Below are 57,671 nucleotides of genomic sequence, written 5' to 3' on the forward strand. Positions count from 1 at the left end.
TTTTTCGTGATTTTTCCTGTTGCCATCCGGAACCTCGTGTCCTTCTTCTGGCAATCACCGGGTAATCACGCAAGCGGAAAAAGGAGCGAAATGGAGGCAATTCTAGCGTAGGAGGATTCAGCTAAGTACATTGTTTTACAAGGATTTCGCACTTTAGCGTCGTCTAAATCTAAAGTACCAGACCTCGTGCCCCAGCTGGCGGGCCTTCGCCTCGTAGCGGGTTTCGCTCCACCCGCCGGGGCGGCGCTGCCAGCTGGCGGGGCCTTCCACCAGCCAGTCGAACTGGTGCGCGTGGCGGCGCATCACCATCAGCGCGTGGCGCAGATAGACGGGATGGTCCGTGCCGAAGCGGAACTCGCCGCCGGGCTTCAGCTTGGCGGCGATCATGTCCACCGGGCCGTCGTTCATCATGCGCCGCTTGGCATGGCGCGCCTTGGGCCAGGGATCAGGGTGGAGCAGATAGACGAAGCTCAGCGCGCCATCCGGCACCCGCGCCAGCGCCTGCAGCGCGTCGCCATGATGCAGGCGGATGTTGGCGAGGTGCTGCTCGCGAATGTGGACCAGCGCGGCCGCGACGCCGTTGAGGAACGGCTCCGCGCCGATGAAGGCGTGATTGGGCAGCATCTCTGCCCGTGCGGCCATGTGCTCCCCGCCACCGAAGCCGATCTCGAAATGAAGTGGGGCCTCCTCGCCGAACAGCCGCTCGGCCGTGACCGGCCCCTCTTCCGGCACTGCGATCTGCGGTAGCAACCGCTCCACCAGATCCTGCTGCCCCTTGCGCAGCGGGCGGCCCTGGCTGCGGCCATAAAGCCGGTTTAGGGTAGTGGGATCGCCTTCCTTGTAAGCACTCATGCGCGGCCGCTTAGCAGGAAATTGGCGCTCGCAAAGAGGAACGAAAAAAGCCCCGGGCGCGCGGCCCGGGGCTGATTTTACGTTCGGGTAGGCTTCGAGAGATCAGGCTGCTTCGGCTTCTTCGCCCGGATCGCGCAGCACATAGCCGCGGCCCCAGACGGTTTCGATGTAGTTTTCCCCGCCGCAGGCGCTCGAAAGCTTCTTGCGCAGCTTGCAGATGAACACATCGATGATCTTGAGTTCCGGCTCGTCCATCCCGCCATAGAGATGGTTGAGGAACATTTCCTTGGTCAGGGTGGTGCCCTTGCGGAGCGAAAGCAGCTCCAGCATCGCGTATTCCTTGCCGGTCAGGTGGACGCGGGCACCATCTACTTCGACCGTCTTGGCATCGAGATTGACCGCCAGCTTGCCGGTGCGGATGACGGACTGGCTATGCCCCTTGGACCGGCGCACGACCGCATGGATGCGCGCGATCAGCTCGTCACGATGGAAAGGCTTGGTCACATAGTCATCAGCGCCGAAGCCGAAGCTGCGGATCTTGCTGTCCATTTCCGAAATTCCGGACAGGATCAGAACCGGCGTTTGCACCTTTGCCACGCGCAGCTTCTTCAGCACGTCGTAGCCGTGCATGTCCGGCAGGTTCAGGTCCAGCAGGATGATGTCGTAATCATAGAGCTTGCCGAGATCGAGGCCCTCTTCGCCAAGATCCGTCGAATAGACGTTGAAGCCCTCTGTAGTCAGCATGAGCTCGATCGCCTTGGCGGTTGTCGGCTCGTCTTCGATCAGCAGAACGCGCATTCGAGTGCCCCTTAGGTATCTGCGGCGACCCTTACCGCCAAGAGGTGTTCACCTGAGTTAACCAAGCCATGTCTCAATGAAAAAGGTTAATTTCTCGTAAAGCTTCATGGCAGAAAGATCAGGTAGGGTAAAAACCGGGGAACGCGCTTATCCGTTCCGAAAGACTGGTCATGCGACACGGGCCAGCTTCTTCTGGCGCCGCCGCTGGACGGAAGAGCCGATCCCGATCGCCTCGCGATATTTCGCTACGGTGCGGCGGGCGAGGTCGAAACCGCGTTCCCGTAGCAGTTCCACCAGCTTGTCATCGGAAAGGATGTCCCTCGGGCTTTCCGCGTCCACGAGGGCCCGGATCTGTGCCTTCACCGCTTCGGCGGACACGGAGCCTTCGCCGTCCGAAGCGGCGACGCCGCTGGTAAAGAAATATTTGAGCTCGAACGTGCCGCGCTCGCAATGCAGATATTTGTTGGAGGTTACGCGGCTGACTGTGCTTTCATGCATGTCGATCGCTTCGGCCACGGCGCGCAGCGTCAACGGCTTCAGTTCCGCCACGCCGCGATGAAAGAAGCCATCCTGGCGTCTCACCACTTCGGCCGCCACTTTCAGGATCGTCTTCTGGCGCTGGTCCAGCGCCTTCAGCAGCCAGTTGGCATCGGCCAGCTTCTCCCCCAGCCAGCCCCGCGCGGCCTTGTCGGTGCAGCCACCGCGCAGCTCCAGATAGTAGCTGCGGTTGACCACCAGCCGGGGCAGGGTGGCTTGATTGAGCGCGATGTCCCAGCCGCCCTTGGCGCCGCGCGTCACAAGGATGTCGGGAACCACCGGGGCACGCTCCGCCCCGCCATAACGTAGCCCTGGCTTGGGGTCATAGCCACGCAGCTCCGCCAGCATGTCGGCCAGATCTTCATCATCCACGCTGCACAGGCGCCGCAACCGGGGGAAATCGCCGCGGGCGACCAGATCGAGGTTGTCGATCAGCCGAGCCATGCAGGGATCGTAACGATCGGCGTCGCGCGCCTGTAGCGCCAGGCATTCCGCCAGCGAGCGCGCACCCACGCCCGTGGGATCGAGCGACTGGATCAGCCGCAACGCCGCCTCCGCCTCATCCTGCGAGACGCCGAGATTATGCGCCACTTCGCGGAGAGGAGTGGTGAGATAACCCGCCTCGTCGATATGGCCAACCAGGTGCCCCGCAATGAAGGCGCACCGCGGATCACGCGTGGCGGCGCCGATCTGCGCTTCAAGGTGTTCGGCCAGCGTCGGCTCCTCACCGCCACGTTCTTCGATCCCCGGCAGATCCTCTGCTACGGCCTGCCCGCGCTGGGCAGACCAGTCCCCGGTGTCGCGATCCCGATCCAGAGCCGTGGCGTCGATATCGAGGGGTGCATCCGCTTCGCCCTCGCCGCGCAGCATCAACTCATCGGAGGTGGGATCTTCCGCCGCACGCTCGGCCGGTGCCTCTTCCCCCTGCTCGCGCGAGAGATCCCCGGCGTCGAGCAGCGGATTGGTGTCGAGCGCATCGGCGATGAAGGTTTCGATTTCGAGGTTGGACAGCGCCAGCAGCTTGATCGCCTGCTGCAGCTGCGGCGTCATTACCAGCGACTGCGACTGGCGCAGATCCAGCCTGGGGCCAAGCGCCATCGGTCAAACGCCCCCCGCGCCCACCATCACAATGTAAAGCTCTCGCCCAGATAGAGCCGCCGCACATTCTCGTCCGCCACAAGCTCGGCCGGGCTGCCCGCGAACAGCACCTGGCCGCCATAGATGATGCAGGCACGATCCACGATATCGAGCGTTTCCCGCACGTTATGGTCCGTGATCAGCACACCGATGCCGCGGCTCTTCAGCTGGATCACCAGATCGCGAATGTCGCTGATGGACAGCGGATCGATGCCGGCAAAGGGCTCGTCCAGCAGCATGATCGAAGGCTTGGCAGCCAGCGCGCGGGCGATCTCGCAGCGCCGGCGCTCACCGCCGGAAAGGGCCATGGCCGGGCTGGCACGCAGGCGGGTGATATGGAATTCTTCCAGCAGCCGCTCCAGCTCCTGCTGGCGCACGTCCTTGTCGGGTTCCACCATTTCCAGCACGGCGGAAATGTTCTGTTCCACCGTCAGGCCGCGAAAGATGCTCGTTTCCTGGGGCAGATAGCCAAGGCCCAGGATGGCGCGGCGATACATGGGCAGCTTGGTGACATCGACGCCGTCCATCAGGATGCGCCCGCTGTCCGGGCGCACCAGCCCCATGATGGAATAGAAGCAGGTGGTCTTGCCGGCCCCATTGGGGCCAAGCAGGCCGAGCACCTCCCCCTTGCCGACGGTCAGCGAAATGTCGGTAAGCACCGCTCGCTTATCGTAGCTCTTCGCGATCGACACCACTTCCAGCCCGCCCTGCGGAATCGGGGGGGCCGCATTGGAAGGCAATTCCGCCATGGCGCCGGCCAGCGCCTCCCGGTCGATCAGCGGATCTTCAAATGTGCTCATGGGCGCGAATCTAGCAAGTCTGGCGCTGCTTTGAAGCCCGGCTGGCAAGATTAGTGCATGCCGTGGCAAATTGGCCGCGCGGAGCCAATGGCGCACCGGGCTTGCAAGACGCCCTTGCAAATGAAATAGTCCGAGTCAGGAGTAGAGAAAAGGAGAAGGGCGCTTGGATGATACCATGCAGCAAACCGCTCCGGTAAAGCCGCGGAGAGGGCGCACCATCGATTGGCGGCGCAGGATGAGCGACAACGTCGCCTATGCGCTGCTGACCTATACCGGCCTGCAGATATTCGTGACCATGCACGCGATCAGACATGGCAGCGGATCGATACTTCCCTATTTCGCGCTGGTCGTTCTGGTGGCCGCCATCATCCCGGCATGCCGCCTGTTTGAGCGCCGGTGGGACTCGATCGGCGACCTCGCCGCCGGTGATCCGGAACTTGCCGGGGCCTTCCGCCGGGACCGGATCATGCTCTGGGCCTGTGCCATCGGCCTGCCCTTCCTGCTCACGGGAATTTTCAAGGCGCTTGCGGCGCTGATCTGATCGTTTCGCGTACCCGCCCTTTCACCGCCGCTGCTGCGCTGCTTTTTGCATGGCTGGCGGTGCCCGCCGCGGCCATGCTCCCGGCCGCTCCGGCACCCGAACCCGCGGTGGAGGCCACTGCTGCGCCTGCCATTGAGGCGGATCTCGCTGATGGACAGGATGACCGGATCCGCGAACGGATCAACGGCATCTTCACCGAAGTGCCAAGCCTCGCCCATGTCACCGCCTCCGTCCAGCAGGGCGTCGTCACGCTTGGCGGAACGGTGGCCGATTCGCAGGCCCGGCAGCGGGCGGAGGCGATCGCATCGCGCGTGCAGGGCGTCGTCACCGTGGAGAACGGCATAGAGCGGGATGTGTCCGTTGACGGCGGGCTTGGGCTGCAGGCGGTGGCGGCGAAATTCCAAGGCTTCCTGAAGCTTTTGCCGCTGCTGGGTGCGGCGGTTGCCGTAGCACTGCTGATCGCGGCGATTGGCTATGTGCTGGCGGGTCTTGGCGCGCTGTGGCGCCGGGCGACTCCCAATGCCTTCCTTGCCGAGCTGATTGCCAGCGCCATTCGCTTCGTCTTTGTCGTGGGCGGGGTTGTGATCGCGCTCGACATGATCGGTGCCAGCGCGCTGCTGGGCGCCGTGCTCGGCGGGGCGGGGGTGGTGGGCATCGCACTTGGTTTCGCAATGCGGGACACGATCGAGAACTACGTCGCCTCGCTCATGCTAAGCCTGCGCCAGCCCTTCCGCCCCAATGATCACGTGGTGATCGACGGACAGGAGGGGCGGGTGATACGCCTCACAAGTCGCGCAACGATCCTGATGACGCTGGACGGCAACCACCTGCGCGTGCCCAATTCGCAGGTCTTCAAGGCGGTTATCCTCAACTACACCCGCAATCCGCAGCGGCGCTTCGATTTTGAATTGGGGATCGACGCGGATGACGATCCCACCGCCGCGCGCCATCTGGGCATAGAGGTGCTGAAGGGGCTGGACTTCGTGCTGGCCCAGCCGGATCCGCAAGCGCTGGTGGTGGATGTGGGCGATTCCAACATCGTCATCAGCTTCCTCGCCTGGATCGACCAGCGGGAAACCGATTGGGCAAAGGCGCGCAGCCGCGCCATTCCCGCCGTCAAGCAGGCGCTGGAGCAGGCGGGCTTCGCCCTGCCGGAGCCGATCTATCGCCTGCGCTTCGATAATCCCCCGGCCGGTCTCAATCCCGCGGGCGGCTCACCGGCACCGGCTCAGCCCGCGCGGGAGCGACCGCCTGCTGCGGTGCGCGAGACGCTGGCCGACACCTCGCCCGAAAGCGAGATCGCGCGGATGGTGGAGGAGGAAAGGGCCACCACCGGGGAGAAGGATCTGCTCGATCCCACTCGCCCGGTGGAATAGCGGGCGCGCGAGCCGCCCGGCTCGCGCGGCAGACCTCAAGCCTTGTTGAGCTTGTCCGCCTCGTAACGCTCGATAGCTTCGCGGACGACCACATGCGCTTCGGCCGTGCTGCCCCAGGTGCCGAGGCGCACCCACTTTTCGGCTTCCAGATCCTTGTAGTGGGTGAAGAAGTGTTCGATCTGCTTGAACACGATCTGCGGCAGGTCGTCCTTTTCCTTCACATCGGTGTAGTAGGGGAAGGTCGAATCCACCGGCACGCACACCAGCTTCTCGTCGCCGCCATGTTCGTCCTCGAGATTGAGCACGGCGATGGGGCGCGCGCGCACGACCGAGCCCGGGATGAAGGGCGAACGGGCGACGACCAACGCATCCAGCGGATCGCCATCGGGCGACAGCGTATGTGGCACGAAGCCGTAATTGGCGGGATAGCGCATCGGCGTGTGCAGGATGCGGTCCACGAACAGGGCGCCCGACGCCTTGTCGAATTCATATTTCACCGGTTCACCACCGGTCGGAACCTCGATGATGACATTGAGACTTTCAGGCGGATTGTCGCCGACGGGGATCATTTCAATGCGCATATTATCTCCGGTTAATGCTGCGATTACTGCGGCATCCGTGGGGTCTCCCGGCGCGGGCGGTTACCCCAGCCGGCCCGCTTTGGCGAGCCCGATTTGCCGAATCGTCGCCGTCGCGCCATTCTCGGACATACCCTCAATAGGCACTCCGCCGGTCGGCGTCGCCGACCGGGGTTGCTGTGGATACTATGCCATGGAGGCGGCGGAATAGCCCGCCGCCCCGACTATTTGCCTGTGCGGGGCACGAGCAGCCGGTCGAGCGGCTGTTCGCCCTTGGCGCCGGGCTCGAGCCAGGGGTAGCGTAAGCCCCCGTGGTAATCGACCGGCACGGTAAGGAACCGGTCGCCCCGCTTCACCAGCAGTTCGATCGGCGCGGTGCCCGTCTTGGCATCCGTCACCGCCTTGGTAATCGCGTCCTTGCTGTATTCCGTGCCGTTCACCGCCAGGATGCGCGTGCCGTCGATGACGCCCGCATCGAAGGCGGGGCTGTCCCACATGGTGGAGGTCACCGTACCATCCGCAGAGAGATTGATCCCCAGCGAGTAGGTGAGGTTGACGTAATTGTTCGCGTTGATCCGCCCCGCCTCATAGGGGTTCGGCTCCTCCTTCCACACCAGCTGATAGCCGGCCATCTGGATGCCCTTTACGGGTGCGGGTTGCCCGGGCTTCTGCAGCCGCGTGTTGAGGAAGGTCGCCCAGTCATAGGAATAGACCTGGTCGAGCGCGGCCACGATATCGCCGAACTCATAGGTCAACTGGCCCCAGTCGCCATCCTTCATGCCGAAGAAAACCTTGGCGAAATCGTCGAGCCCCTTCTTGCCCCTGGTTCCCTGTCGGATGATCTGGTCGGCCTCCAGCCACACCAGCATGCCCTCGCTGTAATAATCCTCGCTGCGGCTCAGCGAGGAGAAGGGCAGCGGACGGCGCGAATTGATGATCGGGTCATGCGTGGTGTCCTCCACCGATCGCCACACCCGTCCGGGCTGTTCGGAATAATAGCCCGCGGAATTGGCCAGCGATCCCAGCACCACATCCTTGGGCTGCAGGCCCGACCGGGCAGCGAGGATCCAGCCCCAGAACTGGGTTTGTCCTTCGTACATCCACAGCAAGTTATCCTGCATCGGCTGGCGATAGTCCGGCGTCCAGAGCTTTGCCGGGCGGCGGTACTTGCCGTTCCAGCTATGGACCAGTTCGTGGCTGGTGACGTTGCGATCATGCGCCATCGTGTCCCAATCGACAAAATCGTTGGGCTGATACTGGTTCTCGCTCGATCGCTGGTGCTCCAGCCCGATGCCGCCCATCCGGTCCGTCAGCGCCAGCAGCCAGTTGTAATGGTCATAATGGCGCGCGCCGAACAGGGCGATGGCCTCATCCGTCAGCTTGTTGAAGGTGGCGAGATGTTCGGGCGCGATCTTCAGTTGCTCGGCCTTATCCGCCACCACATCCAGCGTGATTCCGTTCCCAACATCCCAGCTCTTCGCGAACTTGCCCGCGAACACGGGGGAGTCGACCAGCGTTTCATAATTCACCGTGTCCCAAGTGACCGTGTTGCCGCTCGCGTTCTGCCCGTCGAGCGCGGTGAACACCGTCCAGTCCTGAGGGAAGGTGACGGTGGGCTTCACCGGGATCTGCCGCACGTAATAGCCGGCGGGATAAAGGCTCATCTTCTCCCACTGCAGGTTCAGCATCTCCTGCGTCATGGTGATCCGCCCTTCGCTCGGTTCGACGGGGGAGGTGTGGAGGAAGCGCGCCGTCACCGCAGTGGTGCCGGCCGGCAGCTTGATATGGAAGGCGTAGACCTCCAGCGGATCGCGGGTCCACTCCAGTTCCTGCCCGTTGGCTTCGAAATGAACGTCGGCCAGCAGGTTGATCGGGCCCCGCGGGGCGTGATTGCCCGGCAGCCACTCTGGCAGTTGCAGGATCAGGCTGGTGGCACCCTGCGGCACCGGCACCGTTTCCGTCACGCGATAGACGCGGCGGTCCAGATCGGTCGCATCGATATTGAGGCCGATCGTGCCGGGATAGGGAATATCCTGCGCAGCGGGCACCGCCACCACGATCGGAACCGCTTCCGGCATGCTTTTGGGCACCGCGGCGAAGACCGGGCCTGTGCTGGCGAGGAAAAGGGCGGAAAAGAGCGGGGCAACCGCGCGTGCTGTGGTCATGGGGCAGGATACATGCCGCCTCGCGCCTTCGGCCGCAATACATGTATCCTGCGAAACCACCCGCCTCCATCGGCCACCTTTGCGAATGGGCACAATCGGGCTAAGCGCGCGGCACTTATGAGCAGGATCGAAACCCCCCGCCCCATTCGCGGCACGCAGGACATTTTCGGCGCGGAAGCCGAAGCCTTCGCCTTCGTGGTCGAAACCTTCGAGCGCGTGCGCAAGCTCTACCGCTTCCGCCGCGTGGAGATGCCGGTGTTCGAACGGACCGAGGTATTCTCCCGCTCGCTGGGCGAGACGACCGATGTCGTTTCGAAGGAGATGTATTCCTTCGAAGACCGCGGCGGCGAATCGCTGACCCTGCGGCCCGAGTTCACCGCCGGCATCGCGCGCGCCTATCTGACCGACGGGTGGCAGCAATATGCGCCGCTCAAGGTGGCGACCCATGGGCCGCTGTTCCGCTATGAACGACCGCAGAAGGGCCGCTATCGCCAGTTCCACCAGATCGACGCCGAGATCATCGGTGCGGGCGAGCCGCAGGCTGATGTCGAACTGCTGGCAATGGCAGACCAGCTGCTGAAGGAACTGGGCATTGCCGAGGGCGTGACGCTGCAGCTCAATACGCTGGGCGATGCCGAGAGCCGGGAGGCGTGGCGCGGTGCGCTGGTGGAGTATTTCCGCGCCCACGCCGCGGAGCTTTCGGAAGACAGTCAGGAGCGGCTGGAAAAGAACCCGCTGCGCATCCTCGATTCCAAGGATCCCCAGGACAAGGCGTTCGTGGCCGATGCGCCGCGGATCGACGATTTCCTGACCGGTGAGGCGCAGGATTTCTTCGGCGCGGTCACCTCCGGGCTTGATGCCGCCGACGTGGCTTGGACGCGCAACCGCGCGCTGGTGCGCGGGCTCGACTATTATCGCCACACAGCCTTCGAATTCGTCACCGATCGGCTGGGCGCACAGGGCACTGTGCTGGGCGGTGGGCGCTACGACGGACTGATGGAGAGCCTGGGCGGCGCGGCTACCCCGGCCGTCGGCTGGGCCGCCGGGATCGAGCGGCTGGCGATGCTGGTCGGGGAGCGGGCAGAGGTTCCGCTGGAGATCGTCATCGCGGTCGAGGATGATGGCGCGCGCGACTTCGCCATCCGGAAGCTGGCGGAGCTGCGACGGGCGGGAGTGACGGCCGAGGTAATTGCCAGCGGCTCTCCGAAGAAGCGCTTCGACAAGGCGGGTAAGACCGGCGCGCTGCGCATTGCCTCGCTTCGACTGCAGGATGGAGAGCCTGCGGTCCACATTCGCGGTGAGAGCAGCGACGAAGATCGTGACAGTCTCATCCATGCCACGCTGGCGCCATGAAGATCCCCGAAGAACGCCTTTCCCAGATCACCCATCGCTTCGCGGAACTGGAGGCGCGGCTTGCCTCCGGCACGCTGGAGGGCGAGGATTTCGTCGCCGCGAGCCGGGACTATGCCGAACTGGAGCCGGTGGCAAAGGCCGCGGCCGAGGTGCGCGAGATGCGCGGCGAGATCGCCGAGCTGTGCGCACTGACCCAGGATCCCGAGATGCAGGCCATCGCCGAGGAAGAGCTGGGCGAACTGCGTGCCAAGCTGCCGGATGCCGAGCACCGGCTGGCCATCGCGCTGCTGCCGAAAGATGCGGCCGACGATCGCCCCGCGATGCTTGAAATCCGCGCCGGCACGGGCGGCGATGAAGCGGCCCTTTTCGCCGGCGATCTGTTCCGTATGTATGAACGCTATGCTGCGGAGCGGGGCTGGCGCGTGGAGCCGGTGAGCATGAATGCTTCGGATGCCGGCGGTTTCAAGGAGATCGTCGCCAACATCTCCGGCAGCGGTGTGTTCGCCAAGCTGAAGTTCGAAAGCGGGGTTCACCGCGTACAGCGGGTGCCCGTCACCGAAAGCGGTGGGCGTATCCATACTTCCGCCGCCACCGTTGCCGTCCTGCCCGAGCCGACCGAGGTGGATGTGCAGATCGATGACAAGGATCTGAAGATCGACATCTACCGCGCTTCCGGCGCGGGGGGGCAGCACGTCAACACCACGGACAGCGCGGTGCGTATCACCCACTTGCCCACCGGCCTTGTGGTCATCCAGCAGGACGAGCGCAGCCAGCACAAGAACCGTGCAAAGGCCATGCAAGTGCTGCGCGCGCGGCTCTATGAGAAGATGCGCGAGGAGGCGCACGGCGTAGAGGCGGAAGCGCGCAAGGCCATGGTCGGCAGCGGGGACCGGTCTGAGCGCATCCGCACGTACAATTTCCCGCAAGGCCGGGTGACGGATCACCGGATCGGCCTGACGCTGCACAAGCTGGCCGAGGTGCTGGAAGGGCCGGGACTGGGCGAGCTCATCGATGCGCTGACGGCAGAAGACCAGGCCAAGCGCCTCGCTGCGCTGGGCGAATGAGCAGCCCTTGCCATCCGAGGTGAACGTTGCCGAAGCCTTGCGCGAGGCTGCGCAGCGGCTGGCCACCAGCTCGGATACGGCGCGGCTCGATGCGGAGCTGCTGATGGCCGAGGCGCTCGGTGTCTCGCGCTCCGACCTGTTGTTGCGCCACATGAGCTCCGCAGCGCCTGCCGCCTTTGGCGCGCTGGTTGCGCGGCGCGCGCGGCACGAGCCGGTGGCGTATATCCTCGGCCGGCAGGAATTCTATGGGCGCAGCTTCGCCGTCGGCCCCGGCGTGCTGATCCCGCGCGGCGACAGCGAGACGATCGTGGAAGCGGCACTGGCGCTCTCGCCCGCGCCGCGGCGGGTGCTCGATTGCGGCGTGGGCTCGGGCGCCCTGCTGCTGACCGTGCTGGCGGAGCGGCCCTCGGCCGAAGGCGTGGGCATTGATCGGTCGCCGGACGCCTTGCAGATCGCCGCGGCCAATGCCGCCGCCTTGCTGCCGGGCGCCTCTGTGGAAATGCTCAGGCGCGACTGGCACGATCCTGACTGGGCCGTCGGGCTCGGCCGGTTCGATCTGATCCTCGCCAACCCCCCCTATGTGGAGGAGGATGCTGAACTGGATCCTGACGTGCGCGGCTGGGAGCCGCGCGGCGCGCTGTTCGCCGGCGCCGACGGCCTGGACGACTATCGTGTGCTGATCCCGCAGCTGCCGGCGTTGCTGGCGGAGGGCGGGGCGGCTGTGCTGGAGATCGGGGCTGTTCAGGCAGAGGCGGTGGGCGCCCTCGCCGCCGCCGCGGGCTTCGACCACACTCTGCGGCACGACCTTGCAGGAAGGCCCCGTGCGATCCTTCTGAGATTAACTCTTGGCAAATAGTTCGCGAGTAGCTACCTCAGGGTTGGGCGAGCGGTGAAGCGGCATAGCCGGCACCGCGCCATACTCCATCATTTGCCTCGTTGAACGGCGTGGGACGTGTGCCGTTCATGCAGATGGGGAACCACGCAGCGCCGTTGGGCGACGTGGCGGGGGTCATGCGGCTGGCGTTAGCCGGTCACAATTGAGGAAAGCGTATTTCCCTTGAACAATAATCGCAGCAATAATCGTCGGCGCGGCCGTGGCAATAATCGCGGCTCGGGCGGCGGACATCAGGCTAACCGGATTGACAGCCGGGCGCGCGGCAATGCGCCCCAGCTGCTCGAAAAGTACAAGAAGCTGGCGCATGACGCCTCGCTCAACGGCGACCGGGTGCAGACCGAATACTATTTGCAGTTTGCCGATCACTATTTTCGCGTGATCGCTGACAGCAAAGCCCAGAAGGACGACGGACGCGGACGCCGTGATGCCGAGCGTGATCAGTCCATCGATGGCGAGGACGATTACGAGGACGAGGACCGGCAGGATACGCGCAGCCAGCAGGATTCGCGCGGCAGCCGTCGCTCTCGTGACGAGGACAATGCGCCCGAAGAAGGGCATCGCGGCAGCGAAGGCGATAATGATGGCGAGGAGGACGAGAACGTCTTCGCGCGCGAAACTCGTCCCCGCAGCCAGCGGCCGGCGCGGCGCCGCGGCAAGCCTGCGGCCGAAAGTTCCGGCGATGGCGAGCAAGGCGAATTCGACGCCAGCATCCTCCCACCCTCCATTCCCCGCGACGAGCGCGAGGGGCAGGACGACGAGGAAAAGCCGGCTGCCAAGCCCAAGGCAACCCGTCGGCGCACCCGCAAGAAGGCGGACGAAAGCGGGGATGACGAGACGCTCGAAGCGGTCAACTGACCGCCTGAGCTTGTTTCCACAGAACGGGCGAGCCACGGATACCCCATGTCGCGCGTCGTTCAGACCTGGCAATTCCTAAGCCGTTATCCGCGGCTTGTCTCCTGCGCTCTCGGGGTCGTTGCCGCCACGGGATTCCAGCCCCTCGGGCTCTGGCCGCTCGCGCTGGCGGCCATGGCGGTCTTTGCCGCGCTTCTCGCGCAGGCCCAAGGTCCAGGCCGGGCGGCTTTGCTCGGCTGGTTGTTCGGCATGGGCTATTTCACTCTCGGCAACAGCTGGATCGCGACTGCCTTCACCTATCAGGCGCAAATGCCGGCCATCCTCGGATGGTTCGCCGTTCCGCTGCTCTCGATCTACCTGGCTCTCCATCCGGCGGGTGCCGCCCTCGGCGCATGGGCGCTGGCGCTAACCGGGAAGGATCGCCCCAGGGTGGTCGGCTGGCCCTTTGCTCTCGCTCTCGGCGGCTTCTGGACGCTCTCTGAAGTCCTGCGCGCCACCGCCTTCACGGGCTATGCGTGGAACCCCTTCGCAATGATCTTGCTGGGTCCGTTCGATCGGCCCGGCATGGCCGCGCTGGCGCCGTGGTTCGGCACCTATGCGCTGTCAGGCGTCGCCGTGTTCCTTGCCGCCGCGTTGGCGGTGCTGGTGCGCGAACGCCGCCTCTTTCCGCTGGGCATCGTCTGCGCACTCATCGCCATCGGCATGTATCTGCCCGCCCGTCCGGCGCAGGAGGGCACGTTGCGCTTTACGTTGGTCCAGCCGGACCTGCGGCAGGACGTGCTGAACGATCCTGAGCATTACGAGGCGAACTTCCAGCGATTGGCGCGCCTGTCCCGTCCGCTGCAGCCTGGCCAGCCGCGGATTGTCCTATGGCCGGAGAGCGGCCTCGCCGATTACCTCCAGCCCGGGTACCCGCAGCGGTTCTACGATCGGATGACGGTTCTGGGCAGCCCCGAGTTCGCGCTTGCCCGGATTGCGCGCGTGATCGGGCCGGGAAGCTTGCTGATGACCGGAGCGGTCGACCTCGAGATCCAACAGGGTCGGGCGGTCGGCGCCTATAATTCAGTGACCGCAATCAATGATCGCGGCGAGATCGTCGGCAGTTACGCGAAGGCGCATCTGGTCCCCTATGGCGAATATCTGCCGGTCCGCGAGGTGCTTGAGCCGCTCGGCCTCAGCCGCCTTGTGCCGGGTGCGATCGACTTCCTTCCAGGGCCGGGGCCGCGAGGCTTCAATCTGGGGCCAGCGCATGGCCACCCGGGGCTGCAGATCTGCTATGAGATCATCTTCTCCGGCCAGGTTGTCGACCCGCATCATCGCCCCGATTATATCTTCAACCCGTCGAACGACGGCTGGTTCGGCGCTTTCGGCCCGCCCCAGCATCTCGCCCAGGCGCGAATGCGTGCGATCGAGGAAGGCCTGCCGATCCTGCGGTCCACGACCACCGGCATCAGCGCGGTGATCGATGCGCGCGGCGTGGTGCGCGATCATCTCGCCAGCCATGTCGCGGGCCGGATGGACGGGTTTGTTCCCCCCGCCGCGCCGGCAACTCTGTTCGCCCGGCTGGGCAATATACTCGCGCTGTGCTGGGCAGTGTTTTTCGTTCTCCTGGCCGGCGTTGCCTTGCGCAGGCGGCGCGTATAGGAGGCGTGATCCTTGGGCGGATGGTCGCGGTGAGAGGGATGATTTGAATGCGCCAGAGCTACCTGTTCACGTCTGAAAGTGTTTCCGAAGGCCATCCCGACAAGGTTTCCGACCAGATTTCCGACGCGATTGTGGATCTTTTCCTGTCAAAGGATCCTGAAGCGCGCGTCGCCTGCGAAACGATGACGACGACGCAGCGCGTGGTGTTGGCCGGCGAAATCCGCTGCAAGGGCGTGTACGAGAACGGCGAATGGACGCCGGGTGCGCTGGAAGAGATCGAACAGGTTGTGCGCGGAACCGTGCGCGATATCGGCTATGAGCAGGAAGGGTTCCATTGGGAGACCCTGAGCTTCGAGAACTTCCTCCACGGCCAGTCGGCGCATATCGCGCAGGGCGTGGACGCCGGGGAGGCAGGATCCAACAAGGACGAGGGCGCTGGCGACCAGGGCATCATGTTCGGCTACGCCTGCAACGAAACGCCGGACCTGATGCCGGCGACGCTCGATTACAGCCACAAGATCCTGCAGCGTATGGCGGACGACCGGCATTCGGGCGCGGCGCCGTTCCTCGAGCCCGACGCAAAGAGCCAGGTCACGCTGCGCTTCGAGAATGGCAAGCCCGCTGCCTGCACCGCGATCGTGGTCTCCACCCAGCACGCTCCGGGCTACGACCAGGGCGACAAGGGTGCCGAGCTCAAGGCCTATGTAAAGCGCGTGGTGGCGGAGCTCCTTCCGGCCGAGCTGCTTTCCGACGCCACCGTCTATCACATCAATCCCACCGGCAGCTTTGAGATCGGTGGGCCTGATGGCGATGCTGGCCTTACCGGGCGCAAGATCATCGTCGATACCTATGGCGGCGCCGCCCCGCATGGCGGCGGGGCTTTCAGCGGCAAGGACCCCACGAAGGTGGACCGCTCTGCAGCTTACATCACTCGCTATCTGGCCAAGAACATCGTTGCGGCGGGTTTTGCCACGCGCTGCACAATCCAGCTGGCCTATGCGATCGGCGTGTCGGAGCCGCTTTCGCTCTATGTCGACACCCATGGCACGGGCACCGTGCCGGATGACCGGATCGAAGACGCGATCCGCTCGATCGGCAAGCTCCGCGGCCTCACTCCGCGCGGCATCCGGCTGCATCTGGGCCTGAACAAGCCGATCTATCGCCGCACCGCGGCCTACGGCCATTTCGGGCGCAAGGCGGATGGCGACTTCTTCCCGTGGGAGCGCACGGATCTGGTGGACGATCTGAAGGCCGCGCTGGCCTGAGACCGCATCGGGGGGCGGCATGAACGGCTCCCCCGCCGAAGTGCCTCTCACCGGCGCGCCCGGCGCCGGGCGCATCGTGCCGCTCGACGCTTTGCGCGGCCTTGCGGTGATGGGCATTGTGGCGATGAATGTCTTCGCCTTCGCCATGCCGGGCGCGGCCTATTACAATCCCGCAGCGTACAACCCCGGCGGCCGGGCAAGCCCCGTGGAACTGGTGCTGTGGGCGGCCAGCTATCTGCTGATCGAGGACAAGTTCCGCACGCTGTTCGCGATGATGTTCGGCGCCGGTGTCGCCATCCTGCTGGAGAAGCCCGGCCCAAGCCGATTGAGAGCCCATTACGGGCGCATGGCGGTGCTGTTCGCAATCGGCTTTCTGCACGCGCTCCTGCTGTTCAGCGGCGATGTGCTGCGGCTTTATGCACTGGCAGGCGTGGTGCTGCCGTTGTGCGCGCGCTGGCGCGCCCGCAGCCTGTGGATCGCCTGCGTCGCGCTGATGTTGCTCTACATGGCGGCCGGGTCGTGGATCGGCGGCCCGTGGATGGAATATTGGTGGCGCGTGGCCACGGTGCCCGGCACCGACCCTTCGCCTTTGGCGCCCGCCGAATATGCCTTCGGGGCCGATCCCGCCGCCATCGAACGGGGTTTGGCGCTGGGACGCGAGACCTTGAAAGAACACCTCGCCCGGCGGCTCTCCGCACCCCTCTCCGCGCTTTACGCTGCGGCGCTGGTGCTGCCGACCACCCTGGCAGGGATGCTGGCCGGCATGGCCTGCTGGCGCAACGGCCTGCTGGCGGGGCAGTGGAGCCCCGGCCGGTCCTTCAGGCTCGCGGCCAAGCTGGCGGTCGTGTCCATCCCGCCGCTTGGCCTGCTGATTACCGTGATCTTCTGGTCGGGCTTTGACGGGGCGGTGGTGGGTACCAGCGCGCTGGTGTGGAGCGCACCCTTCGACCTCTTACTAGGTATCGGCTGGGCGGCGCTGGCCATGGGGCTGTTCGTTCGCGCCGGTGCAGCCGCGTGGGTCTCGCGGCTCGCGGCCGTGGGGCGGATGGCGCTCACGAACTATCTGCTGACCAGCGTCATCCTCAGCGCAGTGTTCGCCAGCTGGGGCCTGGGCCTTTTCGGCGAGGTTTCGCGGCTTGCCACCTATGGCATCGCGTTGATCCCGCCCGTGCTGATGCTGCTGTGGTCGCCGGCATGGCTGCGCCACTTCCGCCAGGGGCCTGCCGAATGGCTCTGGCGCGGCCTTGCACAGGCGCGCTTCCTGCCCTTCAGGCGCTGAGCGGCGCCGCGCGCGTGGTTGCGAGATCGGCCCCGAGGTGCCGTGCCGCGAGGAGGTAGTGAGCACCCGCCCAAAGATAGAGCAGGGCCGAGAGCGCCATGGCGACAGCCAGCGCCTGCCCGCCGTCATAACCCCCCGCACGCATCAGTCCGTCGCTCAGCATGCCCAGCGCCAGCGGCCCCAGCCCCTGGCCGATCAGCCCGTAAATGGCGCCCAGCACCGCGCCGCCGGTGGCGCGCATGCGTGGGTGGAACAGGTTCTGGAACGTGCCGTAGGTCACGCCGAGATAGGTATATTGGAACAGGGCCGCCAGCGTGATCGCAGGCAGCAGCAGGGCAATGTTTTCACGCGTGATGGCGAAGATGTAGAGCGGCGCTGCGACCAGCAGGCATATGCCGGGTACCAGCGCATAGGCCGCTGGGCGGCTGCGTCCGAGCCAGTCGGCCAGCCGCCCGCCAGCAAGCACGGAGATTGCGCTGGGAAAGCTCGCCAGCAGGCCGGACACGAGGCCCGCCTGCACCAGCGTGAAGCCGAATTTGCGCACCAGCAGCAGCGCGACGAAGCTGTTCAGCGCGAAGCCCACCATTGCGGCGAGGGTCGATCCCGCCAGCAGTTGGCGCGCGCTGCGCAGGCGGAAGATGCGTGCGAGCACCGCGCCCATGCTGGGCACGTCATCCCCGGCGCCCGGATCATGGCGGCCGCGCGGCGGCTCCGCGATCAGCAAATAGGCCAGGATGGCGAGGATGAAGCCCGGGGCCGCGGCAACATAGAACGCGGTGCGCCAGCCGTAGGTCTGGCCCACCCACGCACCCCCGGCCGCGCCGATCAGCGCGCCTACCGGGGCCGCCAGCATGAGCACGGACATGGCCGTTGCCCGGCGTTCGGGAGGGAAATAATCAGAGACGACCGACTGCGTCGCGGGCAGCCCGACCGCTTCGCCCACGCCCACGCCGATACGGGCGAACAGGAGGTGGACCCAATTGCCCACCATGCCGCACAGCGCCGTGGCGATCGACCACAGCAGCGTGCCAAGCGCGATCAGCGAGAGGCGGCGTTTGCGCTCCGCCAGCCGCGCGACGAAAATGCCGAGGCCGACGTTGAGCACGGCGAAGGCGAGGCCGGTGAGCAATCCCACCTGCGTATCGCTCAGCCCGAATTCCTGCTGGATCGGCACGGCCAGCACGTTGAGCACGATGCGATCGACAAAGCCGACCGTGCTGATCGCCATTAGCAAGATCAGCGCCAGCCATGGCGCATCCCGGCGTGTGCCGCTTTCCCCCAAACTACCTCTCCCGGCCCCCTGATCGGGGCTCATCGTCAGGAGACGTAGCTCGCCGTGGTCTTCTGCGCCACCTCTTCCGCGCTCACGTCAGGTGCCAGTTCGACGAGCCGGAAAGGGCTGGCGTGATCGGGACGTTTGAACACGGCCAAATCGGTGATGATCATATCCACCACGTTCTGGCCCGTCAGCGGCAGGGTGCATTGCGGGATGAATTTCGGCTCGCCCGTCTTGGAGACATGCTCCATCACGACGATGATCTTCTTCACCCCGGCGACAAGATCCATGGCCCCGCCCATGCCTTTCACCATCTTGCCGGGGATCATCCAGTTGGCGATGTCGCCGCCTTCGGACACCTCCATCGCGCCCAGGACGGTCAGGTCGATATGGCCCCCGCGGATCATGCCGAAGCTGGTGGCGCTGTCGAAATATGCCGACTGGGGCAGCTCGCTGATCGTCTGCTTGCCGGCATTGATCAGATCAGCATCCACCTCGTCCGGATAGGGGAAAGGGCCGATCCCGAGCATGCCATTCTCGCTCTGCAAGGTGACCTCCATCCCTTCGGGGATGTGGTTGGCTACCAGCGTCGGGATACCGATGCCCAGGTTCACGTAGAAACCGTCCTCCAACTCCTGCGCTGCGCGGGCGGCCATCTCGTCGCGGGTCCAGCCATGTCGGGTTGCCGTGTCGTTCATGCTCACTCGCCTTCTGTCGGATTGGACCTGCCCGGCACCCAGCGCGCGTCGGGCGGAAAGACTTCATCGACGCTGCCCCGGATGGAGGCGCCGTAAACGGGATTGGGAAGGACGAACCAGCCGTTGCCCCACAGCGCAGCGAGGGTGCCGCGTGCGGCGAGATCGCGCCGTTCGCGCACCGTGCGGCCGCGATCATTGAGGACGTCGGCGAAGTCGCCCAGATTGTCGCCCCCCAGCGCGAGCACGCAATATTTCGCGGCGATTGTCGCCCGCCGGCCGTCCTTGGCGGAGCCCATGGCGTCGTCCCCCTTGAGGAACAGCGTCTCGCCATGGACGGCATCGCCCAGACCGCTTGCGGTGAGCGCGTCGATCGTACCGGCGGCATTGGCGGTTTCGCGATTAGTATTGAACACCACGGTCACGCCGGCTTCTCTCAGACGGCGGAGGCCAGTTACTGCGCCGGGAACGGGGGCTGTGTGCATTGCGCCGTCCCGCTCCCACTCGGCCCAGGCCTCGGCATTCCATGGCTCGCCGGTGGCGGCCTGCCAATATTCGTAGCCGAGATTGAGCAGCACCGTCTCGTCCACATCGAACACGGCAGCATAGGGCTTGGTGCTGCCATCGGCTGCCATGCAGGAGGTGTCGGCGATGCCGCCGGTCGCCTCGGGCAGGCCCATCGGCACCGAACGTTCCGGCGCAGCGGCGGCGCGGGCAACGACGAAATCCGCCAGGGAACGCCAGCTTTGAATGGAGGCGGCAGCGGCTTCGCCCGAGCCGAATAGCCAGCGCATGGAATCGGGCGCCGGGCGGGCTCCGTCCGGCTCCGAAACCGCGATAGCCGCGGGCGCTGACGCCACGCCGGAAGGTGCCGCGCATCCGGCCAGCGCCAGCACTGCAAGGCAGGCGAAAGAGCCCCGCATCAGGCGGCGGCGCGTTCGCGCGTGGTCACGAATTCGATCTTCTTGTCGTAGGGCGCGCCCACGACCATCCGCTGCACATACACGCCGGGAAGATGGATGCAGTCGGGATTGAGGCTGCCGGTCGGCACAATTTCCTCCACCTCGACCACGCACACCTTACCGCAGGTCGCGGCGGGCAGGTTGAAGTTGCGCGCCGTTTTGCGGAACACGAGATTGCCGGTCTCGTCGGCCTTCCACGCCTTCACGATGGCGAGATCAGCGAAGATGCCGCGTTCGAGGATATATTCCTCCCCGTCGAAGACCTTCACTTCCTTGCCTTCGGCCACCTGCGTGCCGACGCCGGTCTTGGTGTAGAAGCCCGGGATGCCGGCGCCACCTGCGCGCATGCGTTCTGCCAGCGTGCCCTGCGGGCAGAATTCCACTTCGAGTTCGCCGGACAGAAACTGGCGCTCGAACTCCTTGTTCTCCCCGACATAGGAGGAGATCATCTTCTTCACCTGCTTGGTGCGCAGCAGCTTGCCGATACCTTCATTGTCGATGCCCGCATTGTTGCTGGCGAAGGTAAGATTGCCCACGCCGCTGGCCTGGATTGCGCCGAGCAGCCGTTCGGGAATGCCGCAAAGGCCGAAGCCGCCAGCAGCGATCAGCATGCCGTCATGCAACAGGCCGTCGAGCGCGGCGGCGGCATCGGGGAAGATTTTCTGCATCCGATAGGCTCCGTGGTGGCAGCGTGCCGCAGCGCAATAGGCAATGGCGCTGCATCTGTCACCTCTGAGGGGAGATGCAGCGCAGTGCTGCGCCGCACCAAAACGTTGCATCGCAATATGTCCGTTGGAGCAAACCGCCGAGACCTATTATAAATGTACTCAAAACAGATGTTTATCTATTAGTTGCAGTTTTTGCATCGCGCCTTGCGCTTTTCGCACTTGCGAAGAGGGAGAGTCTGGCGGATACGGGACAGGCCTTTCAGGCATCCTCTCCCAAAACTTTCAGGCCCGGCCGGCAACGGTCGGGCTTTTTTCTTGCCGGCGCTGCGGGTCGCTTGTGCGCGTTCGCCCGGCATCATTCCGGCACATTCCTTGGCCTAGCCGGTTTGCAATCGGGCGGAGGCGATCCTAGCTGATGCCGACAAATCGCGAAGGGAGTGACAGAGCCGATGGCCGATGCCGATACCGCTGAAGTGGAAGAAGGCACCATTCGCCTCCAGGTGGCAGCTGCACGGCAGGAGGAAAGCGGCCGCGGCGTTGCGCGCATGCCGCGCTCCGCCTTCCAGACGCTGGGAATCACCGAAGGCGACATGGTGGAGATCGAGGGCAAGCGTGCCACGGCCGCTGTGGCGCTGCTCGCCGCCAGCGAAGATGATGCCCTTTCGGTCATTCGCCTCGATGGTCTGCAGCGCGCCAATGCCGGCACCTCCAGCGGTGAGCATGTGACCATCCGCCGCGCCGAATCGCGCCCTGCCACGCGGGTGGTGTTCGCCCCTGCGCAGCGCGAAATGCGGCTGCAGGGGCCGACCGAGGCCCTGAAGCGGGTGTTCTTCCAGCGGCCGATCGTCGCCGGCGATCTGGTGGCCACGCACGGCCAGCAGCCGGTGCAGAACGTGCCGCCCGAGGTGCGCCGCATGTTCAACGCACCGGCCTATGCGCTCACGCAGATCCGCCTGCAGGTGATCTCCACCCAGCCCAAGGGCATCGTCCATATCGACGAGAACACCGAGGTGGAGCTGCGCGCGGAGTTTGAAGAGCCGCGCGACGGCCGCGGCGTGATCAATTACGACGACGTGGGCGGGATGGAAGACACCATCAAGCAATTGCGCGAGATGGTGGAGCTGCCCCTGCGCTATCCCGAGTTGTTCACTCGCCTGGGTGTCGATCCGCCCAAGGGCGTGTTGCTGCACGGCCCGCCCGGGACCGGGAAGACGCGCCTGGCACAGGCAGTGGCCAATGAAAGCGACGCGGAATTCTTCACCATCAACGGGCCGGAGATCATGGGCTCTGCCTATGGCGAGAGCGAGAAGCGGCTGCGCGAAGTGTTCGAAGAAGCGGAGCGCGCGCAACCGGCCATCGTCTTCATCGACGAGATCGATTCGATCGCGCCCAAGCGCCAGAATGTGACGGGCGAGGCTGAAAAGCGGCTCGTGGCGCAGTTGCTCACGCTGATGGACGGGTTGCAGTCGCGCACCAATCTGGTGGTGATCGCCGCCACGAACCGGCCTGATGCCATCGATGAGGCGCTGCGTCGCCCCGGCCGCTTCGATCGCGAGATCATCATCGGCGTGCCGGACGAGAACGGCCGGCGCGAGATCCTTGCCATCCACACGCGCGGCATGCCGCTGGGCGAAGGGGTGGACCTGACCGAACTCGCCCGGAGTACGCATGGCTTCGTGGGGGCGGACCTTGCGGCCCTGGCACGCGAAGCGGCGATCGAGGCAGTCCGGCGGATCATGCCGCGGCTCGATCTCGATGCCCGCGAGATTCCTCCGCAGGTCCTGGAGGAACTGCAGGTCGAAAAGAACGACTTCCGCGAGGCGCTCAAGCGCGTGCAGCCCAGCGCCATGCGCGAAGTGATGGTGCAGGCGCCGACCGTGGGCTGGGCCGACATCGGCGGGCTGGACGAGGCGGAAGAGAAGCTGCGCGAAGGCGTGGAACTGCCGCTGAAAAACCCGCAGGCTTTCGACAGGCTGGGCATCCGCCCGGCCAAGGGCTTCCTGCTCTACGGCCCACCCGGCACGGGCAAGACGCTGCTGGCAAAGGCCGTGGCCAAGGAGGCCGAAGCGAACTTCATCTCGATGAAGAGCTCCGACCTGCTGTCCAAGTGGTATGGCGAGAGCGAGCAGCAGATCAGCCGCATGTTCGCCCGCGCGCGGCAGGTCGCGCCCTGCGTCGTCTTCATCGACGAGATCGACAGCCTCGTGCCCGCCCGGGGCTCGGGCGGCGGCACGGAACCGCAGGTGACGGCGCGCGTGGTCAACACGATTCTGGCCGAGATGGACGGGATGGAGGAGCTGAACTCGATCGTGGTGATCGGGGCGACCAACCGGCCGACGCTGGTCGATCCGGCGCTGCTGCGGCCGGGCCGGTTTGACGAGCTGGTCTATGTCGGCCCGCCGAACGAAGCGGGGCGCGAGTTGATCCTCAAGATCCACACCCGCAACATGCCGCTGGCCAAGGACGTCGATCTTGCCGCCCTCGCCCGCAAGACGCCGCGCTACACCGGCGCCGATCTGGAAGACGTGGTCCGCCGCGCCGGCCTGGTCGCGATCCGGCGCGACGGCATGAATGCGAACGAGGTAACCGCGGCGGATTTCGCCGAGGCGCTGGAAGACAGCCGACCGACGGTGACGGAGCAGATGGAAGAGGAATACGGCAAGATGAAGGGCGAGCTGAAGCGGCGCGCCATGGAAGTCCGCCCGATCGGCTTCATCCACGAAGGCATGCTGGAATCCACGCGCGAGCAGAAGCACGCGCCGGACGCCACCTGATCACGGGCGGCCGGGCTTCGGCCGGGCCGCTCCGCCGAACTGTTGCTAATCGTTCGAGGTCGCGTCCGGCTTCGGCAGGGGCACCGCCTTCTCGCTGCGCTCTATCATCAGCGAACCCGTCGGTTCGATCCGACGCCGGGCGATGGCCTCCGGCATTTCGCGGCGCAGCCAGTCCATCATCTGTTCGCGCACGTAGCAGCGCAGGTCGAAGGCCTGCCCGGCATCCCGCGCGCTCATCAGCAGGCGCACCTCCATGGTATCTGCCTTCGTGTCCGTGACCTGCACCCCTTGCGCACGCCCATCCCACAGATCGGCCGAGTGGATCAGCCGCTCGTATTCCGCGCGGATCGGCGCGATCTCCGTCGCGGGGTCGAGATAGAGGAACACCGTGCCGAGCAGCTGGGATTCGCTGCGCGTCCAGTTCTGGAAGGTCTCGTCGATGAACTTGCTCATCGGCACCACCAGCCGCCGCTCGTCCCAGATCTTCACCACCACATAGGTGGTGCGAATATCCTCGATCCGTCCCCACTCGCCATCCACGATCACTACGTCGTCGATCCGGATCGGCTCGGTCAACGCCATCTGCAGGCCGCCGATCAGCGATTTGAGCGCGGGCTGGGCGGCGGCGCCCACTGCCAGGCCGGCGAGGCCCGCCGATGCCATCAGCGTCACCCCGACGTTGCGGACGCCGGGGATCGAAAACAGCATCATGCCCACGGTCACGAAGATGATGATGAACGTGCCGATGCGCGAGAAGATGGCGAGGCGTGTGCGGCGGCGGCGCGCCTGCAGATTGTCTGCCGTGGTGATGTCGTTGCGCAGCTCGGCGGCGTGGACGAAGGCGCGCATGATGGCGAGCGCAATCCAGCCGATCAATGCCGGCAGGACGAATCCGGCCACCTGCTCCCATACGCTGGTCAGCACCGGCGCCACGCGACCTGCGAGCACGAGCCCGAGCGCAATCAGCGCCCAGCGCATCGGCCGGGCGAGCTGGCGCACGACCACATTGTCCGCATGGCTGTCGCTCGCCTTCGCGAAGCGCAGGAGGATGCCGTAGAAGATGCGGTGGGCGAGCAGGCCAGCAAGGATGCCGAGGATGGCGGCGGCGATAGCGAGGCCGGAGTTCCAGACCCAGAAGGGCATATCGGCGCGAAGGCCGGTCAAGAAATCGGGCATGGGTTAACCTGTGTTGCTTGATCCACCCTTCTAATGGGCAGCATCCCAGCTCGTTCCGAAGCCGATTTCCACCGCCAGCGGCACATCCAGCGTGACTGCGGGCAGGGCGGCTTCACCCATCACGCGGCGGATCACTGCGGAAGCGGCCTCCACCTGCTGTTCGGGCAGTTCGAAAACCAGCTCGTCATGCACCTGCAGCAGCATGCGCACCTGCGGCAGGCCGGCGGCTTCGAGGGCCGGCAGCATGCGCACCATGGCGCGCTTGATGATGTCGGCGCTGGTGCCCTGGATCGGGGCATTGATGGCGGCGCGTTCGCTTCCCTGCCGCTCTGCCTGATTGCGCGAATCGATGCGCGGGAACCACGTCTTGCGGCCGAACAGGGTCTGTGAATAGCCCCGCTCGCGCACGCTCTCCAGCGTCGCGACGATATAGCGCTGAATGCCGGGGAAGCGCTCGAAATAGCGGTCGATCATCGCCTGCGCCTCGTCCGGACTGGTGCCGAGGCGCGTGGCGAGCCCCCAGCGGCTGATGCCGTAGAGAATGGCGAAATTGATCGTCTTGGCCCGCGCGCGGGTGTCGCGATCCACCTGGCCGAACAGTTCCTCCGCCGTGCGGGAGTGGATGTCCTCGCCTTGGGCGAAAGCCTCCTTCAGCGGCGGAACATCGGCCATATGCGCGGCCAGCCGCAGCTCGATCTGCGAATAGTCGGCGGCCAGCAGTACATTGCCTTCCTCCGGCACGAAGGCTTCGCGGATGCGGCGGCCGATGGCGGTGCGGATGGGGATGTTCTGCAGATTGGGGTCGGTAGAAGAAAGGCGGCCGGTCTGCGCGCCAACCAGGCTGTAGCAGGTATGGACGCGGCCGGTGGCGGGATTAATCGCAGTTTGCAGCGCATCGGTGTAGGTGCTCTTCAGCTTGGCCAGCTGGCGCCATTCCAGCACCTTCTGCGCAATCGGCGCGCCCTCCGCCGCGAGCCGTTCCAGCACTGCCTGGTCGGTCGAATACTGGCCGCTCTTGCCCTTGCGCCCCCCTCTGAGGCCCATCTTGTCGAACAGGATGTCGCCCAGCTGCTTGGGGCTGCCGATGGTGAAGCTCTCGCCCGCCAGCGCGTGGGTTTCCCCTTCGATCCGGCCGATCTCGCGCGCGAACTCTTCTGAAAGGCGGGCAAGTGCGGCGCGGTCCACCTTGATGCCTTCGCGCTCCATCCGGGCGACCACGGGGATCAGCGGACGGTCGACCCGTTCATAGATCCGCGTCCCGGCCTCCAGCGCCAGCCGCGGGTGCAGCACCTTGTGCAGCCGCCAGGTGATGTCGGCATCCTCGCCTGCATATTCAGTCGCGCGGTCGAGCGGCACTTCGCCGAAGGCGATGGCCTTCTTGCCGGTGCCGCACACGTCCTTGAACGGGATGGGGGTGTGGGCGAGGTGGCGCTGGCACAGCTCATCCATGCCATGGCCGCCGCCGATGCCTTCGAGCAGGCGCCCCGCGTCCAGCGCGAAGCTGACGATCATCGTATCGTCCACCGGCGCCAGTTGGATGCCGTGGCGCGCAAGCACATTGAGATCGAACTTCACATTGTGCCCGATCTTCAGCACCGCATCGCTTTCCAGAAGCGGCTTCAGCGCGGCGAGCGCTTCGTCGCGGCCGATCTGCTCCGGCTTTTCGGCAAACATATCGCTGCCGCCATGGCCCAGCGGGATGTAGCACGCGTCATTCGGCCCCAGCGCCAGGCTGATCCCGGTGAGGCTGGCAGCGACCGCATCGAGCGAATTGGTCTCGGTGTCCACCGCCACGCGGTGCGCCGTGAAGGCGCGGTCAATCCAATGGAGGAGCCGCTCCATCGTCTGGACACATTCGTAGGAGGCGCGGTCGACCGCCGGCATGTCCGGCAGATCCTGCCGGTTGCCCGCCGGCGTGGCCGGCGCGCCGGCCTGTGGCGGCCGGGGCGGGTTGAGATCGGTGGCGCGCGCGGGCGACCCGTTGCCGCCGTCCAGCCGCTTGAGCAGGCTGGTGAAGCCATGCTGGGAGAGGAAGGCGGCGAGCGGCTCGCGCGGCACCGCATCGAGGCGGAAATCGTCCAGCGGCATGGGCAGCGGGCAATCGTCGCGCAGCTGCACCAGCACGCGGCTGAGTTCCGCCATTTCGCGACCTTCGACCAGCCGTTCCTGCAGCTTGGACTTCTTCATCCCCGGTGCCGCATCCAGCGCGGCCTGCAGGCTGCCATGCTCCTGGATCAGCTTGCTCGCCGTCTTCGGGCCGATGCCGAAGATGCCAGGGACGTTGTCCACCGAATCCCCCATCAGGGCCAGCACATCGCCCACCAGCGCGGGGGGAACACCGAATTTCTCGATCACTTCGGGAATGCCGATGCGCTGGTTCTTCATCGTATCCAGCATGTCCACCTGGCCGGGCGGTATGCCGTCGTCGGGCTCCACCTCTTCGCCCACCAGCTGCATCAGATCCTTGTCGCTGGACACAATCGTCACATCCCAGCCGCGCCGGGCGGCGGCGCGCGCGTAGGAGGCGATCAGATCGTCCGCCTCAAGGCCTTCTTCCTCGATGCAGGGGAGGCTGAAGGCGCGGGTCGCGTCGCGGATCAGCGGGAACTGGGGTTTCAAATCCTCCGGCGGCTCCGGCCGGTTCGCCTTGTACTGATCGTAGATCTCATTGCGGAAGGACACGCCGGAGGCGTCGAGGATCACCGCCAGATGGGTGGGGCCATCGGCCTTGTGCAGATCCTCCGCCAGCTTCCACAGCATCGTGGTGTAGCCATAGACCGCGCCTACGGGCGTCCCCTGCGGATTGGTGAGGGGGGGAAGCCGGTGATAGGCCCGGAAAATGTACGACGAACCGTCGACGAGATAGAGATGCTGCTTGTCCGCCATTCGCAAGCTGCTAGCAGCGCGGCGCCGTCAGGTCAGCCGCTTTCCGCGCGCCGGCAGGGCGGATGGTCGCGGCGTCGCTGCCCTGATCTCGCCACAATTGTGCTTGCGCTGCCTTAAAGTTGCCACTATTGCCGGCCGCGAAATTGGCCCTTTCGGCGGATTTCACGCGAGCCCCAAGGGCCGCGTAATGTTATCGCTGTTTAAGGATAGACAAACATGCGCAAGATCGTTCTCGCCGCTGCCGTTGCCGGCGCTGCTCTCTCGCTGGCCGCCTGCTCGAACGAGACCACGGACGCTGCTGGCGACACCGCCGATTCGGCGATGGCTGACAGCCAGGCGAACATGGAAGCCGCTGCCGACACGGCGAGCGACGCTGCCACCGAAGCTGCTGACGCTGCTTCCGACGCCGCCGATGCCGCAACTGACGCTGCTGACGCCGCTGCCGATGCCGCGACCGACGCTGCGACCGAGACCCCGGCTGCTGAATAAGCCTGGTCTTACCGGATAAAGGAAAGGGCGTGGCCGCAAGGCCGCGCCCTTTTTCTTTGTGCCGTCCGCAGTTCGCTCACCAAAGAGCGAAAGCGGCCGCTATTGCTTGGTGGAACCGTATTCGGCCTTCACCCACTGACGGCTGGTGTTGGTCGGCGCGGTGTAGCCATCATAGAGCGCGCGGGCGATTTCCGCGATCTTCGCCTCGCGGTTCAGGCGCGAGCCCTGGCCGGTCACATAGATCGCCACGGCGATGGAGCGACCATCCGGCGCGGTCAGAATGCCGATGTCGCTGGAGGTGTTGTTCAGCGAACCCGTCTTGTGCGCGACGGTGACGTCCCCCGGCATCTGGGCCGGAATGCGACGGGTACCCGTGCGGCACTGCTCCATCGTGCCGATCAGGAAATCGCGGCTTTCAGGGCGCAGCCAGCGGCCCTGATACAGGCCGGTCAGCAGCTGAACCATGGCGCGGGGCGTCGCACTGTCCCGAATGTCGATCTGCACGGCGGGGTCGATTTCCCCGTCGTCGCGCACCAGCGTGGCGATATCGCGGGTGAGGTTATATTCCTTCACGCCGGCCCGCCGGGCCCAGTCATTGACTGCGGACGGGCCGCCCACCGCTGCCAGCAGCGCATCGGTGGCAGAATTGGAGCTGCGCGTCAGCATCAGCTGAATCAGTTCGCGCGCCTGCAGATACTGGCCCTTGCGCACCGGCGCGATCGCACTGGAAAAGGGCTTGGAGCTCAACGGCAGCAGCAGCGGATATTCGCTCGTCAGGCTCAGCCGGCCCTGATCCACACCTTCCAGGAAGGTCGCGGCGATCGCGATCTTGCTGGTGCTGGCCATCGGGAAACGCTGATCGCCGAGCACGCCGACCTGCTGGCCGGTGGCAAGATCGATGGCGGCCACGCCGATGCGGCCGCGCGATCCGTCAGCAAGGCTGGCGATCTGCCGCTCCAGCGCGCTGTCGAACGCCGGCGCGAAATCGCGCGGCTGGCGCAGATCCGTGCCGAATGCGCCGTCAAACGCCGCTTCGATCGTGTCATTTCCGGCGCGCGCAGGCGCCACGCTGGCGAGGGCGAGGCCAAAGATGGCCGCCATCCGAGTGAAATTTCCGAATCCCATAGCTCTGCGAGTATTGCCCGTCCTCATTGTTAAATGATTAACCAACTGAGCCTCCACGGCAATTGCAGGCGCGATGAAGCGTTATCCACAGGCGACCGGCCGGGGTCAAGCCGGGAACAAACCCCTGAAATTGCCGTGACGGGTGTATTACGCCGGCTTGCGCAGGCGCAGGGCGAATTGATCAGTCTTTCCGCGTATTGTCGGATCGAACACATTTGCATCGCGCGGATCGGTCGGGCGGGAGTAGAGATCACTCTCCTCTTCCAGCACGAAGCCCGCCGCGGTCAGCGCATCCACTGCCGCCTTTTTGTCGATGCGGTGAAGCTTGTCGGTGTCGGCCGTGCCGCTGCCGTCTTTCGCGCTGTGATCCACCACCACCAGCGTGCCGCCAGGCTTCAGCGCATCGTACAGCGCCTTGATCGCCTTGTCGGCCGTCCCAGCCGGATTGTTGGCGGTGTAGAGGTCGTGGAGGTTCTGCACGGTGATGATCGTGTCCAGCGGCTCGGGGAAGCCCGGCGCGGTAATCGGCCCGCGCAGCGGCACCACCCGCTCGGGATAAGGGGCCACGGCATCATCCTGCTCGGTCGCATATTCCGGGCGGAAGGCGATGAATTCCTTCGGCTGGAAGGCATAGACCTTGCCGTTCTGCCCTACGGCCATGGCCAGCAGGCGCGTGACGTAGCCGCCGCCCATGATGTAGTCGCCCACCTTCTCGCCCTTGTCGATCTGCGCGAAGGCCAGCAGTTCGCTCGGCTTGCGGGCCGCATCGGCATCGCGATCGGCCTGGGGGCGGGCGATGTCGTTTACCGCCACACGGTAATTGGCCGCCGAATATGTCGGCGGCGCCTCTTTCTCCGTCGTATCGGAAGTGCCGCAGCCGGCGAGGGATGTGGCGGCAAGCGCCGCCCAAAGATATGCGCGCATCAACTCTCTCCCTGTTTTTATTGGCGGGAGAATAGCGCAGCGCGCCGCAGCTTCCAAATCGCATGAAAAAGGGCCGGGGGATCGCTCCCCCGGCCCTTTCGGGTCCGAAACGGACTTGGTCGGTTTAGAAACCGCCCATGCCGCCCATGCCGCCCATGTCGGGCATCGCGGGAGCAGCCTTGTCTTCCGGCACGTCGCTGATCGCCGCTTCGGTGGTGATCAGCAGGCCGGCGACCGAAGCCGCATCCTGCAGCGCGGTGCGCACGACCTTGGTCGGGTCGATCACGCCGGCGGCGGTCAGGTTCTCATAGGTGTCGGTCGCGGCGTTGAAGCCCTGGGTCTCGTCACCCTCGCGCAGGAGGTTGCCCGAAACCACGGCACCGTCATGGCCGGCGTTTTCCGCGATCTGGCGGACCGGAGCCATGATGGCCTGGCGCACGATGTCCACGCCGCGGGTCTGGTCGTCGTTCTCGCCCTTGAGGCCTTCGAGAGCCTTGGTGGCGTAGAGCAGCGCCGTACCGCCGCCCGGAACGATGCCTTCTTCCACAGCAGCGCGGGTTGCGTGCAGCGCATCGTCCACGCGGTCCTTGCGCTCCTTCACCTCGACTTCGGACGCACCGCCCACCTTGATCACCGCCACGCCGCCAGCCAGCTTGGCCAGGCGTTCCTGCAGCTTCTCGCGGTCATAGTCGCTGGTCGTGGTTTCGATCTGGGCGCGGATCTGCTCGACCCGGGCCTTGATGTCGTCGGCATTGCCGGCACCATCCACGATCGTGGTGTTGTCCTTGTCGATGGTGACGCGCTTGGCCTGGCCCAGCATGTTCAGCGACACGTTCTCGAGCTTGATGCCCAGATCTTCGCTGATCATCTCGCCATTGGTCAGGATCGAGATGTCCTGCAGCATGGCCTTGCGGCGATCGCCGAAGCCCGGAGCCTTCACGGCAGCGATCTTCAGGCCGCCGCGCAGCTTGTTGACCACCAGCGTGGCCAGCGCCTCACCTTCGATATCCTCGGCGATGATCAGCAGCGGACGGCCGCTCTGCACCACGGCTTCGAGGATCGGCAGCATGGACTGCAGGTTGGAGAGCTTCTTCTCGTGGATCAGGATGTAGGGATCGTCGAGCTCGACGGTCATCTTCTCCGGATTGGTCACGAAATAGGGGCTGAGATAGCCGCGGTCGAACTGCATGCCCTCGACGACGTCGAGCTCGAATTCGAGACCCTTCGCCTCTTCGACGGTGATCACGCCTTCCTTGCCGACCTTGTCCATGGCTTCGGCGATCTTCTCGCCCACTTCACGGTCGCCATTGGCGGAGATCACGCCGACCTGGGCGATCTCGGAAGAGCCGGAAACATCCTTGGAACGGGACTTGAGGTTCTCGATCACCTTGGTGACGGCAAGGTCGATGCCGCGCTTCAGGTCCATCGGGTTCATGCCGGCGGCAACCGACTTCATGCCTTCGCGCACGATGGCCTGCGCCAGCACGGTGGCGGTGGTGGTGCCGTCACCCGCAGCGTCATTGGCCTTGGAGGCCACTTCGCGCAGCATCTGCGCGCCCATGTTCTCGAACTTGTCCTTCAGTTCGATTTCCTTGGCGACGGTGACGCCGTCCTTAGTGATGCGGGGAGCGCCGAAGCTCTTGTCGATCACCACGTTGCGGCCCTTGGGGCCGAGCGTGACCTTCACCGCATTGGCAAGCGTATCGACGCCCTTGAGGATGCGTTCGCGCGCGTCGCGCGAAAATTTCACGTCCTTGGCAGCCATTTCGTTTCTCCTGGAATCTGGTTGGGGTTGAAAAAGGGAAGCGGCGGGGATCGCGTCAGGCGATCACACCCATGATGTCGCTTTCCTTCATGATCAGCAGGTCTTCCCCGTCGATCTTCACTTCGGTGCCGGACCACTTGCCGAACAGCACGCGGTCGCCGGCCTTGACGTCCAGCGGAGTGACGGTGCCGTCTTCGGCCTTGGAGCCAGTGCCGACGGCGATGATCTCGCCCTCGCTGGGCTTTTCTTTCGCGCTGTCGGGGATGATGATGCCGCCGGCCGTCTTTTCCTCGGCCTCGATACGACGGACCAGAACGCGGTCGTGCAACGGACGGAATGCCATGTGTATGACCTCTTCCAAATGAGTGTTTGTCCCTGTTGGCACTCCCACACAGAGAGTGCCAGCGGCGCGGATATGGTTGGGCACCGCCGGGCCGTCAACACCTGGCCGGCACTATTTTTCGTCCGCGGTCCTTGCTTGCGGCAGCAGTCCGAGCCTTTCGCGCCAGTGCCACCGCAGCAGCAGCAGGGCGGCCGCGAACACCAGCCCGGCGGCGAGGCCGAGCCATACGCCCACGCCCTCCAGCGGGGAATAGAGGCCCAGCCACACGGCCAGGCCGAAGCCTGGCACCCAGTAGGAGAACACCGCGATCCACATGGGGATGCGCGTGTCCTTGAGGCCGCGGAGCGCGCCCGCGGCCACCACCTGCACCCCGTCGAATAGCTGGAAGGCGGAAGCGACCATCAGATAGCGGATGGCAAGGGCCGCCAGCGCGGCGTTCGCCGCATCCTCGGGGTCGATATAGATCGCCAGCAGCAGATCGGGGGCCAGCAGCATCAGCAGGGCGGTGAACACCATGAACCCCGTGCCCAGCGTGACCGCTGCCCAACCCGCGCGGGCGACGCCGGCCGGATCGCGGGCGCCATGAAAATAGCCCACCCGGATCGTCGCGGCCTGGCTGACGCCGAAGGGCACCTGGAAGGCGAGCGAGGCGATCTGCAGCGCCACGGTATGCGCGGCCAGCTCCACCGCGCCGATGCGGCCCATCAGGAAGGCGGCAGTGCCGAAGATGCCTGCCTCGGCCATCACGGTCAGCGCGATCGGCAGGCCGATGCGCGCCAGTTCCATGAAGCGGGGCCAGTCGGGCCGCCAGAAGTAGCCGAAGATGTGATAGCGATGGAGCAGCGGATCGAGCCGGATCGCCACGACATAGGCCGCGAAGGTGACGAGCGCGGTGATGATGGTGGCGATGGCCGCGCCCTGCAGCCCCAGCGCCGGCGCGCCCAGATTGCCGAAGACGAAGGCGTAATTGCCCAGCGCGTTCACCCCGATCCCCCCGGCGGTGATCAGCGTGGCGAGCAGCGGCCGGCCGAGGGTGGATACGAAGCTGCGCAGCACGCCCGCCGCCACGCTCGGGATCATCGCCCACAGCAGCAGGTCCATATAAAGGCCGGCCAGCGCGGCGATGCGCGGCACTTGCCCGGTCGCCAGCATGAAGCTTTCCGAAAGCGCGCAGAGCACCATGGCCAGGGCACTGCTCACCACCGTGAGCCACAGCGCCATCCGCACCGATCGGCGCACCGGCCGCAGTGCGGGCGCGCGTGCGCCCAGCTCGGCCGCGGCCACGGCGGAGACCGCGCCGGTAAGGCCGGTGAGGGTCCAGTTGAGCAGGCCGAAAATCGCCACGGCGAGGGCGGAGGCGGCCAGCTCGTCCTCCCCCAGGCGGGCGATGAAAATGACGTCCACCGCATAGGTCAGCATCTGCAGCAGATTGGCAGCCGCCAGCGGCCCCGCGAGGCGCAGGGTGGCGGCGAATTCGCCGCGCCAGAGAGAAGGGGCGCGCGCGGCAGACATAAGCAGGCGGCGATAGGCGGCGTTTGTTGCATAGGAAAGCAACAGCTGCATGAATGCCGCAATTGCCTGCATCCTGCGGCGCCAACGCCACAAATGCTTCCTAAGCGGCGCAAGCGGCGATAGGAGGCGGCGCTGATTCTACGGAGGCCCTATGAAACTGGACTGCCGCGCTCTTCTCCCGCTCACTCTTGCTTTTGCCCTCGCCGCATGCGGCGGCGGGTCTGACAACGCCGGCGACGATGCCGCTGTCGCCACGCCCGAAGCCACCGATACGGCTGCGGCACTGCCGACCGACAGCGCGACGCCCAGCGATGCGGCGACGGAGACCCCCTCCGCCACGCCGAGCGAGACGGCCAGTGCCACTCCCACTCCCACGCCCAGCGCCAGCAAGTCCGCCGCGCCTGCCGCCGCCGCTGCTCCGGCCGCTGCTGCCGCCACGCCGCCGCAGGCCTTCACCCAGTGCACCGTGTGCCACTCCGTGAAGCCGGGCGACAACGGCATCGGCCCCAGCCTCGCCGGCATCTACGGCACCAAGGCGGCCGAAGTGCCGGGCTTCAAGTTCAGCCCGGCGATGAAGGAATCGGGCCTGACCTGGGACGACGCGACGCTCGACACCTATCTCAAGGATCCCCGCAAGGTCGTGCCCGGCACGATCATGGGCTTTGGCGGCGTGAAGGACGATGCCAAGCGCAAGGCGATCGTCGCCTATCTGAAGACGCTGTAGGACATCCGGCGCCGGGGGCGGCTCCCCGGCGCCGAAAACAGCCTCAGCCGGACGAAAAAGGGCGGCGCCTCGCGGCACCGCCCTTTCTCATGTCCCTTGCGGGAGCAGCTTACTTCAGCTCGACGGTGCCGCCGGCTGCTTCGATCTTGCCCTTGATGTCTTCGGCTTCGGCCTTGTTGACCGCTTCCTTGATCGGCTTCGGGGCGCCTTCGACCAGAGCCTTGGCTTCCGTGAGGCCCAGGCCGGTGATGGCGCGGACTTCCTTGATCACCTGGATCTTCTTGCCGCCGTCACCGGTCAGGATGACGTCGAACTCGGTCTGCTCTTCAGCAGCGGCTTCACCGGCGCCACCGGCGGCGGGGGCGGCCACGGCCACGGCAGCAGCGGCGGAAACGCCCCATGCTTCTTCCAGGGCCTTGGCGAGTTCGGCGGCTTCCATGACGGTCAGCTGCGACAGGTCTTCAACAAGCTTGGCGATATCGGCCATGATGTTTCACTCCGTTAATTGGTTGGACCCGGGCAAACCGGCCCGGGGAATTCGAGAATTGGAAAAACCGCTTACGCCGCTTCTTTGGCGCCATAGGCACCGAAGACGCGGGCGAGCTTGGCCGCGGGCTCGTTGACGACCCGGACGATCTTCGTCGCCGGGGCGTTGATGAGACCCACGATCGTGCCCCGCAGCTCGTCGAGGCTCGGCATCGAGGCGAGCGCCTTGACCCCTGCTTCGTCGAGCACCGTGCTGCCCATGGAACCACCGACGATTTCGAGCTTGTCGGTCGTCTTGGCGAAGTCCACCGCGGCCTTGGCGGCTGCGACCGGATCGACCGAATAGGCCAGAGCGGTCGGGCCGGTGAGGAAATCCTCGAGCCCGGTGTAATCCGTGTCCTTCAGGGCGAGCTTGGCGAGGCGGTTCTTCGCGACCTTGTAGGACGCACCGGCTTCCCGCATCTTCGCGCGCAGTGCGGTGGATTGAGCCACCGACAGGCCGAGGTTGCGGGTGATGACCACCACGCCGCTCTCGTTGAAGACTGCGTTGAGCTGGGCGACCGAATCGGCTTTCTGCGAACGATCCATGCCTTACTCCTTCACTATGGCCGCCCGGCTGGTGCCAGACGACCGGCTCACATTCGCCCATGCCGTTCGCCGGCACAGGCAAGTCCGCTGATGGGGAAGGAGGTTGCACGCCAAACGTGCGAAGCCGGCGCCCTTGGGCACCGGATAAAACTCGTTTCCCCGTCTAGGCTGGAAATTAAGAAGGCCCGATTGCCTTCACCAACTGTCTCGGACGGATGACCGCCGCCGGTTTCCCGCCGGCAATCGGCGCGGGCCTTTACCCGCCAGCCCCGCAAAGTCAAGCCGCGCGCGGCGAGTGGAAGGTTTGGAACACGCTGGAACAGTGTTCTTTGGAAGAAAATCTGCTTCACGATCAAGGGCTTCGGAAATAGGGCTGGGCGGTCTCGTGCTATGGCTTCGGGACGTGCTGTAGGAAAGCAGCGCTGCACCCGGATTGCGTCCGGCCCAACCGTCCCCTTCGTCATTCCCGCGCAGGCGGGAATTCAGCGGCCACGCCCGCACGGCGGGGTCTGTTGCCGCTACTTCGCTCCGCCGGTGACGGCGCACCGCCATTTCGGCCGCCGCGCTCCTCCGCACTGGATTCCCGCTTGCGCGGGAATGACGAGGGAGGGGCGGGAATGGCAGAGCGGCCAGGAATGGCGGGGGGCGGTGAGGCACGCCCCCACACCGCTCGTCCTGAGCCTGTCGAAGGACGCGCGCCTGGGGCGGATGGCTTCCGAGCGGCGGCTGGTGACAGGAGCGCCGCTGTGGTCGCTCCTCGGTTGCAGGGCGGCATAGGGGCTACAGCTTTACCGCGGCATTGCCGCCATCGGCCCAGAGGGCCGAGCCGGTGACAAAGCTTGCCATGTCACTCGCCAGGAACAGGGCTGCCTGAGCAATTTCTTCCGGCCGCGCGATTCGCTTCATAGCGTGAAGGCCGGCTGCCCATTCGCGCTGCGCGGCGTCGCCGGCCATCTCCGTTGCGGTGCCGCCGGGCAGGAGAGCGTTCGCGCGGATACCCGCGCTGGAGTAATCTGCCGTTATGCCACGCACGAGGCCGAGCAACCCAGCCTTGGCGGCGGCATAGGCGCTCATTCCCGGCAATCCCACGCTGTTGCCCACGAAACTGCTCGTGAAGAGCAGTGCTCCGCCGCCGCCCTCAAGCATGGCAGGTATCTGAGCTCTGGCGCCGAGGAAGGCCGCCGTCAGATTCACCGCCAGCACCTCCGACCATAAGCGAGGGGCCATTTCGGCCAGAGGTGCCATGGCCCCGACCAGGCCCGCATTGTTGAAGCCGATGTGTAGGCCGCCAAAGCTGCGGCGTGCGGCGAGGACGGCTTCTTCATGGGTGCGCTCCTCGGCTACGTCTCCCACCACGGCAACTGCTCGGCCACCGCGCTCCCTGATCTCCTCTACCACTGCTTCAAGGCGATCCGGGCGGCGCGCAACCAGCACGACGGCGGCGCCGTGACTGGTGAAGAGCTGCGCCGCCGCTCGTCCGATTCCGGAGCTGGCCCCAGTGATGATGGCCGTCTTGTCTTCGAGTAGCTTCATTCTTCGTCTCCTTGCTGGAGCCAGCGCAGTTAGAGGGGCAAGGCCGCGCGCGCGTCCCGCTTCTTGTCGACAAAACCGGAAGCGCCGTCCGGCGGGGTCGTCGCTGGATTCCCGCCTGCGCGGGAAAGACGAGGGAGGGCGTCCAGCGCCTCCCACCCCCGCTCGTCCTGAGCCTGGCGAAGGACACGCGCCGCCGGGCCGCTCATGATCGCGCCCTTGACCGCACCCTGCGCCAGCCCTATATCCGCGCCAGCCGGAGAGCTTCGAGCAAGGTGTGCCTTACGCGGGGGCGCGCCGATGGAAGGAAGCCCGGCATTCCGTGAGACGCATCAAGCTGCAGCCGGGTGGCCCGAGGGGCGCACCTGTTCCTGCGGCTTTCCCGTGTCTCATGTTCCCTCGCGCCGAGCACAGTTTCCGCCGGCCCGCTTGAGGTCGGCACAGCGAAAGAGGCATATTCCTCCATGGCCACCCAGGCGAAGGCTCCGACCACCAGCAGCGCTGCCGGCACCGGTTCCAAGAAGAAGCGCATCCGCAAGATCTTCGGCGACATCCACGAAGTGGTGCAGATGCCGAACCTGATCGAGGTGCAGCGCGAATCCTACGAGCAGTTCCTGCGTTCCGATCCTTCGATCGGCTATGTCTCGGGCCTCGAAAAGACGCTGCGTTCGGTGTTCCCGATCCGCGATTTCGCCGGCACGGCCGAACTGGACTTCGTGCATTACGAGCTCGAGGATCCGAAATACGACACCACCGAATGCCGCCAGCGCGGCATCACCTATGCGGCGCCGATGAAGGTGACGCTGCGCCTGATCGTGTTCGAAGTGGACCACGAGACCGAAACCCGCTCCGTGCTCGATATCAAGGAGCAGGACGTCTACATGGGCGACATGCCGCTGATGACGGGCAACGGCACCTTCATCATCAACGGTACCGAGCGCGTGATCGTCAGCCAGATGCACCGTTCGCCGGGCGTGCTGTTCGACCATGACCGCGGCAAGACCCATTCCAGCGGCAAGTTCCTCTTTGCCGCCCGCGTGATCCCCTATCGCGGTTCGTGGCTGGATTTCGAATTCGACGCCAAGGACATCGTGAACGTGCGTATCGACCGCAAGCGCAAGCTGCCGGTCACCGCGCTGCTCTATGGTCTCGGCCTCGATAGCGAGGACATTCTCGACTATTTCTACAACAAGGTCGTCTGGAAGCGCGGCCAGGACGGCTGGGAAATTCCCTTCGTCGCCGAGGCATGGCGCGGCCAGAAGCCGGCCTTCCCGCTGGTGAATGCCGAAACGGGCGAGGAAGTGTTCCCCGCCGGGCAGAAGGTTTCGCCCCGCGCCGCCAACAAGGCGGCCAAGGACGGGCTGGCGCGCCTGCTGATCCCGACCGAGGAAATCTTCGGCCATTATTCGGCGCGCGACCTGATCGATGAAAGCACCGGCCGCATCTATATCGAGGCGGGCGACGAGGTTTCGCCTGAAAACCTCGATAAGCTGGATGCCGCTGGCATCGACCAGCTCGATCTGCTGGACGTGGATCACGTCAACACCGGCCCCTGGATCCGCAACACCATGAAGGCGGACAAGGCGGAGAACCGCGACGAGGGCCTGGAAGCCATCTACAAGGTGATGCGCCCGGGCGAGCCGCCGACGAAGGAGACGGCCGAGGCGCTGTTCGAAGGCCTGTTCTTCGACGGCGATCGCTATGACCTGTCGGCCGTGGGCCGCGTGAAGCTCAACATGCGCCTTGGCCTTGATGCCGAGGACACGGTGACGACGCTGCGCAAGGAAGACATCCTGGCCGTGGTGAAGGAGCTGGTCGATCTCAAGGACGGCAAGGGCGAGGTCGATGACATCGACAACCTCGGCAACCGCCGCGTGCGTTCGGTGGGCGAGCTGCTGGAAAACCAGTATCGCGTCGGCCTGCTGCGCATGGAGCGCGCGGTGAAGGAGCGCATGTCGTCGGTCGACGTGTCGACGGTGATGCCGAACGACCTCATCAACGCGAAGCCCGCCGTGGCCGCGGTGCGCGAGTTCTTCGGCTCCAGCCAGCTGTCGCAGTTCATGGACCAGACCAACCCGCTGTCCGAAGTGACGCACAAGCGCCGCGTTTCGGCCCTCGGGCCGGGCGGCCTCACCCGCGAGCGCGCGGGCTTCGAGGTCCGCGACGTCCATCCGACGCATTATGGCCGCATCTGTCCGATTGAAACGCCGGAAGGCCCGAACATCGGCCTGATCAACTCGCTGTCCACCTTCGCGCGGGTGAACAAGTACGGCTTCATCGAAACGCCGTATCGCACCATCACCGAAAACAAGGTGACGGGCGAGGTGAAGTATCTCTCCGCCATGGAAGAGCAGAAGCACACCGTGGCGCAGGCTTCGGCCGAGCTCGACGGCAGCGGCGGCTTCGTGGAAGAGCTCGTCTCGGCGCGCCAGAACGGCGAATTCGTGATGAGCCCGCGTGACCAGATCACGCTGATGGACGTCAGTCCCAAGCAGCTCGTCTCCGTTGCAGCCTCGCTGATCCCGTTCCTGGAAAACGACGACGCCAACCGCGCGCTGATGGGCTCCAACATGCAGCGCCAGGCCGTGCCGCTGGTGAAGGCGGAAGCGCCCTTCGTCGGCACCGGCATGGAAGAGACGGTTGCCCGTGACTCGGGCGCGGCGATCGGTGCGGCGCGCGGCGGCGTGGTCGATCAGGTGGATGCCACCCGCATCGTCATCCGTGCCTCGGGCGAGGTGGATGCCGGCAATCCGGGCGTGGACATCTACAATCTGCAGAAGTTCCAGCGTTCCAACCAGAACACCTGCATCAACCAGCGCCCGCTGGTGAAGGTGGGTGACGTGATCGAGGCCGGCGACATCATTGCCGACGGTCCCTCGACCGACCTGGGCGAGCTGGCGCTGGGCAAGAACAGCCTCGTCGCCTTCATGCCGTGGAACGGCTACAACTATGAGGACTCCATCCTGATCTCCGAGCGGATCGTGAAGGATGACGTCTTCACCTCGATCCATATCGAGGAGTTCGAGGTGATGGCTCGCGACACCAAGCTGGGGCCGGAAGACATCACGCGCGACATTCCCAATGTCGGCGAGGAAGCGCTGCGCAACCTCGACGAGGCGGGCATCGTCTATATCGGCGCGGAAGTGCATCCGGGCGACATCCTGGTGGGCAAGATCACGCCCAAGGGCGAAAGCCCGATGACCCCGGAAGAGAAGCTGCTGCGCGCGATCTTCGGCGAAAAGGCCAGCGACGTGCGCGACACCTCGCTCCGCCTGCCGCCGGGCGTGGCCGGCACGATCGTGGAAGTGCGCGTGTTCAACCGCCACGGCATCGAGATCGACGACCGTACCCGCGCGATCCAGAACGAGGAAATCGAACGCCTCAAGAAGGACAGCGAGGACGAGCGCAACATCCTCAACCGGGCGACCTACAACCGCCTGCGCGAGATGCTGGATGGGCAGACCGCCTCTGCTGCGCCCAAGGGCGTGAAGAAGGGCACCGTCATCACCCAGGATCTGCTGGATGAGGTGGAGCGCCACGAATGGTTCAAGTTCGCCGTCGCCGACGACAACATGCAGGCCCAGCTGGAAGCGGTGAAGGGCCAGTATGACGAGGCGGTGAAGCGCATCAAGGACAAGTTCGAAGACCGCAAGGAGAAGCTCGAGCGGGGCGACGAACTGGCCCCGGGCGTGCTGAAGATGGTCAAGGTGTTCGTGGCGGTGAAGCGCAAGCTGCAGCCGGGCGACAAGATGGCCGGCCGCCACGGCAACAAGGGTGTGATCAGCCGCATCCTGCCGGCGGAGGACATGCCGTTCCTGGAGGACGGCACGCCGGTGGACATCGTGCTGAACCCGCTGGGCGTGCCTTCGCGCATGAACGTCGGCCAGATCTTCGAGACCCATCTGGGCATGGCCGCGCGCGGCCTTGGCCAGCAGGTCACCGCGGCGCTGGAGGAATGGCGCGAAGCCAATCCCGATCCGGAGGCGGCGGCTCCGCCGGCGGCCGTGGTCGAGAAGCTGAAGGACGTCTATGGCGAGCAGTATCATGCCGACATCGAAAGCCGCACCACGGACGAGATCGTCGAGCTTGCCTCCAACCTGAAGAACGGCGTGCCCATGGGCACTCCGGTGTTCGACGGCGCGAAGGAGCAGGACGTCACCGACATGCTGCTCAAGGCCGGCTACAGCAGCTCCGGCCAGGTGACGCTGTATGACGGGCGCACGGGCGAGGCGTTCGACCGCAAGGTGACGGTGGGCTATATCTACATGCTCAAGCTGCACCACCTGGTGGACGACAAGATCCACGCGCGTTCCATCGGCCCCTACAGCCTCGTCACCCAGCAGCCGCTGGGCGGCAAGGCCCAGTTCGGCGGCCAGCGCTTCGGCGAGATGGAGGTGTGGGCGCTGCAGGCTTACGGCGCGGCTTACACGCTGCAGGAAATGCTGACGGTGAAGTCCGACGACGTGGTCGGCCGCACCAAGGTCTACGAGGCGATCGTCAAGGGCGACGACACCTTCGAGGCCGGCATTCCCGAAAGCTTCAACGTGCTCGTCAAGGAAATGCGCTCGCTGGGCCTCAACGTCGAACTCTCCTCGCTCAACGAGGGCGAGGAAGACGACGACGGGCTGCAGATCGCGGCTGAATGACAGAGGTGCGCGGGCGGCCCCACGCCGCCCGCCGCCGCTGCCCGGATTTCCCCCAAGGGATTTGACAAATGAACGAACTGACCAAATTCACGAACCAGCTCGCCAAGCCCGAGACCTTCGACCAGATCCAGATCGGCATCGCGAGCCCGGAGCGTATCCGCAGCTGGTCCTTCGGCGAGATCAAGAAGCCGGAAACCATCAACTACCGCACCTTCAAGCCGGAGCGTGACGGCCTGTTCTGCGCGCGCATCTTCGGCCCCGTGAAGGATTACGAGTGCCTGTGCGGCAAGTACAAGCGCATGAAGTACAAGGGCGTCGTCTGCGAAAAGTGCGGCGTCGAAGTGACGGTGACCAAGGTCCGCCGCGAGCGCATGGGCCATATCGAGCTGGCCGCGCCGGTGGCGCATATCTGGTTCCTCAAGAGCCTGCCCAGCCGCATCGGCCTGCTGCTCGACATGCAGCTGAAGCAGCTTGAGCGCATCCTGTACTTCGAAAGCTACGTCGTCACCGAGCCGGGCCTCACGCCGCTGGAGAAGTACCAGCTGCTGACCGAGGACGAACTGCTCGACGCGCAGGACGAATATGGCGAGGACGCCTTCACCGCCGGCATCGGTGCCGAGGCCGTGAAGCACATGCTGATGGACCTCGACCTCGTGCAGGAGCGTGACGACCTGCTGGAAGAGCTGGCGACCACCAAGTCCGCGCTCAAGCCGAAGAAGATCATCAAGCGGCTGAAGGTCGTGGAAAGCTTCATCGATTCCGGCAACCGCCCGGAATGGATGATCCTGGAAGTCGTGCCCGTGATCCCGCCCGAGCTGCGCCCGCTGGTGCCGCTGGACGGCGGCCGCTTCGCGACCTCGGATCTCAACGATCTCTATCGCCGCGTGATTAACCGCAACAACCGCCTCAAGCGCCTGATGGAGCTGCGCGCGCCCGACATCATCGTGCGCAACGAAAAGCGCATGCTGCAGGAAGCCGTTGACGCGCTGTTCGACAACGGCCGCCGCGGCCGCGTGATCACCGGCGCCAACAAGCGTCCGCTCAAGTCGCTGTCCGACATGCTCAAGGGCAAGCAGGGCCGCTTCCGTCAGAACCTGCTCGGCAAGCGCGTCGACTATTCGGGCCGTTCCGTGATCGTGACCGGTCCGGAGCTCAAGCTGCACCAGTGCGGCCTGCCGAAGAAGATGGCGCTCGAGCTGTTCAAGCCGTTCATCTACGCGCGCCTCGATGCCAAGGGTCTGTCCATGACCCTGAAGCAGGCGAAGAAGTGGGTCGAGAAGGAGCGCAAGGAAGTCTGGGACATCCTCGACGAGGTGATCCGCGAGCATCCGGTGCTGCTGAACCGCGCGCCCACGCTCCACCGCCTTGGCATCCAGGCGTTCGAGCCCGTCCTGATCGAAGGCAAGGCGATCCAGCTCCACCCGCTGGTCTGCTCGGCCTTCAATGCCGACTTCGACGGTGACCAGATGGCCGTGCACGTTCCGCTGAGCCTCGAGGCGCAGCTGGAAGCGCGCGTGCTGATGATGTCCACCAACAACATCCTCAGCCCCGCCAACGGGAAGCCGATCATCGTGCCTTCGCAGGACATGGTGCTGGGCATCTATTACCTCTCCATGGATCGCGATGGCGAGCCGGGCGAGGGCATGGTGCTGGCCGATATCGCCGAAGTGCATCAGGCGCTGCATGTCGGCGCGGTGACGCTGCACACGAAGATCACCAGCCGCGTCCCGCAGACGGACGAGGCCGGCAAGCAGTACATGCGGCGTGTGGAAACCACCCCGGGCCGCATGCTGATCGGCGAGTGCCTGCCGAAGAACCACAAGGTGCCCTACGAGGTCATCAACCGCCTGCTGACCAAGAAGGACATCGGCGAGGTGATCGACGAGGTCTATCGCCACACCGGCCAGAAGGACACGGTGCTGTTCGCCGACGCCATCATGGCGCTGGGCTTCCGCCACGCGTGCCGTGCCGGCATTTCCTTCGGCAAGGACGACATGATCATCCCCGATTCCAAGCAGGGCATGATCGAGGAGACCAAGGCACTGGTTGCCGATTACGAGCAGCAGTACCAGGAAGGCTTCATCACCCAGCAGGAGAAGTACAACAAGGTGATCGACGCGTGGAGCCGTTGCGGTGACCAGGTGGCGAACGCCATGATGGACGAGATCCGCGCGACGCCGAAGGATGACAGCGGCCGCGAGGCACCGATCAACTCGATCTACATGATGAGCCATTCCGGTGCGCGTGGTTCCCCGGCGCAGATGAAGCAGCTGGCCGGCATGCGCGGCCTGATGGCCAAGCCGAGCGGCGAGATCATCGAAACGCCGATCATCTCGAACTTCAAGGAAGGCCTGACCGTCCTTGAATACTTCAACTCCACCCACGGCGCCCGCAAGGGCCTGGCGGACACGGCGCTCAAGACGGCGAACTCGGGGTACCTGACCCGCCGCCTGGTCGACGTGTCGCAGGATTGCGTCATCGTGGAAGAGGACTGCAAGACCGAGAACGCGCTGGAAATGCGTGCGATCATCCAGGGCGGCAGCGTAATCGCCAGCCTGGCTGAGCGCATCCTCGGCCGCACCACGGCCGAAGACCTGGTGAACGCCAAGACGGGCGAAGTGATCGTGAAGGCGGGCACGCTGCTGGACGAACCGATGGTGAAGGCCATCGAGGAAGCCGAAGTGCAGTCCGCCAAGATCCGCAGCCCGCTGGTTTGCGAGGCGGAGCAGGGCGTCTGCGGCAAGTGCTACGGGCGCGATCTGGCCCGCGGTACGCCGGTGAACATCGGCGAGGCTGTGGGCGTGATCGCCGCGCAGTCCATCGGTGAGCCGGGCACGCAGCTGACCATGCGTACCTTCCACATCGGCGGTGCGGCGCAGGTGAACGAAACCAGCCACCTGGAAAGCATCAGCGACGGCAAGGTCGTCTATCGCGACATGCCGCTCATCACCGACAAGCGGGGCCGCCGCCTGTCGCTCGCCCGCAACGGCGAGATGGTGGTGGTCGACGCCCAGGGCCGTGAGCGCGCGATCCATCGCGTGCCTTACGGCACCATGCTGATGTTCGAGGACGGCGCCGCGGTGAAGGAAGGCGATCGCCTGGCCGAGTGGGATCCGTTCACCCTGCCGATCATCACCGAGCAGTCGGGCGTGGTCCGTTACCAGGACCTGGCCGAAGGCAAGACGATGGAAGAGCGGGTGGACGAAGCCACCGGCATCGCCCAGCGCGTCGTGACCGAATATCGCGCCAGCGGTCGTTCGAAGAAGGAGGATCTGCGTCCGCGCCTGACCCTGCTGAACGAAGCCGGCGACGAGACGGAGGCCGCACGCTACATGCTGGCGCCGGGCACCACCCTGTCGGTGGAAGATGGCCAGCAGGTGGAAGCGGGCGACATCCTGGCGCGTGCCTCGCGCGAAGCCGCCAAGACGCGCGACATCACCGGCGGTCTGCCGCGTGTTGCCGAGCTGTTCGAGGCGCGGATTCCGAAGGACAATGCGGTGATCGCCAAGATCAGCGGCCGCATCGAATTCGTCCGCGACTACAAGGCCAAGCGCAAGATCGCGATCATTCCGGAAGAGGGTGATCCCGTCGAGTACCTGATCCCCAAGACCAAGGTGATCGACGTGCAGGAAGGCGACTTCGTGAAGAAGGGCGATACGCTCATCTCGGGAAGCCCCAACCCGCATGACATTCTGGAAGTGCTCGGGGTGGAGGCTCTGGCCGAATACCTCGTGGCGGAAATCCAGGAAGTCTATCGACTGCAGGGCGTGAAGATCAACGACAAGCACATCGAGGTGATCGTTCGCCAGATGCTGCAGAAGGTTGAGATCACCGATGGCGGCGACACCACGCTGCTGCCGGGCGAACAGGTCGATCTGGAAGAGATGAACGAGGTGAACAGCAAGCTTTCCAAGGGCAAGCAGCCTGCGGTGGGCACGCCGATCCTCCTCGGCATCACCAAGGCCAGCCTGCAGACCCGCAGCTTCATCTCCGCCGCGTCCTTCCAGGAAACCACCCGCGTGCTCACGCAGGCGGCCGTGGAAGGCAAGAAGGACACGCTGATCGGTCTCAAGGAGAACGTGATCGTTGGCCGTCTCATCCCCGCCGGCACCGGCGCGGGCATGAACCGGCTGCGCGTCACCGCCACCAGCCGCGATGCGGCGATCCGCGCCCAGTATCGCAAGATGCAGGAAGCGCTGATCGCGCCGAATTCGGCTGCCGAGGAGCATGCGGCCGAACTCCTCCGTGATCCGGCGGACGATCTGGGCGACGACGCGCTGGCTTCGGTGGAGGGCGAGACCCACGGCACCGATGCCGATGCGGGCGATTACCTGATCCAGAGCGACGAGGCTGCGCCCGACGCCACGGACACCACGCCGCTGGAGGACGAGGAGGAATAATTCCCCCTCTCCTGTCGAACGGAAGAAGACCCCGCCGGAGCGATCCGGCGGGGTTTTTCTTTGCGCCGCACAAGCGGCGTTGACCGGCTTCGCAGCCGCACCATCTATCCCTCATCCCACGAAACGGAGTGCCTGCCGATGCCGTCCACCGATGTCCTCTTCCAGCCCTTCACCTCACCCAAGCTGACGCTGCCGAACCGGGTGGTGATGGCGCCGATGACGCGCAACATGGCCCCCGACGGCGTGCCGGGTGCGGCCAATGCGGCCTATTACCAGCGGCGCGCGGAACATGGCGTGGGGTTGATCCTGTCGGAAGGAACGGTGGTGGATCGTCCGGCCTCGCGCAATCTGCCGAACATCCCCTTCTTCCATGGCGATGCCGCGCTGGCCGGCTGGCAGGGCGTGATCGAGGCGGTGCATGCGGCGGGCGGCCGGATGGGGCCGCAGATATGGCACACTGGCGGTGCGCGCACGCCCGAAGGCTATGAGCCCGGCCAGATCGACACGCCTTCGGGCCTCAACGGGCCGGACGATCCGCGCGGGGAGCCGATGAGCGAGGAGGCGATCGCAGATACGGTGGCGGCCTTCGCCAGTTCCGCCGCCGCCGCGAAGGAACTCGGCTTCGATACGCTGGAGCTGCACGGGGCGCATGGCTATCTGATCGACCAGTTCTTCTGGTCCGGCACCAATCGCCGCACGGACCGCTATGGCGGCGCGACGATCGGAGAACGATCGCGCTTTGCCGCGGACGTGGTGGCGGCGGTGCGCGCCGCGGTGGGGCCGGATTTCCCCATCCTCTTGCGCGTCAGCCAGTGGAAGCAGCAGGATTACAATGCCCGGCTGGCCACCTCTCCCGAGGAGATGGAGCACTGGCTGCAGCCGCTGGTGGATGCCGGCGTGGACATTCTCCATTGCTCGCAGCGCCGGTTCTGGGAGCCGGAATTTCCCGAGGTGGACGGGGAGCAGGGCCTCAATTTCGCCGGCTGGGCGAAGAAGATCACCGGCGTGCCGACGATCAGCGTCGGCTCGGTGGGGCTTGATGGCGATTTCATCGGCACCTTCCAGGGCGGCTCGGCACATCATGCCGGGCTCGAAGGGCTGCTGGCGCGCATGGAACGCGGCGAGTTCGACCTGATCGCCGTGGGCCGCGCGCTGCTGAGCGATGCGGAATGGCTGGAGAAGGTGCGCGACGCGCGGCTGGACGAGATCCGCGACTTCGATCCGGCCAAGCTCGGCGTGCTCGACTGAGCGCCCCAGAAGGCGCGCGGGTGGGGCAAGGCTTCACCCGCGCGCGCTTTCTTCTATAGGGCGCGGATGGTCATCACGCGCTTTGCCCCTTCGCCCACCGGCCGGCTCCACGTCGGCAATGTCCGCACGGCGCTGCACAATTGGCTGCTGGCGCGCAAGGCCGGGGGCCGCTTCCTGCTGCGGATCGACGATACCGATGCCGCGCGCAGCGAGGAACGCTTCGTGGACGCGATCCACGAGGATCTCGCCTGGCTCGGCCTCGACTACGATGGGGAGGAACGGCAGTCCGCGCGGCTGGCAGTCTATGAAGATGCCTTCGCACGGCTGCGCGCGGATGGCCGGGTCTATCCCGCCTATGAAACGGCGCAGGAGCTGGACCTGAAGCGCAAGGTGCTGCTCGGCCGTGGCCTGCCGCCGATCTACGATCGCGCGGCGCTACAGCTCACCGAGGCGGAGCGGGCAGCGAAGGAGGCGGAGGGCGTGGCCCCCCACTGGCGCTTCCGCCTCGACCATGACGAGCCGATCGCATGGGAGGACGGCATCCGCGGCGCGCAGCACTTCGATGCGGCGCAGCTCTCCGATCCGGTGGTTCGGCGAGCCGACGGATCGTGGCTCTACATGCTGCCGAGCGCGGTGGACGACATTGCCATGGGGGTGACGGACGTGCTCCGCGGAGAGGACCACGTGTCCAACACTGCCGTGCAATTACAAATGTTTACCGCACTTCATGCTGCACCTCCGCGGTTCGCGCATGAGGCGCTGCTGGTGGGGCGCGAAGGCAAGCTGTCGAAGCGGCTCGGCGCGCTCGGCTGCGATGCTTTGCGCGAGGCGGGGATCGAGCCGGAAGCGCTGCTCGCCCTGCTCGCGCGGCTCGGCACGTCGCAGCCGGTGGAGCCGGTGGCGGAGCGAAGCGCGCTGGTGGCGGGTTTCGATCTCGCCAGCTTCGGCCGCGCCCCGGCGAAGTTCGACGATGCGGAACTGGCCCGGCTCAACACCGCGATCATCCACCAACTGCCCTATGCGCGCGTGGCGGAGCAACTGCCCGAAGGCATGGGCGCCGAGGCTTGGGAGGCGATCCGGCCCAATCTGGAGACCCTGGCCGATGCGGCGGACTGGTGGCGCATCGTCACCGGCCCGGTGGAGGCGCCGGACATGGACGCCGAAACGCGCCACTTCCTCACCCTTGCTGCCGATGCGCTGGAGGATGTGAACTGGGGCGATGATCCCTGGCGCGCGCTCACCGGCGCGCTCAAGGAGAGCACCGGCCGCAAGGGCAAGGCACTGTTCCTGCCGCTGCGCCAGGCGCTGACCGGGCGCGACCATGGCCCGGACATGCACCTGCTGCTGCCGCTGATCGGCCGGCAGCGCGCGCAGGACCGGCTGCGCGCCGCCGCCTGACCCCACCCTCCGCCGCGGGGGAAGGAAGGCCATCTGTGCCAAAAAGGCCACAGCGGATATCCCGCTGCGGAACAGGGCTTGATTTGTGCGCCGCGATAGAATGTAATGATATTACATATGCTGCAGTTTCAGGACGAATCACCAATGAACGCCTTCCGGGTTTCGCTTCTCCTCACCGCCTCGCTTCTCACCGCCTCCCCCGCACTGGCCCAATCCACCCCTGCGCCTTCCTCCCCCGATACGGAGCGGCCGGCGACCACCGCGGATGATTTCCACGGGCCGATCGTGGTGACGGCCGCCGGCCTGCGCCGGCTGGATGTGCTGGCGGGCACCTCCGTGCTCGACGGGACGGAGCTGCTGCGCGATCTCGATTCGCAGCTCGGCGAAACGCTGGCCAAGCTGCCGGGCGTCAGTGCCACCAGCTTCGCGCCTGGCGCATCCCGCCCGATCCTGCGCGGCTTCGGCGGGGAACGGGTGCGCGTGCTGACCGACGGTGTGGGTGCCATCGACGCATCGGGCACCTCGGCCGATCATGCGGTGACGGTGGACCCGCTGATTGCCGAACGGATCGAGATCCTGCGCGGCCCGGCGGCGCTGCTCTATGGCGGGCAGGCGATCGGTGGTGCGGTGAATGTGATCACCAAGCGCATTCCGCCCTCTGTGCCGCAGGAGCCGATCCATGTGGACGCTCTCGCCAGCGTGGACAGCGCCTACAACCGGCGCGAAGGAGGCCTGTCGGTCGATGTGCCCGTGGGCAGCAGCGTGGCCTTCCACGTCGATGGTTCCTACCGCAATACCGATGATGTCGACATTCCGGGCTATGTCGCCTCTCCCTCCCTTCGCGCCGGCCTGCTGGCCGATGCGGCGGAAGAGCAGGAGGAAGGCCATCTGGACGAGGCGGCGGAGCTGCGCGAGACGGCGAACGTCCGCGGCAAGCTGCCGAACAGCTGGACCGAAACCTATACGCTGGGCACGGGCGTCGCCTTCTTCTCCGGCGATAGCAATATCGGCGTCTCCTTCGACTATTACGACACCAACTATGGCGTGCCCGGCCTGCCCGGGATCGGCCATGTGCATGATCACGAGGACGGCGCAGCCGAAGAGGCCGCCGAAGAGGAGGATCATGGCGAGGAGAATGTCTCCATCGGCATGAAGCGCTATCGCGTGGACCTGCGCGGCACGCTGGATCTGGGTGAAGGCTTCTTCGAGAAGGTGCAGACCCGCTGGGGCTACAGCGATTACACCCACACCGAGTTCGAGGGCGCCGAAACCGGCACCATCTTCGACGTCGAAGGCGTGGAAGGCCGGGTCGAGCTCGTTCAGTCGCGGCGTGGCGGCTGGCAAGGCTCGATCGGCGGGCAATATTCGCATGTCGATTTCTCCGCCACGGGCGAGGAAGCCTTCGTGCCGCCGAACAAGACGGACAGCTTCGCCCTGTTCACCGTGCAGGAGGTCGATCTCGATCCGATCGAAGTGGAAGCGGGCGGGCGCTACGAGCGCACCACAGTGGATGTCGCCGCGCTGGGTGAGAATCGCGATTTCGATGCCTTCTCCTTCGCCGCGGGCGCGTCCTATCGCGTGGCGGCCGAAGTGCGGGCGGGCGTGAATCTCTCCCGCGCCGAACGCGCCCCTTCCGCGCAGGAGCTGTTCGCCGACGGGCCGCATGTCGCCACCCAGCAGTATGAAGTGGGCAATGCCGCGCTGGACAAGGAAGGCTCGTGGGGCGTGGAGGGCTATGTGCGCGGCGATCTGGGGCCGGCACGCTTTTCCGCCAGCATCTATCGCAACTGGTTCGACGGCTTCATCTTCCTGTCCGAAACCGGCGACGAGGATGACGGGCTGCCGGTCTACCAGTTCCTGCAGCAGGATGCCGACCAGTGGGGCATCGAGGGCGAGGTGAGCCTGCCGCTGTATGCCAGCGGGGATTTCTCGCTGCAGACCGACCTGCGCGGGGCTTATACGCGGGCGACGCTGGCCGATGGTACGCCGGTGCCGCGCATCCCGCCGTTCAACCTGCTCGGCGCGCTGGAGGCGCAGGCGGGCCATTTCGACCTGCGCGGCGAAGTCGAATGGTATGACCGGCAGGATCGCATTGCCCCGCTGGAAACGCCGACCGACGGCTTCACCTTCGTGAACCTCTCCGTCGCGTGGCATCCGCTGGAAGGCAGCAACAATGTGACGCTGATCGCCCAGGTGGACAATGTGTTCGATACCGAAGGCCGCCGCGCGGCCAGCTTCACCAAGGATTTCGTGCCCCTGGCGGGCCGGAACTTCAAGCTGAGCGCCCGCGCCAGCTTCTGATCGGAACGGAGCCGGGAAGGGGGGCAGTGCGCCCTTCCTTCCCGGCTGCCGCTTACAGGTCCTTGTAGTGGAAGGGGGCGATCACCGGTTCGGGATAGGCCTCGTAGTTGAAGCTCGGCGGCAGGTCGGGCTCCAGCCCGTCCACGCTGCGCAGCAGCTTCACCCCGCCCGCGGCCCAGCCGCCTTCGTATTCGGCGTAGAAATTGATCACCCCGTGGAGCTTGGCGATGCGCCATTTGCCGTCCACGCGGCGATATTCGTTTTCATAGGTCGCCTCGCCCCAGCGGGCCTGCTTGCCCAGCCAGCCGATGGTGATGAAGGTGCGCCAGCGCGCCTTGGCGGTGCCGGCTTCGCTGTCCACATGGATCACCGGCTGCAGCTGCATGTGGTTGAAGATTACGCCATATTCGTAAGGCGGCAGGCGCTTCAGATAGGCGCGCACCCGCTTCTGCCCCACGTAGACGCCACGCCCGGCGATCTCCAGCGTGCCATCCTCCGCGAAGAGATCGGCCGCTTCGTCCCACATCCCCTTGTCCACATAATAGCCATAGGCGCCCTGCAGGTTCACGAGGTCGCGATAATCCTCGGCTTCCAGCGCGCGCTTTTCCAGCGCTTCGGTTCGGGCAGCCAGCGCCGCCAGCTGTTCACGCAGTCGGGTAGTTTCGTCGTCCATGAGCCTCTCCTTTTGGGAGAGATGTGCCTCAAAGCCGGGGCAGCGTCACCCCGCGCTGGCCCATATATTTGCCGGAGCGGTCGGCGTAGCTCGTCTGGCAGGGCTCGTTGCCCTTCAGGAACAGGAACTGGCAGGCGCCTTCATTGGCGTAGATCTTCGCGGGCAGCGGCGTGGTGTTGGAAAATTCCAGCGTCACATGGCCTTCCCACTCGGGTTCCAGCGGGGTGACGTTCACGATGATGCCGCAGCGGGCATAGGTGCTCTTGCCCAGGCAGATCACCAGCACATCGCGCGGGATGCGGAAATATTCCACGGTGCGGGCAAGGGCGAAGCTGTTGGGCGGGATCACGCACACATCGGTCTTGCGATCGACGAAGCTGTTGGCCGCGAAGTCCTTCGGATCGACGATCGCATTGTCGACATTGGTGAAGATCTTGAACTCGTCGGACACCCGCGCGTCATAGCCGTAGGACGACAGGCCATAGGAGATGCAGCCTTCGCTCTGCTGCCGCTCCACGAAGGGTTCGATCATGCCCGAATGGCGGGCTTCGTCGCGGATCCACCGGTCGCTGAGAATCGTCATGCGCGATCGATTCCGCACTGCGCCGCCACGGGCAAGCCCGCCCGCACGCCGCGGCCGGTTTTATCCCCCGGCAAGCAGCGTGGCGTTGCCCCCAGCGGCGGTGGTGTCGATGCAGGTCACCCGTTCGGTGGCGAAGCGGGCCACGTAATGCGGGCCGCCGGCCTTGGGGCCGGTGCCGGAAAGCCCCTCCCCGCCGAAGGGCTGGCTGCCGACCACGGCGCCGATCTGGTTGCGGTTGACGTAGAGATTGCCCACCCGTGCACGCGATTCCACCAGCCGGCGGACCGAATCGATGCGGCTGTGGAGCCCCAGCGTCAGGCCGAAGCCCACGGCGTTGATCTCCTCGATCACCCGCTCGATCCCGCCGGAGGGGAAGCGGGCGACATGCAGCACGGGGCCGAAATTCTCCGCCTGCAGATCCGCGATGGCCCGGATTTCGATGATCGTGGGGGCGACGAAGTGCCCCTTCGCGCATTCGGAGGGCAGGTCGCGCTGCCACAGCCGCCGGCCCGCCGTTTTCATCGCGGCGATGTGGCGGTCGAGCGAGGCCTTGGCCTCCGCATCGATCACCGGCCCGACATCGGTGGCGAGATCGGCGGGATCGCCGATCACCAGCGCTTCGAAGGCGCCGCGGATCATCGCCAGCATGGCGTCGGCCACGTCCTCCTGCAGATAGAGCACGCGCAGCGCGCTGCAGCGCTGGCCGGCGCTCTGGAAGGCGCTCGACATCACGTCGCGCGTCACCTGTTCGGGCAGGGCGGAGCTGTCCACGATCAGCGCGTTCTGCCCGCCCGTTTCCGCGATCAGCGTGGCGATGGGCGCATCGCGCGCGGCGAGGCTGCGGTTGATCGCATGGGCGGTGGCGGTGGAGCCGGTGAAGGCGACGCCGGAGAGGCGGGGGTCGGAGGTGAGCGCGGCACCCACGCGGCCGTCGCCCGGGGCGATCTGCAGCACTTCGGGGGGGATGCCTGCCTCATGGCACAGGTCGACCGCGAGGGCGGCGATCAGCGGCGTCTGCTCGGCCGGCTTGGCGATCACCGTATTGCCCGCCGCCAGCGCGGCGGCGGCGGGGCCGATGAAGATCGCCAGCGGGAAGTTCCACGGCGAAATCGTGGCGAACACGCCGCGCCCGTGCAGGCGCAGCAGGTTCTGTTCGCCCGTGGGGCCGGGCAGCGGCTGCGGCGCGGCGAACAGCATCCGCGCCTCGCAGGCGTAATAGCGCAGGAAGTCCACCGCCTCGCGCAGTTCCAGCACGCTGTCGGCCAGCGTCTTGCCGGCTTCGCGCTGGCACAGGGAGAGGAACTCGGTCGTGTGCGCCTCGAACAGATCGGCGGCCTTGTCGAGCAGCTCGGCCCGGGCCATGCCGCCCAGCGCATCCCAGCCCGGCTGCGCAGCCTGCGCCCGGCCGAGGCACAGATCGACGTCCTGCGGCGAGGCATGGAGCACGGCGCCGACCAGACTGCCATCCTGCGGGGAACGGACCTGCGCCGCATTGTCCGGCATGTCTGACCGGCAGGTGGGCAAGGCCCGCCAGCGGCGCTCGTGCAGGCTCTCCAGCTCGGCCAGCAGCGGTTCGCGCACCAGCGGGTCCGCCAGATCCACGCCGGCGCTGTTGCGGCGGTTGGGGTAGATTGCGGCCGGCAGCGGGATCGCCGGATTGCGCTTCGGCTCCAGCGCGGCGAGCTGGGCAACGGGATCGGTCACCAGCTCTGCCACCGGCACTTCCGCATCGGCCATGCGGTTGACGAAGGAACTGTTGGCCCCGTTCTCCAGCAGGCGGCGTACCAAATAGGCGAGCAATTCCTTGTGCCCGCCCACGGGGGCATAGATGCGCACCGGCGTGGGCTTGCCCGCTTCCTCGGCCGCCAAAGCGGCATAGACATCCTCGCCCATGCCGTGGAGGCGCTGGAACTCGAACTCCGTCTCCGGCCCTGCCGCACGGCCCAGCGCCTTGATCGCGCCAATGGTGTAGGCATTGTGCGTGGCGAAGGCGGGATAGATGGCATCCTGCGCCGCCAGCAGCCGATCCGCGCAGGCGAGATAGGAGACATCGGTGCCCAGCTTGCGGGTGAACACCGGATAATCGGGATAGCCGCCGACCTGGCCCAGCTTGATCTCGCTGTCCCAATAGGCGCCCTTGACCAGCCGCACCATCAGCTTGCGATCATGCTTGCGGGCCAGGCGGATCACCCAGTCGCACAGCGGGACCGCGCGCTTCTGATAGGCCTGCAGCGCGAGGCCGAAACCCTCCCAGCCGCCGGAGAAGAGATCGTCGTCGGCCACCAGCGCCTCGATGATGTCCATCGAAAGCTCCAGCCGCTCCGCCTCTTCGGCGTCCACGGTGAAGTGAATGTCCGCATCGCGGGCCGCCATGGTCAGGTCGCGCAGCATCGGCAGCAGCGCGGCGCGCGCCGCCTCCGCATGGTGGAAATCATAACGGGGATAGAGCGCGGACAGCTTCACGGAGATGCCGGGGCTGGCGCGCATCCCGCCGCGCCCTTCGCGCGCGAGGCGGGCGATCGCCGCGGCATAGCTGGCGCGATAGCGCTCGGCATCGGCGAAGGTCATCGCCGCTTCGCCCAGCATGTCGAAACTGTGGGTGAGGCCGCTCTTGCGCTCCGGTGCGGCGCGCTTCAGCGCCTCGTCGATGGTGCGGCCGAACACGAACTGGCCGCCCAGGATGCGCATGGCCTGCAGCACCGCCTTGCGGATCACCGGCTCGCCCACGCGGCCCACGGCGCGGCGCAGCGTGTTGGCCAACCCCGCTTCGGCACGGCGCCCGCCATGCAGCACCTGCCCGGTCAGCATCAGCGAGAAGGTGGCGGCGTTGACGAAGGTGGAATTGCTTTCGCCCAGATGCTCGGACCAGTCGATCTCGGCCAGCTTGTCATGGATCAGCGCGTCGGCCGTGCCAGTATCGGGCACGCGCAGCAGCGCTTCGGCCAGGCACATCAGGGCGATGCCTTCCTCTGTCCCCAGGCCGTAGCTTTGCAGGAAGGCGTCGAGCCCGCTCGCCTTGCGGGCGCGGGCCCCCTCGATCAGCCGCGCGGCCAGCGCCGCGGCTTCGCCATGCAGGGCGGAGGAGCGCGCCGCCTGCCCCAGCCGCTGCTCCACGCAGAGCTGTTCGTCCTGTCGGTATGCGGCGCGGAGAGTCGTTCGATCGAGAGCCATTGTCCGCCCTTGAACTTGGTTTCATCTGTAATCAAGCGCCGCACCCGGTGGATGTGACCCGCTGTCGATGTTCGCCGGAATCACGCCGAGACGCAAATGGCCGCGCGCGATTGCCTCCGCCGGCGCCATCGCCTAGCCCGAGGAAAAGGGAGAGCGCATATGCGAATGGGCAAGGGACCGTCCGATTTTCCGGTTCACGCGAATGGCACGGTGGCCGATGCCATCGCCGCCATCCTCAAGCGCGAAGGGGTGGAGATCGTCTTCGGCTATCCCCGCAACGCTATATTGGAAGCCGCCGCGCGGATCGACATCCGCACGATCATCGTGCGGCAGGAACGCACCGGCATGCATATGGCCGATGCAGTCAGCCGCATGAGCAAGGGCGGCACCATGGGCGTGTTCGTGATGCAGCAGGGGCCGGGGGCGGAAAATGCCATGGGCGGCGTGGCGCAGGCCTTTGCCGACAGCGTGCCGGTGCTGGTGATGCCGCAGGGCTATGCCCTCAGCCAGATGCATGTGCCGTTCAATTTCAATTCCACCCGCTCCATGGCGAGCTTTGCCAAGCATGCCGAGCCGCTGACCGCGCCCGATCAGGTGGAGCCGGTGCTGCGCCGGGCCTTCTCCATGCTCCGCAACGGCCGGCCGCAGCCGGTGGTGGTGGAATTGCCTTTCGACATGATGGACCAGCCCTTCCCCGGCCCGCTCGCCTATCGCCCCGGCAAGGTGGCGCTGAGCGAGCCGGCGGCGCGCGATGTGGAGGCGGCGGCCGACCTGCTCGTCTCCGCCAAGAACCCGGCGATCTATGCCGGGCAGGGCATCCACTGGTCCGAAGCCTATGATGGCTTGCGCGAACTGGCGGAATATCTGGCGATCCCGGTGATGACGAGCCTGCCGGGCAAGAGCGCCTTCGACGAAACGCATCCGCTCGCGCTCGGTTCGGGCGGCAACGGCATCAATGGCTGCGTGCGCACATGGCTGGACGAATGCGACGTGCTGCTGGGCATTGGCTGCAGCTTCACCGCCACCTCCTTCGGCCTCACCATTCCGCCCGGCAAGCGGGTGATCCATGCCACGCTGGACCCGACCGATATCGACAAGTCCGTGCCCTGCGAAGTCGCATTGGTGGGCGATGCGCGGCTGACGCTGTCCGCGCTGATCGACGCCGTGTGGCGCCGCGTGCCCGAGCCGCGCGAAATGGCGCCGGTGGCGGCGCGTATCCGCGAGGTGGAGCAGGCCTGGTTCGCCGGCTGGGAAGCGAAATGCACGCAGGATACCAGCCCTCTGTCCCCCTATCGCGTGCTGTGGGATCTGCAGCAGACGGTGGATGTGGCCAACACCATCATCACCCATGATGCCGGCAGCCCGCGCGATCAGCTGGTGCCGTTCTGGAAAAGCATCACGCCGCATTCCTACATCGGCTGGGGCAAATCGACGCAGCTCGGCTATGGCCTCGGCCTCGCCATGGGGGCCAAGCTCGCCTGCCCCGACAAATTGTGCATCAATGTGTGGGGCGATGCGGCGATCGGCTTCACCGGCACGGATCTGGAAACAGCCGCGCGCGATGGCATTCCGATCCTGTCCATCCTGCTCAACAACGAAGCCATGGCAATCGAACTGCCGATCATGCCGGTGGCGACCGAGAAGTTCCGCGCGACCGACATCAGCGGCGATTACGCGGCCTTCGCCCGCGCGCTCGGCTGCCATGGGGAGCGGGTGACCGCGGCGGAGGAAATCGTGCCGGCGCTCCGGCGCGCGATCGCCGCCGTGGAGGCGGGGCAGCCTGCGCTGGTGGAATTCATCACCGAGCAGGAAACGCAGATTTCCCGGGGTGCGCTGCCGGCATAACCCGGTCTTAACCCTGTGCTGTCATACCGGTCCCCTCGTGAGGGGGGATCATGGACGATCTGCTGGCCGAATTCCTGGCGGAAACGCGCGAGATGCTCGCCGCGCTTTCGGGCGAGCTCGTCGCCTGGGAGGCGGAGCCGGCGGACCGCGCCAGGCTGGATACGATCTTCCGCTTCTTCCATACGGTGAAGGGCAATTGCGGCTTCTTCGATTTTCCGCGGCTCGAACGGTTGAGCCATGCGGCGGAAGACGCGCTGGCCGATGTTCGCGCCGGGCGCCGGCAGGCGGATCAGCGGCTGGTGGATCTGGCGCTGGCGGTGATCGACCGGATCGGGACAATGGTTGGG

The 57,671-nt window shown here is 65.8% G+C and carries 43 protein-coding genes (2 of these 43 only partly in view); 19 read left to right on the forward strand and 24 right to left on the reverse strand.

Going from position 1 to position 57,671, the window contains the following annotated elements; translation table 11 throughout:
• The 5 genes from AEB_RS04355 to lptB form a co-directional block, all read right to left on the reverse strand.
• A protein-coding gene (locus AEB_RS04355) for a tyrosine-type recombinase/integrase (protein ID WP_119082091.1) crosses the window boundary here: on the reverse strand, window positions 1-26 show its 5' portion. 1,204 nt of this gene lie to the left of the window's left edge; only the first 26 of its 1,230 coding nucleotides appear in the window; the start codon lies at window positions 24-26; the stop codon falls past the left edge of the window.
• Between the two features lie 127 nt (window positions 27-153).
• On the reverse strand, window positions 154-852 hold the full coding sequence (gene trmB / locus AEB_RS04360) for a tRNA (guanine(46)-N(7))-methyltransferase TrmB (protein ID WP_119082092.1): 699 nt from the start codon (window positions 850-852) through the stop codon (window positions 154-156).
• 102 nt (window positions 853-954) lie between these two features.
• Window positions 955-1,650, reverse strand: coding sequence for a response regulator transcription factor CtrA (gene ctrA / locus AEB_RS04365; protein ID WP_119082093.1), 696 nt, complete (start codon window positions 1,648-1,650; stop codon window positions 955-957).
• A gap of 168 nt (window positions 1,651-1,818) precedes the next feature.
• Window positions 1,819-3,285, reverse strand: a complete 1,467-nt coding sequence (rpoN, locus tag AEB_RS04370) for an RNA polymerase factor sigma-54 (RefSeq protein WP_119082094.1) — start codon at window positions 3,283-3,285, stop codon at window positions 1,819-1,821.
• 26 nt (window positions 3,286-3,311) lie between these two features.
• Window positions 3,312-4,073 (reverse strand): LPS export ABC transporter ATP-binding protein, encoded by a 762-nt coding sequence (gene lptB, locus AEB_RS04375; RefSeq protein ID WP_119084448.1) that lies wholly within the window; start codon window positions 4,071-4,073, stop codon window positions 3,312-3,314.
• A gap of 286 nt (window positions 4,074-4,359) precedes the next feature.
• Between lptB and AEB_RS04380 the strand changes: the two genes are divergently transcribed.
• The gene (locus AEB_RS04380) at window positions 4,360-4,665 is read left to right on the forward strand and encodes a hypothetical protein (protein ID WP_331851754.1); all 306 of its coding nucleotides are present in this window, start codon (window positions 4,360-4,362) and stop codon (window positions 4,663-4,665) included.
• 74 nt (window positions 4,666-4,739) lie between these two features.
• The gene (locus AEB_RS04385; protein WP_119082095.1) at window positions 4,740-6,041 is read left to right on the forward strand and encodes a mechanosensitive ion channel family protein; all 1,302 of its coding nucleotides are present in this window, start codon (window positions 4,740-4,742) and stop codon (window positions 6,039-6,041) included.
• Window positions 6,042-6,076: 35 nt separating this feature from the next.
• On the opposite strand, the gene ppa is transcribed toward AEB_RS04385, so the two are convergent.
• Together ppa and AEB_RS04395 are read right to left on the reverse strand one after the other, a co-directional pair.
• Window positions 6,077-6,622, reverse strand: a complete 546-nt coding sequence (ppa, locus tag AEB_RS04390) for an inorganic diphosphatase (RefSeq protein ID WP_119082096.1) — start codon at window positions 6,620-6,622, stop codon at window positions 6,077-6,079.
• 221 nt (window positions 6,623-6,843) lie between these two features.
• Entirely contained in the window at window positions 6,844-8,784 is a 1,941-nt protein-coding gene (locus AEB_RS04395) for a M61 family metallopeptidase (protein ID WP_119082097.1), read from the reverse strand.
• A gap of 117 nt (window positions 8,785-8,901) precedes the next feature.
• Here AEB_RS04395 and hisS point away from each other — a divergent pair, with 117 nt between their 5' ends.
• From hisS to AEB_RS04430, 7 genes are all read left to right on the forward strand, one after another.
• The gene (gene hisS / locus AEB_RS04400; protein ID WP_119082098.1) at window positions 8,902-10,137 is read left to right on the forward strand and encodes a histidine--tRNA ligase; all 1,236 of its coding nucleotides are present in this window, start codon (window positions 8,902-8,904) and stop codon (window positions 10,135-10,137) included.
• Window positions 10,134-11,201 (forward strand): peptide chain release factor 1, encoded by a 1,068-nt coding sequence (prfA, locus tag AEB_RS04405; RefSeq protein WP_119082099.1) that lies wholly within the window; start codon window positions 10,134-10,136, stop codon window positions 11,199-11,201. The genes hisS and prfA overlap by 4 nt, the downstream gene beginning before the upstream one ends.
• Window positions 11,202-11,208: 7 nt before the next feature.
• Window positions 11,209-12,057 (forward strand): peptide chain release factor N(5)-glutamine methyltransferase, encoded by an 849-nt coding sequence (gene prmC / locus AEB_RS04410; protein WP_119082100.1) that lies wholly within the window; start codon window positions 11,209-11,211, stop codon window positions 12,055-12,057.
• Between the two features lie 201 nt (window positions 12,058-12,258).
• Window positions 12,259-12,951, forward strand: coding sequence for a DUF4167 domain-containing protein (locus tag AEB_RS04415; RefSeq protein ID WP_119082101.1), 693 nt, complete (start codon window positions 12,259-12,261; stop codon window positions 12,949-12,951).
• Between the two features lie 45 nt (window positions 12,952-12,996).
• Window positions 12,997-14,592, forward strand: coding sequence for an apolipoprotein N-acyltransferase (gene lnt / locus AEB_RS04420; protein ID WP_119082102.1), 1,596 nt, complete (start codon window positions 12,997-12,999; stop codon window positions 14,590-14,592).
• Between the two features lie 47 nt (window positions 14,593-14,639).
• Window positions 14,640-15,857 carry a methionine adenosyltransferase gene (gene metK / locus AEB_RS04425; RefSeq protein WP_119082103.1) on the forward strand — a complete coding sequence of 406 codons (1,218 nt, stop codon included), beginning with the start codon at window positions 14,640-14,642 and terminating at the stop codon, window positions 15,855-15,857.
• Window positions 15,858-15,876: 19 nt separating this feature from the next.
• Window positions 15,877-17,136, forward strand: coding sequence for a DUF418 domain-containing protein (locus tag AEB_RS04430; RefSeq protein WP_119082104.1), 1,260 nt, complete (start codon window positions 15,877-15,879; stop codon window positions 17,134-17,136).
• Here the strand turns inward: AEB_RS04430 and AEB_RS04435 are convergent.
• From AEB_RS04435 to AEB_RS04450, 4 genes are all read right to left on the reverse strand, one after another.
• Window positions 17,126-18,364: a spinster family MFS transporter gene (locus AEB_RS04435; protein WP_172593000.1), complete on the reverse strand. Its 1,239-nt coding sequence runs from the start codon at window positions 18,362-18,364 to the stop codon at window positions 17,126-17,128. The genes AEB_RS04430 and AEB_RS04435 overlap by 11 nt on opposite strands.
• 89 nt (window positions 18,365-18,453) lie before the next feature.
• Complete coding sequence (locus AEB_RS04440; protein ID WP_119082106.1) at window positions 18,454-19,110, reverse strand: CoA transferase subunit B; 657 nt, start codon at window positions 19,108-19,110, stop codon at window positions 18,454-18,456.
• Window positions 19,111-19,112: 2 nt separating this feature from the next.
• Window positions 19,113-19,901: a 5'-nucleotidase, lipoprotein e(P4) family gene (locus AEB_RS04445; RefSeq protein WP_231958903.1), complete on the reverse strand. Its 789-nt coding sequence runs from the start codon at window positions 19,899-19,901 to the stop codon at window positions 19,113-19,115.
• 128 nt (window positions 19,902-20,029) lie between these two features.
• Window positions 20,030-20,737: a CoA transferase subunit A gene (locus AEB_RS04450; protein WP_119082108.1), complete on the reverse strand. Its 708-nt coding sequence runs from the start codon at window positions 20,735-20,737 to the stop codon at window positions 20,030-20,032.
• A 449-nt stretch (window positions 20,738-21,186) separates the two neighbouring features.
• On the opposite strand from AEB_RS04450, the gene AEB_RS04455 reads away from it, so the two are divergent.
• On the forward strand, window positions 21,187-23,511 hold the full coding sequence (locus AEB_RS04455) for a CDC48 family AAA ATPase (RefSeq protein WP_119082109.1): 2,325 nt from the start codon (window positions 21,187-21,189) through the stop codon (window positions 23,509-23,511).
• Between the two features lie 45 nt (window positions 23,512-23,556).
• Here the strand turns inward: AEB_RS04455 and AEB_RS04460 are convergent, their stop codons facing one another.
• On the reverse strand, window positions 23,557-24,687 hold the full coding sequence (locus AEB_RS04460; protein ID WP_119082110.1) for a mechanosensitive ion channel family protein: 1,131 nt from the start codon (window positions 24,685-24,687) through the stop codon (window positions 23,557-23,559).
• A 30-nt stretch (window positions 24,688-24,717) separates the two neighbouring features.
• Window positions 24,718-27,573, reverse strand: a complete 2,856-nt coding sequence (polA, locus tag AEB_RS04465) for a DNA polymerase I (RefSeq protein WP_119082111.1) — start codon at window positions 27,571-27,573, stop codon at window positions 24,718-24,720.
• Window positions 27,574-27,789: 216 nt separating this feature from the next.
• Between polA and AEB_RS04470 the strand changes: the two genes are divergently transcribed.
• Window positions 27,790-28,062 carry a hypothetical protein gene (locus AEB_RS04470; RefSeq protein ID WP_119082112.1) on the forward strand — a complete coding sequence of 91 codons (273 nt, stop codon included), beginning with the start codon at window positions 27,790-27,792 and terminating at the stop codon, window positions 28,060-28,062.
• Window positions 28,063-28,161: 99 nt separating this feature from the next.
• Here AEB_RS04470 and bla read toward each other — a convergent pair whose 3' ends face one another.
• The 5 genes from bla to AEB_RS04495 all read right to left on the reverse strand — a co-directional run bounded on the left by bla (window position 28,162) and on the right by AEB_RS04495 (window position 33,731).
• On the reverse strand, window positions 28,162-29,163 hold the full coding sequence (gene bla, locus AEB_RS04475; protein WP_119084450.1) for a class A beta-lactamase: 1,002 nt from the start codon (window positions 29,161-29,163) through the stop codon (window positions 28,162-28,164).
• Between the two features lie 171 nt (window positions 29,164-29,334).
• Window positions 29,335-30,111 (reverse strand): class I SAM-dependent methyltransferase, encoded by a 777-nt coding sequence (locus tag AEB_RS04480; protein ID WP_119082113.1) that lies wholly within the window; start codon window positions 30,109-30,111, stop codon window positions 29,335-29,337.
• A 124-nt stretch (window positions 30,112-30,235) separates the two neighbouring features.
• Window positions 30,236-31,876 carry a chaperonin GroEL gene (gene groL / locus AEB_RS04485; protein WP_119082114.1) on the reverse strand — a complete coding sequence of 547 codons (1,641 nt, stop codon included), beginning with the start codon at window positions 31,874-31,876 and terminating at the stop codon, window positions 30,236-30,238.
• A 55-nt stretch (window positions 31,877-31,931) separates the two neighbouring features.
• Window positions 31,932-32,219: a co-chaperone GroES gene (gene groES, locus AEB_RS04490; RefSeq protein WP_119082115.1), complete on the reverse strand. Its 288-nt coding sequence runs from the start codon at window positions 32,217-32,219 to the stop codon at window positions 31,932-31,934.
• A gap of 111 nt (window positions 32,220-32,330) precedes the next feature.
• Window positions 32,331-33,731: an MATE family efflux transporter gene (locus AEB_RS04495; protein WP_119084451.1), complete on the reverse strand. Its 1,401-nt coding sequence runs from the start codon at window positions 33,729-33,731 to the stop codon at window positions 32,331-32,333.
• A gap of 151 nt (window positions 33,732-33,882) precedes the next feature.
• On the opposite strand from AEB_RS04495, the gene AEB_RS04500 reads away from it, so the two are divergent.
• Complete coding sequence (locus AEB_RS04500; protein WP_119082116.1) at window positions 33,883-34,455, forward strand: c-type cytochrome; 573 nt, start codon at window positions 33,883-33,885, stop codon at window positions 34,453-34,455.
• Window positions 34,456-34,564: 109 nt separating this feature from the next.
• Here the strand turns inward: AEB_RS04500 and rplL are convergent, their stop codons facing one another.
• The 3 genes from rplL to AEB_RS04520 all read right to left on the reverse strand — a co-directional run bounded on the left by rplL (window position 34,565) and on the right by AEB_RS04520 (window position 37,062).
• Complete coding sequence (gene rplL, locus AEB_RS04505; RefSeq protein ID WP_119082117.1) at window positions 34,565-34,942, reverse strand: 50S ribosomal protein L7/L12; 378 nt, start codon at window positions 34,940-34,942, stop codon at window positions 34,565-34,567.
• Window positions 34,943-35,013: 71 nt separating this feature from the next.
• Entirely contained in the window at window positions 35,014-35,529 is a 516-nt protein-coding gene (gene rplJ, locus AEB_RS04510) for a 50S ribosomal protein L10 (protein ID WP_119082118.1), read from the reverse strand.
• Between the two features lie 780 nt (window positions 35,530-36,309).
• Window positions 36,310-37,062 (reverse strand): SDR family oxidoreductase, encoded by a 753-nt coding sequence (locus AEB_RS04520; protein ID WP_119082120.1) that lies wholly within the window; start codon window positions 37,060-37,062, stop codon window positions 36,310-36,312.
• A gap of 461 nt (window positions 37,063-37,523) precedes the next feature.
• On the opposite strand from AEB_RS04520, the gene rpoB reads away from it, so the two are divergent.
• The 5 genes from rpoB (at window position 37,524) to AEB_RS04545 (ending at window position 51,052) form a co-directional block, all read left to right on the forward strand.
• Window positions 37,524-41,705, forward strand: coding sequence for a DNA-directed RNA polymerase subunit beta (rpoB, locus tag AEB_RS04525; protein ID WP_119082121.1), 4,182 nt, complete (start codon window positions 37,524-37,526; stop codon window positions 41,703-41,705).
• 68 nt (window positions 41,706-41,773) lie between these two features.
• Window positions 41,774-46,105, forward strand: coding sequence for a DNA-directed RNA polymerase subunit beta' (gene rpoC, locus AEB_RS04530; protein WP_119082122.1), 4,332 nt, complete (start codon window positions 41,774-41,776; stop codon window positions 46,103-46,105).
• Window positions 46,106-46,243: 138 nt separating this feature from the next.
• Window positions 46,244-47,353: an NADH:flavin oxidoreductase gene (locus tag AEB_RS04535; RefSeq protein ID WP_119084452.1), complete on the forward strand. Its 1,110-nt coding sequence runs from the start codon at window positions 46,244-46,246 to the stop codon at window positions 47,351-47,353.
• Window positions 47,354-47,419: 66 nt separating this feature from the next.
• Window positions 47,420-48,751: a glutamate--tRNA ligase gene (gene gltX, locus AEB_RS04540; RefSeq protein ID WP_119082123.1), complete on the forward strand. Its 1,332-nt coding sequence runs from the start codon at window positions 47,420-47,422 to the stop codon at window positions 48,749-48,751.
• Between the two features lie 144 nt (window positions 48,752-48,895).
• Window positions 48,896-51,052, forward strand: a complete 2,157-nt coding sequence (locus AEB_RS04545) for a TonB-dependent receptor (RefSeq protein ID WP_231958904.1) — start codon at window positions 48,896-48,898, stop codon at window positions 51,050-51,052.
• Window positions 51,053-51,104: 52 nt separating this feature from the next.
• On the opposite strand, the gene AEB_RS04550 is transcribed toward AEB_RS04545, so the two are convergent.
• From AEB_RS04550 to putA, 3 genes are read right to left on the reverse strand one after another with little or no spacing between them, the layout of a single operon-like run.
• Window positions 51,105-51,725, reverse strand: coding sequence for a nuclear transport factor 2 family protein (locus AEB_RS04550; protein WP_119082125.1), 621 nt, complete (start codon window positions 51,723-51,725; stop codon window positions 51,105-51,107).
• A 28-nt stretch (window positions 51,726-51,753) separates the two neighbouring features.
• Window positions 51,754-52,308 (reverse strand): dCTP deaminase, encoded by a 555-nt coding sequence (dcd, locus tag AEB_RS04555; protein WP_119082126.1) that lies wholly within the window; start codon window positions 52,306-52,308, stop codon window positions 51,754-51,756.
• A 60-nt stretch (window positions 52,309-52,368) separates the two neighbouring features.
• Entirely contained in the window at window positions 52,369-55,479 is a 3,111-nt protein-coding gene (putA, locus tag AEB_RS04560) for a bifunctional proline dehydrogenase/L-glutamate gamma-semialdehyde dehydrogenase PutA (RefSeq protein WP_119082127.1), read from the reverse strand.
• Window positions 55,480-55,638: 159 nt separating this feature from the next.
• Here putA and AEB_RS04565 point away from each other — a divergent pair, with 159 nt between their 5' ends.
• On the forward strand, window positions 55,639-57,324 hold the full coding sequence (locus tag AEB_RS04565) for a thiamine pyrophosphate-requiring protein (RefSeq protein ID WP_231958905.1): 1,686 nt from the start codon (window positions 55,639-55,641) through the stop codon (window positions 57,322-57,324).
• A 50-nt stretch (window positions 57,325-57,374) separates the two neighbouring features.
• Window positions 57,375-57,671: the 5' portion of a chemotaxis protein CheA gene (locus AEB_RS04570; RefSeq protein WP_119082129.1), read on the forward strand. The gene runs 1,788 nt beyond the window's last position; only the first 297 of its 2,085 coding nucleotides appear in the window; the start codon lies at window positions 57,375-57,377; its stop codon lies off the right edge, out of view.

It is taken from the genome of Altererythrobacter sp. B11 (assembly GCF_003569745.1).
In the GTDB taxonomy this organism is placed as follows: domain Bacteria; phylum Pseudomonadota; class Alphaproteobacteria; order Sphingomonadales; family Sphingomonadaceae; genus Croceibacterium_C.

Bases quoted from the DNA above. Each gene is read 5' to 3' on its own strand.
- putA (WP_119082127.1), bottom strand. From the start codon at position 55,479: ATGGCTCTCGATCGAACGACTCTCCGCGCCGCATACCGACAGGACGAA.
- groL (WP_119082114.1), bottom strand. From the start codon at position 31,876: ATGGCTGCCAAGGACGTGAAATTTTCGCGCGACGCGCGCGAACGCATC.
- rplL (WP_119082117.1), bottom strand. From the start codon at position 34,942: ATGGCCGATATCGCCAAGCTTGTTGAAGACCTGTCGCAGCTGACCGTC.
- rpoN (WP_119082094.1), bottom strand. From the start codon at position 3,285: ATGGCGCTTGGCCCCAGGCTGGATCTGCGCCAGTCGCAGTCGCTGGTA.
- ctrA (WP_119082093.1), bottom strand. From the start codon at position 1,650: ATGCGCGTTCTGCTGATCGAAGACGAGCCGACAACCGCCAAGGCGATC.
- dcd (WP_119082126.1), bottom strand. From the start codon at position 52,308: ATGACGATTCTCAGCGACCGGTGGATCCGCGACGAAGCCCGCCATTCG.
- AEB_RS04440 (WP_119082106.1), bottom strand. From the start codon at position 19,110: ATGAACGACACGGCAACCCGACATGGCTGGACCCGCGACGAGATGGCC.
- AEB_RS04445 (WP_231958903.1), bottom strand. From the start codon at position 19,901: ATGCGCTGGCTATTCGGCTCGGGCGAAGCCGCTGCCGCCTCCATTCAA.
- rpoC (WP_119082122.1), top strand. From the start codon at position 41,774: ATGAACGAACTGACCAAATTCACGAACCAGCTCGCCAAGCCCGAGACC.
- AEB_RS04385 (WP_119082095.1), top strand. From the start codon at position 4,740: ATGCTCCCGGCCGCTCCGGCACCCGAACCCGCGGTGGAGGCCACTGCT.
- hisS (WP_119082098.1), top strand. From the start codon at position 8,902: ATGAGCAGGATCGAAACCCCCCGCCCCATTCGCGGCACGCAGGACATT.
- lptB (WP_119084448.1), bottom strand. From the start codon at position 4,073: ATGGCGGAATTGCCTTCCAATGCGGCCCCCCCGATTCCGCAGGGCGGG.
- lnt (WP_119082102.1), top strand. From the start codon at position 12,997: ATGTCGCGCGTCGTTCAGACCTGGCAATTCCTAAGCCGTTATCCGCGG.
- groES (WP_119082115.1), bottom strand. From the start codon at position 32,219: ATGGCATTCCGTCCGTTGCACGACCGCGTTCTGGTCCGTCGTATCGAG.
- AEB_RS04535 (WP_119084452.1), top strand. From the start codon at position 46,244: ATGCCGTCCACCGATGTCCTCTTCCAGCCCTTCACCTCACCCAAGCTG.
- polA (WP_119082111.1), bottom strand. From the start codon at position 27,573: ATGGCGGACAAGCAGCATCTCTATCTCGTCGACGGTTCGTCGTACATT.
- AEB_RS04565 (WP_231958905.1), top strand. From the start codon at position 55,639: ATGCGAATGGGCAAGGGACCGTCCGATTTTCCGGTTCACGCGAATGGC.
- AEB_RS04500 (WP_119082116.1), top strand. From the start codon at position 33,883: ATGAAACTGGACTGCCGCGCTCTTCTCCCGCTCACTCTTGCTTTTGCC.
- AEB_RS04545 (WP_231958904.1), top strand. From the start codon at position 48,896: ATGAACGCCTTCCGGGTTTCGCTTCTCCTCACCGCCTCGCTTCTCACC.
- AEB_RS04460 (WP_119082110.1), bottom strand. From the start codon at position 24,687: ATGCCCGATTTCTTGACCGGCCTTCGCGCCGATATGCCCTTCTGGGTC.
- AEB_RS04380 (WP_331851754.1), top strand. From the start codon at position 4,360: ATGAGCGACAACGTCGCCTATGCGCTGCTGACCTATACCGGCCTGCAG.
- gltX (WP_119082123.1), top strand. From the start codon at position 47,420: ATGGTCATCACGCGCTTTGCCCCTTCGCCCACCGGCCGGCTCCACGTC.
- AEB_RS04470 (WP_119082112.1), top strand. From the start codon at position 27,790: ATGCGCAAGATCGTTCTCGCCGCTGCCGTTGCCGGCGCTGCTCTCTCG.
- rplJ (WP_119082118.1), bottom strand. From the start codon at position 35,529: ATGGATCGTTCGCAGAAAGCCGATTCGGTCGCCCAGCTCAACGCAGTC.
- AEB_RS04455 (WP_119082109.1), top strand. From the start codon at position 21,187: ATGGCCGATGCCGATACCGCTGAAGTGGAAGAAGGCACCATTCGCCTC.
- ppa (WP_119082096.1), bottom strand. From the start codon at position 6,622: ATGCGCATTGAAATGATCCCCGTCGGCGACAATCCGCCTGAAAGTCTC.
- bla (WP_119084450.1), bottom strand. From the start codon at position 29,163: ATGGCGGCCATCTTTGGCCTCGCCCTCGCCAGCGTGGCGCCTGCGCGC.
- AEB_RS04430 (WP_119082104.1), top strand. From the start codon at position 15,877: ATGAACGGCTCCCCCGCCGAAGTGCCTCTCACCGGCGCGCCCGGCGCC.
- AEB_RS04435 (WP_172593000.1), bottom strand. From the start codon at position 18,364: ATGGCGATCAGCACGGTCGGCTTTGTCGATCGCATCGTGCTCAACGTG.
- AEB_RS04450 (WP_119082108.1), bottom strand. From the start codon at position 20,737: ATGCAGAAAATCTTCCCCGATGCCGCCGCCGCGCTCGACGGCCTGTTG.
- metK (WP_119082103.1), top strand. From the start codon at position 14,640: ATGCGCCAGAGCTACCTGTTCACGTCTGAAAGTGTTTCCGAAGGCCAT.
- AEB_RS04395 (WP_119082097.1), bottom strand. From the start codon at position 8,784: ATGACCACAGCACGCGCGGTTGCCCCGCTCTTTTCCGCCCTTTTCCTC.
- trmB (WP_119082092.1), bottom strand. From the start codon at position 852: ATGAGTGCTTACAAGGAAGGCGATCCCACTACCCTAAACCGGCTTTAT.
- AEB_RS04480 (WP_119082113.1), bottom strand. From the start codon at position 30,111: ATGCGCGCATATCTTTGGGCGGCGCTTGCCGCCACATCCCTCGCCGGC.
- rpoB (WP_119082121.1), top strand. From the start codon at position 37,524: ATGGCCACCCAGGCGAAGGCTCCGACCACCAGCAGCGCTGCCGGCACC.
- prfA (WP_119082099.1), top strand. From the start codon at position 10,134: ATGAAGATCCCCGAAGAACGCCTTTCCCAGATCACCCATCGCTTCGCG.
- AEB_RS04550 (WP_119082125.1), bottom strand. From the start codon at position 51,725: ATGGACGACGAAACTACCCGACTGCGTGAACAGCTGGCGGCGCTGGCT.
- AEB_RS04495 (WP_119084451.1), bottom strand. From the start codon at position 33,731: ATGTCTGCCGCGCGCGCCCCTTCTCTCTGGCGCGGCGAATTCGCCGCC.
- AEB_RS04520 (WP_119082120.1), bottom strand. From the start codon at position 37,062: ATGAAGCTACTCGAAGACAAGACGGCCATCATCACTGGGGCCAGCTCC.